This is a genomic window from Stenotrophomonas sp. 3(2025), assembly GCF_052665395.1.
In genome coordinates this window covers 1-56,373 of record NZ_JBQOIF010000026.1, presented here as the reverse complement: position 1 = coordinate 56,373, position 56,373 = coordinate 1, and the positions used below count along the sequence as shown (strand labels likewise).

Here is a 56,373-nt window from a genome sequence, read left to right as displayed (position 1 = left end):
AAATGTCGAAGACCCATGAAATCAAGGTCACCAAGCGTGAACTGCAGCGTAAGGGTGCGAGCCGCCGCCTGCGTCACGCTGGTGTGATCCCGGCGATCGTGTACGGCGGCAACGCCGAGCCGGTCGCCATCAGCCTGGACCACAACGAAATCTGGCTGGCCCAGCAGAACGAGTGGTTCTATGCCTCGATCCTGGACCTGAACCTGGACGGCCAGGTGCAGAAGGTGCTGCTGCGTGACATGCAGCGCCATCCGTACAAGCAGCTGATCATGCACCTGGACTTCCTGCGCGTGAACGAGAACGAGAAGCTGACCGCTTCGGTTCCGCTGCACTTCATCAACGAAGACGCCTCGTCGGCCGGCAAGGCTGCCGACGTCGTGGTCACCCACGAACTGAAGGAAGTGGCCATCAGCTGCCTGCCGAAGGACCTGCCGGAGTCGATCGAAGTCGACCTGGGCGAGCTGAAGGCTGGCGACGTGGTGTACCTGTCGGACATCAAGCTGCCGAAGGGCGTGGAAATTCCGGCGCTGGCGCTGGGCAAGGACCACGACGACGCCATCGTCACTGCCAAGCACGGCAAGCAGGACGCTGCCGACGCTGAAGAAGCAGCGGCCGAGTAATACCCCGCGGCGCCTGTCCTTCGGGGCAGGCGCCGTATCTGGATGGAACGATGGCAGGATTGCGACTGATCGTCGGTCTGGGCAACCCCGGATCGGAGCACGCCCGGACCCGGCACAATGCCGGGTTTCATTTCGTTGAGGCCCTGGCTGAAAAGGCCGGTGCGCGATGGAACGTGGACAGCAAGTTGTTTGGCGAGACCGCCAAGGTCGACATCGCTGGACAGACGGTGTGGCTGCTCAAGCCGGCCACCTTCATGAATCTCAGCGGCAAGTCGGTCACCGCCGCGCAGCGGTTCTGGAAGATCGAGCCGGAGGAAACCCTGCTGGCCCATGACGAACTGGACCTGGCGCCCGGCGTGGCGCGCTTGAAGTTCGACGGTGGCCACGGTGGCCAGAACGGCCTGCGTGACACCATCCGGTTGCTCGGCCACGGCAGGTTCCATCGCCTGCGCGTGGGCATCGGCCATCCCGGCCACAAGGACCGCGTGGTCGGCTGGGTGCTGGGACGTCCCTCCAAGGACGATGAAGTACTGATCTCGCGCGCCATCGACGATGCGATCGACGTGCTGCCGTTGGCGGTGCAGGGCGATTTCAGCGAAGCGATGAAGCGGCTGCACACCCCGAAATAAACGGTAGTGCCGGCCGCTGGCCGGCAACGGGTGCCAACCGGCCCCGGTAGGTGCCAACCTTGGTTGGCACAGATGTTGATCGACGACACCGAGATGGATTGGCCAAGCGGCGCGTGCGCTGTTTCACCAATCACTTTCACCCCAGAGAGCTGTCACCCATGGGTATCAAATGCGGCATCGTCGGCCTGCCCAACGTCGGCAAGTCGACCCTGTTCAACGCGCTGACCAAGGCGGGCATCGCCGCGGCGAACTTCCCGTTCTGCACCATCGAGCCCAACGTCGGCATCGTGCCGGTCCCGGATCCGCGCCTGAACGAGCTGGCGGCGATCATCAACCCGCAGAAGGTCATCCCGACCGCGGTCGAGTTCGTCGACATCGCCGGCCTGGTGGCCGGTGCGGCCAGCGGCGAAGGCCTGGGCAACAAGTTCCTCGCCCACATCCGCGAAGTGGATGCGATCACCCACGTGGTGCGCTGCTTCGAGAACGCTGACGTCATCCACGTCAACAACAAGGTCGACCCGATCTCGGACATCGACACCATCGACACCGAGCTGGCCCTGGCTGACCTGGACAGCGTGGAGAAGGCACTGAACCGCGCCGAGCGTGCGGCCAAGGGCGGTGACAAGGACGCAGCGGCACGCAAGCCGGTGCTGGCCAAGCTGCAGGCCGCGCTGGCCGATGGCAAGGCCGGCCGTTCGGCGGGCCTGGACGAGGAAGAGAAGGCGCTGGTGCGCGATCTGTTCCTGCTGACCCTCAAGCCGGTGATGTACATCGCCAACGTGCTGGAAGACGGTTTCGAGAACAACCCGCACCTGGACGCCGTGCGCGCCCGTGCCGCCGAAGAAGGCGCACAAGTGGTGCCGGTGTCGGCGGCGATCGAAGAAGAACTGTCGCAGCTGGATGACGAAGACCGCGATACCTTCCTGGCCGACCTCGGCCTGACCGAGCCGGGCCTGAACCGCGTGATCAACGCGGCCTACAGCCTGCTCGGCCTGCAGACCTACTTCACCGCAGGTGTAAAGGAAGTCCGGGCGTGGACCGTGCGCAAGGGCGCCACCGCGCCGCAGGCTGCCGCGGTCATCCACACCGACTTCGAGAAGGGCTTCATCCGCGCTGAAACCATCGCGTATGAGGACTTCATCAAGTACAAGGGCGAAGCCGGCGCCAAGGAAGCCGGTCGCCTGCGCCTGGAAGGCAAGGAATACCGCGTGCAGGAAGGTGACATCCTGCATTTCCGCTTCAACGTCTGATCGACGGCGCAGCGCAGTGATTGTCCACAGGACCCCGCAATGCGGGGTCTTGTTGTATCGGGCGCCTGTCAGAAGGGGGCGCACGAGCAGTGCCGCTGCGCGCTTCTGCTGCGGAAGCGCCAGCGCAGTGCTGCCGGTGACCGTGGACAGAAATTCACCACGCCTTGAAACGCTTGCCGTGCAGGGCTCGCAGCTACTTGTCCACATCAAACCCCCACGGCTTTCCACGTGGCGTGTGGAAAACCGACGAGGCCGCTGGACAAAAAACAGCCACGCCCTGAAACGCTTGCGGCATAACGTTCAAGCCGGGTTGTCCACATCAAGTCCGCAGCGCTTTCCACCTGCTGTGTGGAAAACATGTACCTGCCGGCGCGGTGGATTGGGTGGATAAAAAATCACCAGCGCCGAAAACGCTTGTCGTGCGTGGCTCATGGCCACTTGTCCACATCCAACCCCCATCGATTTCCACGCGTGGTGTGGAAAACAACAAGGGGTCCGACGACGCATCGCCGGACCCCTCGCTGGGATCACCCGTCGCAGCGCTTACCAGCGGTAAGAGACGCCCAGCTGACCGCTGGTATCGCCGAAGCCCATGCCGCCGGTCTGGTGGCTGATCTCACCCCAGCCGCGCCAGCCACCCGACAGATTCACCTGCACGCCGGCCTTGGCTTCGTAGATGTCACGCGGCAACTGCCGGCGCAGGCGTTCTCCGTCCACCGCGATGGTCGCGTCGTTGCCACCGGACCACCAGTTCACCGCGACGAACGGCTGTACCTGCCCCTGGCGCTGCGTCAGCGAACGCGTGTACAGGCGCAGTCCCACACGCGTGGTGGTGCTGTCCTTGCCGCGCCCTTCAACCACCGTGCCGTTGGCCTCGACCACGCGGTCGGCGTCGTAGCGGCTGTGGATCACCTGCAGCTGTGGCTCCAGGTAGAGCCCGCGCTGTGCCGTACGCTGCACGGGCAGCACATAGCCTGCCTCGGCCGAACCGGTCCAGCTGTGCGAACGATAGTGCTCCTTCTGCAGCCCTTCGCCCTGCACGCTGTTGCGGAATCGCCCGTACTGCAGCCAGCCGTCCACATACGCACCATGCTCCATCCGCGCGTCCTGCAACCAGGTCGCATACAGGCCCAGGCTGTTGCCGTTGACCACACCGTGCGCGGTGTAACCGGTCACCTGCGAGCGACTGTCATTGCGCGCCCGGCCGTGGCCGGCCATCACACCTGCCTGCAGCTGGCCGCCGGCATTGGCTTCGAAGCGACGACCGACGCCCAGCAGCACGCTGTTGAGCTCGCTGTCCACGTCCACCTGGTGGCCGCGGCTGCCGGGCGCGCTGCTGCGCACCTGTGCCCATGCAATGGCGTCACTGCCACCATCGATCGCCTCGGCAGGATCGCCGCTGCGGTCGTACAGGCTGTGCCGGAACATGCCAAGCGCACTGCTCTGGTTGGCCATGTACACCGCCGGTTCCGGACGCTCCACGCGCGGCGGTGCCGGCGGCAGCGGCGGATCGACGGGCGGAACTACCGGCGGATCGATCGGCGGAGCAGGCGGATCGATCGGCGGAGTCGGCGGGTCAATCGGCGGATCGGGCGGTTCCGGCGGGTCGACCGGCGGGACGTATTCCGAGCGCAGGTACCAGTTGCCGTCATCCGGCGTGGAGACGCCGCCCTTGTACAGGAAGTAGTCGTAAGCGCCGGCCACCGCGCGTCCCTGCAGCGAGAACTGCGCATCGGACTGGCCGCCCACGCTGATCAGGCGGATGCCTTCGCTGGTCAGGGCACCGGCGCCCCCGGCGTTGCGCACGCTGACGGAGGCGGTGCCACTGCTGTTGCCCTGGATCACCAGCTGGTCACCGAGCGAGGCATCGTCGCCCAGCGCGCGGTTGAACAGCCAGTGGCCATCGTTGCCGACATAGTCGCCGGTGACGGTCAGGGTCTTGAAGTCGCCGGTGATGGGGGCGACGAAGGCGATGGTACCGGCATGGTCCAGCGAGCCGACGCTGGAACTGGAACGCACGTTCCATTGGCTGCTGCCGTCCATCGACAGCTGCGCGACCTGGTAGCCCGAGTCGTTGCGCAGCGCGCCGTTGAACACGGTGCCGTTGCGCAGCGTCATCTGCACGTTGGCGGTGGCGCTGTCGACCACCACATCGCCGGCCAGGCGGCTGTTGTCGGCAGTGAAGAGAATGTCTGCGGTGGCGACCGAGCTTCCGTCGGTGAACACCGTGTCGCTCACCCGCAGCAGGCGGCCACCGTCGAGGTTGCCCTGCTGGCGCGCGATGACATCGGTGTTGTTGAGCGTCAGCTCGTGGTTGCTGCCCTGCAGCCACAACGCGGGGCCGTCCTGGGTCTGCAGGGAGCTGTTGTTGAACACCAGGCGGTCCCAGTACGGCCCGAACACGGTGATGTAGGAGCGATAGGCCCCCGAATTCGTGCCCTGCGCATGGATGCTCAGGTTGTCGGCGGTGAGCTTGGCCGTGTTCATCTGCACGATGCCGAACGAGGATGCACCCAGCGTGGTGATCGAGCCTCCGTCCAGCTGCGCATCGGCCGTGCTGCCGCCAAGGAAGACGCCGCCGCCGCCGGTGCCGTAAGTGGTGATGTCCAGGTTCTTGGCGCGGATGCGCGAGTAGGGCGTCGGTGGATTGCTGCCCGAGGCACGCAGGCCGTAGACACCATCGCCGTGGGTATCGATGCTGCCGCCGGTGATCGTGGCGGTACCACCCCAGACGTCCACGCCATGGCCGTAGCCGTTGTCGCCATAGGTGCTGATCGTGGTATCGGTGAGGTCGGCCAGCGAGTCCGCGCCGGACAGCCAGATACCGGAATAGCCGTCGCGTACGGTGAAGCGGGCACCGTTGGTGGTCAGCCTGGCCCAGCTGTTGACGTTGACGCCGTAACCGCCGACGGTCTCGAAACGGCCGCCGGTGATATCGGCGGTGGAGTACACGCGGTTGCCACTGTTGCCGAGCAGGCGGATGCTGCTGCCGCTGCTGCTGGCACTGCCACCCACGATCTGCAGCGTGCCACCGTTGTCGATGTCGAAGTAGCCGTTGACCACGTCCACGTCGCGCAGCGACAGCACGCTGCCGCTGCCGTCGGAGGACAAACGGCCGCTGTAGCCGCTGCTGGCTTCGGCGAAGGTCATCTTCAGCGATTCCAGCGACAGCAGTGCGCCTCCCTCGGCGTACACCGCACTGTTGGCACCGCCGTTGATCTCCGTACCGGCCACGTGCAGCTCGCTACCACGCCCAGTGGAATACAGCGCGTGCCCACCGCTGCTGACACGGCCACCGTTCAACCACACCTTGCCGCCGCCGGTGGCGTTGACCGTGCCGTAGCCGGAGCCGTTGCGGAAGGCATCGATGATGAGATTGTTGGCGCGGATCACGCTGCCCGCACCGCTGGCGTTCAGCGCATAGCCGACGCTGGCGCTGCCGTTGCCGAGCTGCAGCAGGCCGCCTTCAAGCAGGACGCTGCCCCCGGCACTGGCAAGGATGCCACTGCCTCCGCCGGTGATCGAGATGCGGCTGCCATCGATCGTAGCGCTGCTGCCGGCACCACTGGCCTCCAGCGCGTAGCCGCTGGCGCTGTGCTGCAGGGTGTCGTCGGCACCCAGCTGCAGGCTGCCACCGTCGGTAACCTTCAACGGGCCCTGCAGTTCGGCCGCATGCACGGGCAGGGCGGCCCACAGGGCGCTGGCCAGCAGGCTGGGAATCAGGGGAAGGCGTGCCACGCGCGCGCAGGCGGGCGCACGGCGGCGCCGTGGGGGAGAGGCGTTCATGCTGTTGGATTCCTGTGGCAGGGCGCAGCACGGCTGCGCGATCTGGCGCGGCAGGGCCGCGTCGCTGTGGAAACCGCGTGCGATGGCCGCTGCAGGCGCCATCCGGTTTCCCTCCCGCCGGTAAGGCGATGGCGACGGGAAATCGTCACCGTGGCGGGATGCATCCAGACTAGAAATCAGCCCCGTCCTATGGAATCAGGCGTTTCCTAAAGCACTTCGTGCCCGGCGCATGGGCCGGGCACGGTTCAGCGTTGTGGACGCCTCAGGCAAACAACGAGGCCTGCAGGCAGTACTCGATCAGCGCCTGGTCGCTGTCCACGCCCAGTTTGCGCATCGCGCTGATCTTCTGGGTGCTGACCGTCTTCGCGCTGCGCTGCAGTTGGCGGGCGATGTCGCCCACGCTCATGCCGCCGGTGAACAGGCGGATCACTTCCAGTTCCCGTGGAGAAAGGCGTGCCAGCACCACGGCGGCATCGGCCGGTTCCGCCGCGGCAACCGGCATCAGTCCGGGCGGGCGATAGATGCGGTCGGCCAGCACCGTGCGCAGCGCCTGTACGAGGCTGCCCAGGCCGTGGCTCTTGAGCACCACGCCGCCAGCGCCAGCGGCGTACATCGCCGCCACCAGCGAAGGATTGGAGACCATCGTCAATACCAGTACATGCGTGCCCGGGAAGCTGCGGCGCAGGAACGAGATCAGCTTGATGCCATCGCCGAAGCTGTCACCACCGGGCATGCTGTAATCGGTGATCACCGCATGCGGCTGGGTGCTCGTCATCAGCTCGATCAGTGTCACCGGATCGGCGGCCTCGCCGACCACGTCCAGGTCCAGCTCGCCTGCCAGCACATCGCGGATGCCGGCAAGCACGATCGGGTGGTCGTCAGCGATGAGGATGCGGGTGGTCATGGCAGTGTGGGCTTACGGAGAGGTGAGGGGGCGGCGACGTGCACCAATGGTTCCAGCAGCCGCTGCAGGCGCCGTTGGAAATGGCCGAGCGCCCCGGCCAGGGCTGGTAGCGCGTCGCCATCGCCGAGCTGTTGCTCGATCTGTTGGCCGTGCGCCACCAGTGCCGGTGCGCCGACGATCACCAGTGCGCCGCGGATGCGGTGCAGCACCTGTGCCACGCGTTCGGGCGAGGCATCGCCGATCGCCCGCTGCAGGCTGTCCAGGTCGGCCTGCATGGTCTGCACGAACAACGCCTGCATCTTTTCCGGAACCTGCAGGGGAGCATCGGCCAGTTCGTCGATGAGTTCGCTGTGCGGCCCGGCCGCGACCTGGGTCAGCAGGCGCTGCAGTGCTGCCAGGGTGATCGGCTTGACCAGCACTCCCTGCATGCCTGCCTCGTGGCAGCGTTGCCGTTCGGCCGGATCGGCGTTGGCGGTTGCGCCATGGATCGGAACGCCAACCCCACGCGCGCGCAGTGCACGGGCCAGGCCGTAACCGTCCAGTCCTGGCATGTTGAGATCGGTCAACACCAGGGCGAAAGGACGCTGCGGCCAATAGCGCAGCGCTTCATTGCCGTCGCTGGCGACCACGGCGTGGCAGCCGAGCTGCTCCAGCTGGTCACGCAGGATCGCCTGGTTGATCGGGTTGTCTTCGGCGACAAGTACCTGCAGCCCGAACCTGCGTGTTGCGGGCAGACGCCCGTTGACCTCGGCGGGCAGCGCTCGCCCGGCCGCGGCCGCTACCGCCATCACGATCGCATCCAGGCGATGCACGCCGACCTGCCAATGTCCCTGCACCTGTTGCGGCTGCATTCCGCCTTCGCGGCAGGCCACCACCTGCGGGCCATTCCACGCAGGCGCGCCCTCGTCCAGCACAAGGTCGAGCATCACCATGCCAGGGTCGACAAGCAGCGGCGCATCGTCGCGGTACACGCTGGCCTGTGCGCCACGCTGCTGCAGCCGATCGCATATCGATTGTGCAAACTCGCGGACGCTGCCGCGAACCTGCACCGGCAGCCCTGCCGGCAACTGCGGTGAAGCCGCCTGCAGTGGGTCGGGCGTTGCCTCAGGCAGCGGCAGTTCGACCGAGAAACTGCTGCCCAGGCCGCTTTCGCTGACCACCCGCAGGTGGCCGTCCATCATCGCGGTCAGGTGTGCGCAGATCGCCAGGCCCAGTCCGGTGCCACGCATGGCATCGGTGCCCGGGTTGGCCTGGAAGAAGGGTTCGAACAGATGTGCCTGGTGCTCGCTGGCGATGCCGATGCCGGTATCGGCCACCTGCCAGCGCAGCCAGCAGCGATCATCGACGTGCTGCGCACCCAGGCGCACCACGACCCGACCGCTGTCGGTGAACTTCAGCGCATTGCTGATCAGGTTGTTGAGGATCTGGCGGATGCGCGCGGCATCACCGTTGACCGCAGCCGGCACGTCCGGGTCGATGCAGGCGTAGAACTGCAGGCCCTTGTGTGCGGCGGCTGCGGCGTAGGAGTCCAGTGCGTCCTCGGTCAACCGCACCGGATCGAACGCGCCGGGTTCCAGGCTCAGCTGGTCGGCCTCGGCCTTGCTGACATCCAGGATGTCGCTGATCAGCTGCATCAAGGTCGATGACGAGCGCTGGATCGTGTCCAGATAGTCCTGCTGGCGCGCATCCAGCGGGGTCAGGCCAAGCAGCTCCAGCGTGCCGAGCACGCCGTACAGCGGGGTGCGTATCTCATGGCTCATGGTGGCCAGGAACTGGCTTTTGGCCCGGTTGGCCTGGTCGGCCGCACGCCGTGCCTGCTGCAGCACCTGCTCGGCCTCGTGCTGGCTGCTGAGATCGATGAACAGGCACAGTACAGCGGGTTCGCCGCGATAGCGCGCGGGCGTGGCGGTGATCAGCAGGTGGCGGTTGTCCGGCGTGGTGTAGGCCATGCCGTCACCTGCAGTAGTGCCGCCGGCGGCGAGCACGCTGCGTCGCCAGGGCCCGTGCCAGCCACCCTCGGCGTGGTCTTCCCCCAGCCACTGGCGCGCCAGCGCGTTGTCCAGCAGCACGCGGCCATCGGTACGGCGCAGCAGGCACAATCCGATCGGTGCGTTGTCGAGGATGGTTCGGCTGAAGGCTTCGCTTTCCAGCAACCGCGCATGGTTGCGGCGCAATGGCTCGATCACCGAGCGCCGGTAGGCGCGCAGGATCAGCACGCCCCCGGTGGCCAGCAGCAGTGCCACCACCATGCTGCCCAGCAGGGGCCCGCGCGGGTGCTGGAACACCTGTTGCCAGCCCACGTGATACACCGCCAGCCAGCCGTGTTCGCTGCGCATGCGGAACAGCAGGCCGTCCAGTCCCGCGCGCCACGACGTAGCGGCGCGGCTGGCATCGCTGGCATCACCGAGCAGCAGGCGGCCGTTGCCATCGAACAGTGACATCCGTTCGAACACCGGCGTACCCATCACCTGGCGGTAGTCATCGACGCGGCCGGGATCCAGCAGGCAGGCCACGGCGGCCAGTGACTCGTCCTCGTTCTCGCCCCACAGGCGGGCATCCTGCGGCGCGTGCGCGATGGCAAGCAGCCGGGTCTGGCCTTCGCGCCAGGCCACCGGTGTCCAGACCACGCTGCCGCGGCGCAGCGCTGGACGTTCGCGCAGCACCTGGTGGATGGCGGCCAGTGCCGGCTGCAGGTGATGCGGGCTGCTCTGGCCCGGATCACCACGCGTTGTCTGGATCGGCGCAAGCAGGCCACGGCGGCCCTGGCCATCGACCAGCAGGCATTGCGGAGGCGGAAACCGGGACGCCGCCCAGAAAGCGCCGTAGAAGCGCAGGAAGCGATCGCCCAGTTCGTCCGCTGCCTGTGCCGAAGCGCCGCTGTCGGCACCGATCCGGGCGAAACTGGCGAACAAGGGGCTGGGCGGCGCACGCGAGGCAGATTCGTCCACTGGCTGCCCGCGACTGCCCACGTCATGCAGGCGCCATTGCCGCAGGAAGCGGTCCTGTTCCTGCAGCGTGCCGTCCAGGCGACGGAAGTGATAGCGGATCTTGCTCTGTTCTTCGTTGAACAGCTGGCTGCCGGTGGACAGCAGCAGGCCGGCCTGCAGGGTTGCCAGCACCACCACGCCAATCAGCAGGGCATGTACGCGCAGGGAGCGGCGGGCGAGTCGGCGTACGGGAGCGGCCTCGGCCGGCATGGGCAGGTCTCGGAGCAGTAGGCGGTCGATGGCGGCCCGAAGGGCCCGGGGCACGGCCGGTACCGCCGCGCAGAGAGGATCGTCAATGACTCTTGATGGGATTGTGAAGCCTTTCAGCCTCGACTGTCAGCGCGATGCTGCACGGCTGCCGCGCGCGCCCTCATCCGGAGCATCTTCGCCCAGCAGTCGGGTGAAGTCGTCGGAGGGCAGCGCCTGCGAAATCAGGAAGCCCTGCACCTGGTTGCAGCCAAGCTGGCGCAGCGCGGCCAGATCGGCATCGCTCTCCACGCCTTCGGCAACGATGGTCAGGCCAAGCTGGTTGGCCAGCGCGATCACGGTGGTCAAGGTCAGGTGCAGGGCGGGATCGCGCGCGCAGCCGCTGACCAGCGCACGATCGATCTTGACCTCGGTGAAGGGAGTGTTGACCAGGTTGTGCACCGAGCTCAGGCCTTGGCCGAAGTCGTCCTGGGCCAGGCCGAATCCCTTCATCCGCAACCGGCACGCGCCTGCATAGAAGTCGCTGACGTGGCGGGTGGTGCTGTTTTCCATCAGTTCGAAGCACAGATCAGCTGGATTACCGCCCGCGGCCAAGGTCAATGCCAGCAGCTCATCGGGAAGGTCGGACTGCTCCAGCAGATGCGGTGGCAGGTTGATCGATACCGGTACGCGGAATCCCTGGGAGCGCCAGCGCGCCTGTGCCTTGATGCTGGCGGTGAGCATCGCGCGAAGCAGTTCGCCCTCCAGGCCATGGCGGCACAGTGCCGGCAGGAAGCTTCCAGGCGCCAGTGTTCCGAGCTGCGGATGGCGCCAGCGCACCAGCGCCTCGGCGGCAACCACGCGCCCGGACTGCAACGACTTCTTCGGCTGGAACCAGGCGGTCAGGCTGCCGTCGGCCAGCGCCTGCCGCAGCTGCACCGCGTCCGGTTCCGGAGCCAGTGCAGCCGGGCTGGTGCGCACGGCTGGCCGGGCCTGCGCCAGTGCATCGAGCAGCGCATCGACATCGCTGGCGGCGACCGGCTTGGCCAGCAGCCCGACCACGTCCAGGCCCAGGGATTCGGCCATCAACCGCGCCGAACTCATCATCCGCCGCGAAGCTGCGCTGACCACGGCAAGCCGCGGCGGGCGCGGCTGCGCGGCCAGTGCCTGGATGAACTGGATGCCATCCTGGCCGGGCATCAACAGATCGCTCACCACCAGGTCATAGGCCTGGCAGGCACACAGGGCGATAGCCGCGTCCACGTCTTCGCAGGCGTCGACCTGCACGCCGGCGCGCGCGCTGAACAGATTGACGAGATAGCCGCGTTGGAACGGCTGGTCTTCCAGGATCAGGACACGGCGGGTCATGCGGGATCTCCTTGGCGAACGGCGGAAAGCGCCTGCCGCAGGCGTGCGATATCGATGGGTTTGCTCAGGTAGCCCTGCATGCCGCTGGCCAGGCAGCGCTCGCGCTCCTCGGCGGTAGCATTGGCGGTGGCGCCGATCACCGGCAGCAGGGTGCCCTCCGCCCGCAGCTGGCGCGCCAGGGCGTGGCCGTCCATGCGCGGCATGTTGATGTCGGTGACCACCAGGTCGAAGTCATGGGCCTGGCACAGCTGCAACGCCTCGACCCCATCCTGCGCAAGCTCCACTTCGCAGCCCAGGGCCTGCAGCTGTTCGGCCAGGATCACCCGGTTGATGGGATTGTCCTCCACGGCCAGCACCCGCAGTCCCAGCGGGCCCGGTTGCACATCGCGCGCTGCGGTCGGCAGCGTTGCGCATTGGCGCTGCTGGCGCGCGACCGCCAGGGCGATCGAGGACATGCCATGCAGGGTGACCAGCAGCGCGCCATCGGCGGTGGGGGCGGGTTGGTCGCCACCATCGATCGAGGCCAGCACCCGCGGTCCCTGCCAGGCCAACGGCTGTTCCGCCTCGCCATCCATCAGGATCGCGCCGGCGTGGTCGAGCAGGGCAGGATCGCCCTGCAGCGGCTGCGCATTGGCACCCCAGCGGCGCAGCCAGCCACAGGCACTGTCGACCAGCTCGCGATCGCGGCCGCGCACGTAGACCGGCGGTTCGGCCAGCAATGCGGGGCCATCCTCGGTCGCCGCCAGCACCGGCAAGGGCAGGCGCACGGTGAAACTGCTGCCCAGTCCCGGTTCGCTGACCACGCGCAGTTCGCCACTCATCAAGCGCACCAGGCGGTCGCTGATCGACAGGCCCAGCCCGGTGCCCTGCGCACTGGCAGCGCCACGGACCTGACGGAAGGGCTCGAACAGGCGTGCCTGTTCCTCGGTGGCGATGCCCACGCCGGTATCGGTGACCTGCCAGGCCAGCACGCTCGACTCGCCTTCGCGCTGCACCAGCCGTACACGCAGCACCACCCGGCCATGCTCGGTGAACTTGATGGCATTGCTGAGCAGGTTGCCGAGCACCTGGCGGATCCGGTCGGCATCACCGAGCACCCGTGTCGGCAACCGGGGATCGGTGCAGACCAGTACCTGCAGGCCCTTGCGCGTCGCCGCAGCGGCGAAGCTGCGCAGCACGCTCTCGGTCAGCTCGCGCGGCGAGAACGATGCCGGCTCCAGGCTCAGCTGGCCCGATTCGATCTTGGACACATCCAGCACGTCGCTGATCAGTTGCAACAGCACCGACGAGGAACTCTCGATGGTGCGCAGGTACTGCGACTGGCGCGCATCCAGGGGCGTGCGACCGAGCAGCTCCAGCGTGCCAAGCACCCCGTACAGCGGCGTGCGGATCTCATGGCTCATGGTCGCCAGGAACGCGCTCTTGGCCTGGTTGGCGGCGTCGGCCGCCTGCCTTGCCGAAGACAGCGCTGCCTGCGCCTGGCGATGGCGTGAGATGTCATGGAAAACGCACAGCAGCACGTCGTCATCCTGGTAGCGGCAGGCCGCATGCAGCACCTGCAGTTGGCGACCGTCGCGTGCGGTGAACTCCAGGCCGCGACCGCGTTCACCGGCATGCCCGCGCCACGGTGCCTGCCAATCGCTGTCCGCGCCGTCCTCGCCCAGCCAGTCGCGCAGCAACTGGTTGGACAGCAGCAGCTGACGGTCGCTGCGACGCAGGACACAGATGCCGACCGGCGCCAGGTCGATCACCGTGGAACTGAAATCCAGGCTTTCCAGCAGGCGCCGGTGCTGCAGCAGGGCCGGCTGGATCAACTGGCGGTCGACACGTCGCCGCAGCAGGCGCAGCGCGATGCCAGCCAGCAGCAGCAACACACTGCTGATCAGCAGCGAGGTCGCCATGTCGCCAAGCAGCAGGCGGGGAGGCAGGTGATAGACCAGCCGCCAGCCGTCATTGCCTACGCCCTTCACCAAGGCCACGCCGCGGGGCAGGCCCATGCTCCAGAGCACGCCGAAACTGTCGTCCTGGCGCTGCTGCAGTGCTTTCCAGCCTGCGCTGTCCAGGCGTGGAGCCAGGCTCGACAGGGCGGGCTGCCCGTCGCGGTCCAGCAGGGCGTAGCCGCCGATGCCCTGGCCATCGATCATGTCCGAGGCGGCCGCACTGTCCAGCAGCAGTATCAACCACTGGCCCGGTTGCGGTCCGGCCTGTACCGGTTGTGCCAGGGCGACCCCGGCGTCGCCGGCGCGCAGCCAGTACACCGGATCGGTACCGGCAAGCGTGCCGCTGCGCTGCCGCAGTACGTGCAGCGTGGGCAGGCCGGCGATGTCCACGTCGGCCTGGCCGCCGGCCAGCCAATGCGTTCCCTGCGCGTCGACCAGCAGCAGATGGGTCTGCAGGGTCTGCAGCGTGTGTTCTGCGCGCGGCGACAGCAGCAGGCGCTGGCCCGGCTTTCCACCCGGCCCGTCCAGCGGCAGCTGGCGTACGACCTCGCTGGACGGCGCCAACGGATCACCCACCACCACCGAATCGCCCAGATAGCGCAGCAGGGCCTCACGCTGGTCGAAGTAGATCTGCGCCCTGTACGCGGCGGCATTCATGTCGCGGCGGTGGCTGGAGATATCTTCGGTCAACGCGGTCAGCAGGTAGAAGCCGGTGGCGGCAGCCAGGCACAGGAACACGCACACCGTCAGCCAGCGCAGCAGCACCGAAGCGGTGGTCGGCGGTGCGACCAAGGGCAGGGAAGGGCGAGGGAATCGGAACATGCACCGATCCTAGGGAGGACGGTCACCCGCCCGGAATCAGCCATGTCCTAAAAAGCGGCGTGCCCGCCGTGGAGGAGGCCGCCGGCGGGGAACCGTTCAGGCTGGGGCAGCGGCTGGCGGTCAAAAAAAAGACCCCCGCCGAAGCGGGGGTCTGTGGCGGGCTACCAGCAGGGCGGCCCTTACAGCGCGCTGCCACCGAACTTGTGGGTGTACTGCAGGTTGATGGTGCGGCCGACGCTGTCGAACCAGGACACGTCGTAGTACGGGTACGCCGTGTAGGTATTGTCCTTCGGCGGCATCTTGTTGAACACATTGACCACCGACAGCGACAACCGCGAGTGATCGTCGAAGCGGTACTGCAGCGAAGCGTTGTAGCGGTAGGTCGCCTTGATCCAGGGGCTGTCGCCGTTTTCCTCGTCGAACACCTGGTCGTAGCTGTCCGAGGTCGGCAGCCTGCCCAGGCGCGAGCCGTACACGGTGGCCGACCAGGCGTCCTTTTCCCACGTCACGCTGACGCTGGTCTTGGTGCGGGGAATATCGAAGCCGCTGTTGATCGCGAACTGGTCTTCGGTCACATCACCGGCATAACGCTGGAAATCATGCTTCTTCACCCAGGTGTGGGTGCCATTGAAGATGAAGTCGCCAATGCCGGTCTGCAGGCGGTAGCGCAGGCCGACGTCGATGCCGGAGGTGGACTCGCGCGCCACGTTGATCGGATTGACGTGCACACCGTACAGACGGCCGTCGGCGGTGCGGGTGATGCGGGCCAGGGCGTCCACGCAGGTCGGCGAGCCGATGTCGGCGCCGCCCAGGCGGCAGTTCGCTTCGTTGGCCAGGATCGTACGCACGTCCATGTCCTGAACCTGGTCGCGCATGTCGATGTTGAACCAGTCTGCCGACAGGTCCAGGCCGGCAGCCGGCGACCAGACGAAGCCAGCGCTCCAGGAAGTGCTGGTTTCCGGTTCCAGCTCGCGGTTGCCGCTGCGGCTGCGGATCACGTTGCGCTCGTAGTCGGCGCAATCATCGGCGGCGTCGGCGCGGCAGTTGTACAGATCCTCCGCGCTGGTCTCGTCGTTGCCCGGGCCGGCGAACACATAGTGCAGGTCCGGCGCACGGAACGCGGTGCCGTACGAGCCGCGCACCAGCAGCGTGTCGATCGGGCGCCATTCCAGGCCGCCGCTCCAGGTCGCCTTGCCGATGGTGTGGCCCGAATAGCGGTACTGGTCGTAACGGCCGGCCACGCTCAGGTTGACCGTTTCATGCAGCGGCATGCGCAGCTCGGCGGCAGTCGCCCAGCGGTTGCGCGAGCCCTTGCCGTCCGAATCCTTCCAGCTGTAGTAGTAATAGCCGGTCGCCAGCGGGTCCGGGTTGAGCGCATAGGCCTGCTGGCCCACTTCCACCGTCGCGGCAAAGCCGGCATCGCCACCGGGCAGGGTGAACAGCGAACCATTGGTCAGGGTCAACGCCGCCGTCTCGGTGCGCGACTTCGGCGTATAGGTGGTGCGTGCGGCGATCGAATCGTACTCGGCACGGGTCAGCGGCCGGTACAGGCGCGACGGATCGGCGTTGTAGATGGGGAAGCCGTCCTCGTCCTCGCCCAGCTGCGGGCCCAGGAACAGGTCGTTGGCCTTGGATGCAATGATCTGCGCCCAGCTGATCCGCGACTGGTACTGCGAATGGCTCAGTGCTGCTTCGTAGTCCCAGTTGCCGATCAGGTTGCCCTTGAAGCCGGTGGTCACGCTGAAGGTCTTCTGCGTGCTGCGCACCATCGCATTGTCCAGCCCGCCCATTTCCTCGGGCGAGAACTGGCGCTGCCAGAACTCGATCTCGCCGGTGGCTTCATTGTTGAAGTAACCCGACTCATCGCCGTCGGCGGCCATGCGGCCCCACTTGGTGACATCGCGCATCAGCGACATCGTGTGGTAGCCCAGCTGCACGTCGGCAAACCACTGCTGGCCGTTGTCGAAGTCGTAGCTGAGCGAGGCATAGCCGTTGGCGCCGCGGCGCTTGCTGAGGATGGTGCCGTAGCCGATCGCGCTGTCGCTGCCGCAGTAATAGCCGTAGCGCGGACGGAACGCGCGGTAGGTGCTGCCCTGGTTCTGCCCGGCCAACGCCTCGCAGGTTGCCGCGCCCGGGTCCAGGTAGTCATCGTTGTAATCGGTGCGCAGGTAGGAACGACGGGCGATGCGCGCGCCTTCGGTCGGGCCGTCCTGCGTCGAGTCCTGGATGTCGCGGTCGTAGGCCCACAGCGGCGTCTGCGACTGCAGTTCGACGCTGTACACCGCGTTGAAGTTGCCGCTGCTGAAGCCGCTGGCCAGGCTCATGTCGAACGACTCACCACCGCCTTCGGTGGTGGTGCCCATGCGCATGTCGATGGTGCTGCCATCGGCCTGCTTCTTCAGGATGAAATTGACCACGCCGGCGATCGCATCCGAGCCGTAGATGGCTGACGCACTGCCGGTCAGCACTTCAATGCGGTCGATCATGCCCAGCGGAATGTTGGACACATCGGTGAAGTTGCTGCGGCCCTTGAACGGCATCGGGAAGTCGGCGATGCGACGGCCGTTGACCAGCACCAGGGTGTGGTTCGGCCCCAACCCGCGCAGGTCGACCTGCTGCGCACCCGGCGAGAAATCGGCCCCTCCGGAGGACTGCTGGCTCTGCGTCTCACCGCCGTTCTGGGTCATCGCGCGCAGTACGTCCGGCACGGTGGTGAAGCCGCTGGAGCGGATCTGCTCTGCGTTGATGACAGTGATCGGCGCCGGTCCTTCCACCTGGGCGCGCGGGATGCGTGAGCCGGTCACCTGCACCGCATCCAACTGTTGTACCGAAGAGGAAGCGGGAGTCTGTGCCGCCGCCGAAGCAGCAACGCCCATCAACGCCAGCTGGATCGACCACGCCATCGCCTGTCTACGCATGAGAAATTCTCGGAAGTAATGCCGGCCCACAGAGGAGGGGCCCTGTCCCCCATTCACATTTCAGGAATGGGCGCGCGCATTTAACGCCTTTTTTATGTCCTTGACTACTGGGGATAGGTCTGGCAAAGAGTGAAAACGGTTGCAGGCCGTTTTTGTTCAGGGAGATCAGAATGCGACGCCTTCGCTACGGGCTGCGTGGCCCGCTCATCGCCTTGCTGCTGTCGGCGCTCTTCTGCTCATCGCCAGCGGCGGCACAGGAACTGATGGACCCGGGCTTCGCCTACTACGAAGTGGGCGATCTGGATGCACCGCGGCCTGGCCCGCGAGCCCCCGCGATGATGCTGATGGGCGGTGGCGAATGGGTGCCTGAAGCCTTCCAGTGGTGGCTGCGCCAGGCCGGCAATGGCCGTGTGCTGATCCTGCGCGCCTCCGGCACCGATGAGCTGCAGGACCGTCTGTACCGGGAGATTGGCGGCACCACCGCCGTGCAGACCCTGGTGTTCGACAACCGCCGCGGCGCCGATGACCCGGCCGTGCTGCGGGTCGTTGCGGCGGCCGATGCGATCTTCATCGCCGGCGGCGACCAGTCCCGCTACATCCGCTTCTGGAAGGGCACCGCGCTCAATCGCGCGCTGAATGCCCACGTGCGCGCCGGCAAGCCGATTGCCGGCACCAGCGCCGGGCTGGCCATCCTCGGCGGCTACGCCTATGGCGCGCTGGACGGCGGCAGCATCGATTCGGCCAGCGCCATGGCCGACCCGATGGGCGAGGCGGTGACCCTGGACCGCGGCTTCCTGCAGTTGCCCTACCTGCAGCGGGTAGTCACCGACACCCACTTCGACAAGCGCGACCGTCTCGGTCGCCTGATCGTGTTCGTGGCCCGCGCCGCGCATGACAGTGGTGACCCGGACATGGTCGGCATCGGCGTCGACGAAGACACGGCCCTGTGCGTGGAGCCTGACGGCCAGGCCCAGGTCTACAGTGCCGACGGCGAAGGCAAGGTCTGGGTGGTCAGCCCCGGACGCGACGCCGACCGGCTGGTGGTAGGCGAGCCCCTGCGCTTCCATGCGGTACCGGTCACCGTGGTCGCCAGCGGCAGTCGCATGCGCCTGGACGACCTGCAGGCCGACGCGGCCTACCAGGCTTTAGCTGAAATCAGCGATGGCGAGATTGAAGTCGTCCGCCAATGATCCGGTAGCGCCGGGCCATGCCCGGCGGATGCCGTCGCGCTGTGCCTTCCAACGGGCATGGCCCGACGCTACCGTGCAATCCAATCCTTGTCCTGCTGGAGACCTGCTTCCATGAAACTGCGCCTGGCGCTGTCCGCGCTGTTGTCCCTGCCACTGCTGGCCCAGGCCGCACCCACCGCATCACCGCTGCTGGTCATCCACGGCGGTGCCGGGGTGGAGCGCAAGGATCTCTCCGCGGCAGAAGAACAGGCCGCGCGCGCTGCGCTGAAGGCGGCATTGCTGAAGGGCCATGCCGAACTTGCAGCAGGGCGTCCGGCACTGGCGGCGGTCACCGCAGCCATCACCGTGCTCGAGGATGATCCGACCTTCAACGCGGGCAAGGGCGCGGTGTTCACCCACGAAGGCCGCAATGAACTGGACGCGGCGGTGATGGACGGCGCCACCCAGGCGGCCGGAGCAGTGGCCGGCGTGCAGCGCGTGCGCAACCCGATCCTCCTCGCGCAGGCGGTGATGCAGAAATCCAGGCACGTGATGATGGTGGGGCAGGGCGCCGAAGCCTTCGCCACCGAACAGGGCGTGACCCTGGTCGACCCTTCCTACTTCCGCACCGACAAGCGCTGGCAGCAGCTGCAGCGTGCATTGAAGGAAGAAGCGAGCGGGCAGGCGCATGCCGACCTGGAAACCGCAAAGCACTTCGGCACGGTCGGTGCGGTCGCCCTGGATGCACAGGGGCATCTTGCTGCAGGCACCTCCACTGGCGGCATGACCAACAAGCGCTATGGACGTGTCGGCGATTCGCCGATCATCGGTGCCGGCACCTGGGCCGATGCGCGTTGTGCGGTGTCGGGTACCGGTTGGGGCGAGTACTACATCCGTACCGCGGCAGCCCATGAGATCTGCGCGCGCATGCGCTACCTCGGTCAGTCGCCGGAACAGGCGGGCAAGGGCGTGATCAACGACGCGATTCCGCAGATGGGCGGCGATGGCGGGGCGATCGTGCTCTCTGCAGATGGAAAAGCGGCAGCGCCGTTCAACACCCAGGGCATGTATCGGGGCTGGATCGGGGCCGATGGCGTTGCCCATGTGGCCATCTTTGCCGACGAGACAATCGCGCTGCCTTGAGCAGACCCTTGCGTATCAAGGGGTTTGCGACGCGCGTGAAAAAAAGTGAAAAAAAGCGTTGACAGACCCCCGCTTCATCTCCAGAATTGCGGGCTCACCACCACACACCGCAACGCTTCGGCGGCACGGAATGGGGTGGTAAGGAGGGATACCCAAGCGGCCAACGGGGGCAGACTGTAAATCTGCTGGCTTACGCCTTCGGTGGTTCGAATCCACCTCCCTCCACCAGCTTCACGTTGTGGCACATTCCCGGTGCGGGAGTAGTTCAATGGTAGAACCTCAGCCTTCCAAGCTGATGGTGCGGGTTCGATTCCCGTCTCCCGCTCCATTGAATGAACTTTGAATATTATCGAGTTCATGCCATAATGCAAAACTCGCTCACGTAGCTCAGTCGGTAGAGCACTTCCTTGGTAAGGAAGAGGTCGAAGGTTCGATTCCTTTCGTGAGCACCATCTACCAGCACCACACCAGACGAATTCGAGATAAGCAGCCATGGCCAAGGGTAAGTTCGAGCGCACCAAGCCGCACGTCAACGTCGGCACCATCGGTCACGTCGATCACGGCAAGACCACGCTGACCGCCGCACTGACCAAGATCGGTGCCGAGCGCTTCGGTGGCGAGTTCAAGGATTACTCCGCGATCGACGCCGCGCCGGAAGAAAAGGCACGTGGCATCACGATCTCGACCGCGCACGTCGAATACGAATCCACCACCCGTCACTACGCCCACGTCGACTGCCCGGGCCATGCTGACTACGTCAAGAACATGATCACCGGTGCTGCCCAGATGGACGGCGCGATCCTGGTGTGCTCGGCCGCTGACGGCCCGATGCCGCAGACCCGCGAGCACATCCTGCTGTCGCGTCAGGTCGGCGTGCCGTACATCGTCGTGTTCCTGAACAAGGCCGACATGGTTGACGATGCCGAGCTGCTGGAACTGGTCGAAATGGAAGTCCGCGAGCTGCTGAGCAAGTACGATTTCCCGGGCGACGACACCCCGATCATCTCGGGTTCGGCCCGCCTGGCGCTGGAAGGCGACCAGAGCGACATCGGCGTGCCGGCCGTCATCAAGCTGGTCGAGGCGCTGGACACCTGGATCCCGACCCCGGAGCGTGACGTCGACAAGGCATTCCTGATGCCGGTCGAAGACGTGTTCTCGATCTCGGGTCGCGGCACCGTGGTGACCGGTCGTATCGAGCGCGGCGTGATCAAGGTCGGCGAAGAAATCGAAATCGTCGGCATCCGTCCGGTGCAGAAGACCACCGTGACCGGCGTGGAAATGTTCCGCAAGCTGCTGGACCAGGGCCAGGCAGGCGACAACGCCGGTCTGCTGCTGCGCGGCACCAGGCGTGACGACGTTGAGCGTGGCCAGGTTCTGGCCAAGCCGGGTTCGATCAAGCCGCACACCAAGTTCGACGCCGAAGTGTACGTGCTGTCGAAGGATGAGGGCGGCCGTCACACCCCGTTCTTCAAGGGCTACCGTCCGCAGTTCTACTTCCGCACCACCGACATCACCGGTGCGGTCGAGCTGCCGGAAGGCGTCGAGATGGTGATGCCGGGCGACAACGTGAAGATGGTTGTCACCCTGATCAACCCGGTCGCCATGGACGCCGGCCTGCGCTTCGCCATCCGCGAAGGTGGCCGTACCGTCGGTGCTGGCGTGGTTGCCACCATCCTCGAGTAAGCCTGCATGCCGGCGGTCGCATAGCGCTGCCGGTCTGGCGAGTGGCGGGCCGGGAACCTCGGTCCGCCTTCGCCGTCTAAGGGAAGGCAAGTTTTCAACGTACGCCAGTAGCTCAATTGGCAGAGCAGCGGTCTCCAAAACCGCAGGTTGGGGGTTCGAGTCCCTCCTGGCGTGCCATCTGCCCACCTTACCGAGCGGCCCTGCCGCTAAAGCAGACACAGCCTGATGAATAGCAAGATCGAACATTCCAAGGACACCTCCGCGCAAGGCGGGGATATCGTCAAGTACGTCCTCGCATCGCTGCTGGTGCTGGCAGGTCTGTTCGTCTGGTTCTGGTTCTCCGCCGACTCCGGCCGCGCTGCCCAGCTGGGCGCGTGGGCGGGTCAGCTGCGTGCGTTGGCGGTCGTGGTCGGCCTGGTTGGCGGTATCGGCGTGTTCATGCTGACCGGCAAGGGGCGCGACACCCGCGAATTCCTCTCCGAGTCGCGTTTCGAACTGCGTAAAGTGGTTTGGCCGACCCGTCAGGAAGCCATTCGCATGACCTGGGTGGTGATTGTCGTCGTCCTGATCCTCAGCCTGCTGCTGGGTGGGTTCGATTTCTTCATCCAGAAACTGACTCAGTGGTTCCTGAGCCGCTAAGGAGAAATGCATGAAGCGTTGGTACGTCGTTCACGCCTATTCGGGCTTCGAGAAGTCGGTGGCGCAGGCTCTGCGCGATCGCATCGCCCGTGACGGCATGGAAGAGCGCTTCGGCGACGTCCTGGTTCCGACCGAGGAAGTAATCGAAATGCGCGCCGGCCAGAAGCGCCGTTCCGAGCGCAAGTTCTTCCCGGGTTACGTGCTGGTCCAGATCGAGACCCACGAAGAAGCGGGCATTCCGCGCATCGACAACGAAAGCTGGCACCTGGTCAAGGAAACCCCGCGCGTCATGGGCTTCATCGGCGGAACCGCCGATCGTCCGCTGCCGATCGCCGATTCCGAGGCCGAGTCGATCCTGAACCGTGTCCAGGAAGGTGTCGAGAAGCCGCGTCCGAAGGTGCTGTTCGAGCCGGGCCAGATGGTCCGCGTCACCGACGGTCCGTTCAACGACTTCAACGGTGTGGTCGAAGAAGTCAATTACGAGAAGAGCCGTCTGCGCGTCTCGGTGCTGATCTTCGGTCGCGCCACCCCGGTCGAGCTCGAGTTCGGTCAGGTCGAAAAGGCCGTCTGACCAGAATTCACGTGCCGCTTCAGGCATGTGAAGGAAAAACCTGATATGCTGCGCGGCTCCCGTTGGGAAGCTGGCGGGACGAGGCCACCGAAAGGTGGCCTTCGGCATGATTTCAAAACGCGATGCCGGGACGCGTGATTCCCGGTCCGATGGGGAGCCTGTTGTCGCAAGGCGCTAGCACCCGGAGAGTACTCACATGGCAAAGAAAGTTGTCGGTTATATCAAGCTGCAGGTGAAGGCCGGTCAGGCCAACCCCTCGCCGCCGGTCGGTCCTGCGCTGGGTCAGCGCGGCCTGAACATCATGGAATTCTGCAAGGCCTTCAATGCCGCCACGCAGAAGCTCGAGCCGGGTCTGCCGGTTCCGGTGATCATCACGGCCTATTCGGACCGTACGTTCACCTTCATCACCAAGAGCACCCCGGCCACCACCCTGCTGAAGAAGGCCGCTGGCATCTCGTCGGGCTCCAAGCGCCCGAACACCGAGAAGGTCGGCAAGGTCACCCGTAAGCAGCTGGAAGAGATCGCCAAGGCGAAGGAACCGGATCTGACTGCCGCCGATCTGGACGCCGCCGTGCGTACCATCGCTGGCTCTGCCCGTTCCATGGGCCTCGTGGTGGAGGGTTAAGAAGATGGCACAGACCAAGCGTGAGAAGGCCATCAAGGCCGCTATCGTTCCGGGCAAGGCATACGCCTTCGAGGACGCGATCAACATCCTGAAGACCGCCACCAAGGCCAAGTTCGTCGAGTCGATCGACGTTGCGGTGCGCCTGGGCGTCGACGCGAAGAAGTCCGACCAGCAGGTTCGTGGCTCCACCGTGCTGCCGGCAGGTACCGGCAAGTCGGTCCGCGTCGCTGTCTTCGCTCCGGCCGGTGCCAAGGCTGACGAAGCCCTGGCCGCTGGCGCCGAAGCCGTCGGCATGGACGACCTGGCCGAGAAGATGCAGGCCGGCGATCTGAACTACGACGTCGTGATCGCGACCCCGGACGCAATGCGCGTCGTCGGCAAGCTGGGCACCGTGCTGGGCCCGCGCGGCCTGATGCCGAACCCGAAGGTCGGCACCGTCTCCCCGAACCCGGGTGAGGCTGTGAAGAATGCCAAGTCGGGTCAGGTGCGTTACCGCACCGACAAGGCCGGCATCATCCACTGCACCATCGGCAAGGCCGACTTCGCCGAAGACGCGCTGAAGTCGAACCTGACCGCGCTGCTGCTGGACCTGATCAAGGCCAAGCCGGCTACCTCGAAGGGCACCTACCTGCAGAAGGTTTCGGTCAGCTCGACGATGGGCCCGGGCGTCACCGTCGACCAGTCGTCGCTGAGCCTGAAGTAATCGTTTCAAGCGGTCGCGGGGTCCCTCGGGTCCCGCGACCGTGACATTTGAAGGCATCGCCGGCAACCCATCGCCGGTGGTAGCCGTCAAAGACCGCAGGTGCGGTCGTGGCATGCCGGCGACGGGCAGGGAAGCTCGATTTGGCAGGGAGTCGCCGCCGGAGCAGTCACGAACGCTTAATCGATTCCCCGGAATCACCCTGCGTAGATGGTGCCCTTCTGGAGTTTTTCTGGTTCACGCACGTCTGGGGTTACCCAGGTTGGCCCACTCCAGGTCTAGAACGGCCCACCCCCCGGAACATCATTCCGATGTTCCCGGCGTCCAGGACGGATGCCGCACAGGACCGCACACGGCAGGAGCCGTAAGCGGAGTTCAATCGGAGGAGTGCAATGGCTCTCAATCTGTCCCAGAAGCAAGAAGTAGTCGCGGAGCTGGCAGACATCGCCGCCAAGGCCCACTCCTTGATCGCAGCCGAATACGCTGGCACCACGGTCGCCCAGATGACCGCGATGCGCAAGCAGGCTCGTGAAACCGGCGTTTTCTTGAAAGTTGTCAAGAACACCCTGGCTTCGCGTGCTGTTGAAGGCACCGAGTTCGCAGTCGCACAGGACCAGATGGTTGGTCCGCTGCTGTACGCGTTCTCGCTCGAGGAGCCCGGTGCAGCCGGTCGCCTGATCAAGGATGCCGCCAAGGGCAACGACAAGCTGAAGGCCAAGGTCGTCGCAATCGGTGGTGAAGTGTTCCCGGCGAGCCACGTCGAGGTTCTGGCATCGCTGCCGACCCGCGACCAGGCCCTGGCAATGCTGGCACGTGTCCTGACCGAGCCGGTCACGATGTTCGCCCGCGCCATCAAGGCAATCGGCGACAAGCAGAATGGTGGCGACGTCGCCGCCGACGCTGCTGAACCGGCCGCCGAGACCGCCTGAGTTTCGACCAATCGTGGTTCCTGACGGAACCTCAATCCAGAAAAACATCCAAAGGTAATTATCATGTCCCTTACCAACGAACAGATCGTCGACGCCATCGCCGAGAAGTCCCTGATGGAAGTGATGGAGCTGGTCAAGGCCATCGAAGAGAAGTTCGGCGTCTCCGCCGCTGCTCCGGTTGCCGTTGCTGGCCCGGCCGGCCCGGCCGCTCCGGTCGAAGAGCAGACCGAATTCGTCGTCACCCTGAAGACCGCTGGCGACAAGAAGGTTGAAGTCATCAAGGCCGTCCGCGCCATCACCGGCCTGGGCCTGAAGGAAGCGAAGGACCTGGCCGAAGCCGGCGGCGTCCTGAAGGACAACGCTTCGAAGGACGAAGCCGAGAAGATGAAGAAGGACCTGGAAGCTGCTGGCGCGACTGTCGAAGTCAAGTAAGCACTTCCTTTGCGTCGCCATCGGAATCCGGCGATGCAGCCAAGGCTGGGGGCGTAAGCCCCCGGCCTTTGGTCGTTGTTGCGGTGCTGTAGATCCACGCCATGCGTGGGTGTGAAAAACGGCAAAAAAGCCCAACACGGGCTGCGGTCAAACCCTGGTCAACCAGCGCAACGCGCGGCGGCGGGGGAGTGGATGCAGACGAGTTGGCAGTTGGAAGTAGCGGGAGAAGGCGTGCTGGTGCCGGCAATACCAGCGACTTCCAACTGACAATTTCAAGTTCCCTTCGGGTCGTGGGCGCACGACCCGCACAACAAGGTGGAAGACCTCATGACGTCCTATTCGTTCACCGAAAAAAAGCGTATCCGCAAGGATTTCGGCAAGCAGCGTTCGATTCTCGAAGTGCCGTTCCTGCTCGCCATCCAGGTGGATTCCTACCGTGAATTCCTGCAGGAAAACGTCGATCCGGCCAAGCGCACGGACCACGGCCTGCACGCTGCACTGAAGTCGGTCTTCCCGATCGCCAGCTACAGCGGCAATGCTGCCCTGGAATACGTCGGCTACAAGCTGGGCGATCCGGTCTTCGACGAGCGTGAGTGCCGTCAGCGTGGCATGAGCTACGGTGCGCCGCTGCGCGTGACCGTGCGCCTGGTGATCTACGACCGCGAGTCGTCGACCAAGGCCATCAAGTACGTGAAGGAGCAGGAGGTCTACCTCGGCGAAATCCCGCTGATGACCGACAACGGCACCTTCATCGTCAACGGCACCGAGCGCGTCATCGTCTCGCAGCTGCACCGCTCGCCGGGCGTGTTCTTCGACCACGATCGTGGCAAGACCCACAGCTCGGGCAAGCTGCTGTACAGCGCCCGCATCATTCCTTACCGCGGTTCCTGGCTGGACTTCGAGTTCGACCCGAAGGACGCGCTGTTCACCCGTATCGACCGTCGCCGCAAGCTGCCGGTGTCGATCCTGCTGCGCGCGCTTGGCTACAGCAACGAAGAGATGCTGGCCGAGTTCTTCGAGATCAACACCTTCCACATCAACCCGGATGAAGGCGTCCAGCTGGAGCTGGTGCCCGAGCGCCTGCGCGGCGAAACCCTGGGCTTCGACCTCGCCGACGGCGACAAGGTCATCGTGGAAGCCGGCAAGCGCATCACCGCGCGCCACATCAAGCAGCTGGAAGCCTCGGGCATCGCCGCCCTGGCCGTGCCGGACGATTACATCGTCGGCCGCATCCTGTCGCACGACGTGGTCGATGCCTCCACCGGCGAACTGCTGGCGCAGGCCAACGACGAAATCACCGACGAACAGCTGCAGGCCTTCCGCAAGGCCGGCGTCGATGCCGTGGGCACCCTGTGGGTGAACGACCTGGATCGTGGCCCGTACCTGTCCAACACCCTGCGCATCGATCCGACCAAGACCCAGCTGGAAGCCCTGGTCGAGATCTACCGCATGATGCGTCCGGGCGAGCCGCCGACCAAGGATGCCGCGCAGAACCTGTTCCACAACCTGTTCTTCACCTTCGAGCGCTACGACCTGTCCGCAGTCGGCCGCATGAAGTTCAACCGGCGCGTGGGCCGCAAGGAAACCACCGGCGAAGCCGTGCTGTACGACCGCAAGTACTACGGCGAGCGCAACGACGAAGAGTCCAAGCGCCTGGTTGCCGCACACGGCGACAGCTCGGACATCCTGGACGTGATCAAGGTCCTGACCGAGATCCGCAACGGTCGCGGCGTGGTCGATGACATCGATCACCTGGGCAACCGTCGCGTGCGTTCGGTCGGTGAAATGGCCGAGAACGTGTTCCGCGTGGGCCTGGTCCGCGTCGAGCGCGCGGTCAAGGAACGCCTGTCGATGGCCGAGTCGGAAGGCCTGACCCCGCAGGAACTGATCAACGCCAAGCCGGTGGCTGCGGCGATCAAGGAATTCTTCGGCTCCTCGCAGCTGTCGCAGTTCATGGATCAGAACAACCCGCTGTCGGAAGTCACGCACAAGCGTCGCGTCTCGGCCCTGGGCCCGGGCGGCCTGACCCGTGAGCGCGCCGGCTTCGAAGTGCGCGACGTGCACCCGACCCATTACGGCCGCGTCTGCACCATCGAAACGCCGGAAGGCCCGAACATCGGCCTGATCAACTCGCTGGCCGTGTACGCCCGCACCAACCAGTACGGTTTCCTCGAGACCCCGTACCGCAAGGTCGTGGACGGCAAGGTCTTCGACGAAGTCGAGTTCCTGTCGGCCATCGAGGAAAACGAGTACGTCATCGCCCAGGCCAACGCCCTGACCGATGCCAACAGCGTGCTGACCGAGCAGTTCGTCCCCTGCCGTTACCAGGGCGAATCGCTGCTGAAGCCGCCGGCGGAAGTCCACTTCATGGACGTCTCGCCGATGCAGACCGTGTCGATCGCGGCCGCGCTGGTTCCGTTCCTGGAGCACGATGACGCCAACCGCGCACTGATGGGCGCCAACATGCAGCGTCAGGCCGTGCCGACCCTGCGTGCGCAGAAGCCGCTGGTCGGTACCGGCATCGAGCGCGCCGTGGCGCGTGACTCGGGCGTGACCGTGAACGCCCGTCGTGGTGGTGAGATCGTGCAGATCGACGCCGCCCGCATCGTGGTCAAGGTCAACGAAGCCGAGATCACCGACGCCTCCGACGCCGGCGTGGACATCTACAACCTGATCAAGTACACCCGCTCCAACCAGAACACCTGCATCAACCAGCGTCCGCTGGTGGAAGTGGGCAACGTGGTGGCGCGTGGCGACGTGCTGGCCGATGGTCCGTCCACCGACATCGGTGAACTGGCCCTGGGCCAGAACATGCTGATCGCCTTCATGCCGTGGAACGGCTACAACTTCGAAGACTCCATCCTGCTCTCCGAGCGCGTGGTGGAAGAGGATCGCTACACCACGATCCACATTGAAGAGCTGACCTGCGTTGCGCGTGACACCAAGCTGGGGCCGGAGGAAATCTCGGCCGACATCCCGAACGTTTCCGAGCAGGCGCTGAACCGCCTGGACGAGAGCGGCGTGGTGTACATCGGCGCCGAAGTCCGCGCCGGCGACATCATGGTCGGCAAGGTCACCCCGAAGGGCGAAAGCCAGCTGACCCCGGAAGAGAAGCTGCTGCGCGCGATCTTCGGCGAGAAGGCTTCGGACGTGAAGGACAGCTCGCTGCGCGTGCCGCCGGGCATGGACGGCACCGTCATCGACGTGCAGGTCTTCACCCGCGACGGCATCGAGAAGGACAAGCGCGCCCGTCAGATCGAAGAGTCTGAAATCAAGCGCGTCAAGAAGGACTTCGACGACCAGTTCCGCATCCTGGAAGCGGCCATCTATGCGCGTCTGCGTTCGCAGATCGTCGGCAAGGTGGTCAACGGTGGCGCCGGCCTGAAGAAGGGCGATGTCATCTCCGACGCCTACCTGGATGGCCTGAAGAAGGCCGACTGGTTCGTGCTGCGCATGAAGGACGAGGACGCCGCCGAAGCCATCGAACGCGCACAGAAGCAGATCCAGGCGCACGAGAAGGAATTCGAGCGTCGCTTCGCCGACAAGCGCGGCAAGATCACCGCAGGCGACGACCTCGCCCCGGGCGTGCTGAAGATGGTCAAGGTGTTCCTGGCAGTGAAGCGCCGCATCCAGCCGGGCGACAAGATGGCAGGCCGCCACGGCAACAAGGGTGTGGTGTCCAACGTGGTGCCGGTCGAGGACATGCCGTACATGGCCTCGGGCGAAACCGTGGACATCGTGCTGAACCCGCTGGGCGTGCCGTCGCGCATGAACATCGGGCAGATCCTGGAAGTGCACCTGGGCTGGGCCGCCAAGGGTCTGGGTCGCAAGATCCAGGCAATGCTGGAAGCCCAGGCCGCGGTCGCCGACCTGCGCAAGTTCCTGGACGACATCTACAACCACGATGACACCAACGTGGCCAACCGTGTCGACCTGTCGCAGTTCAGCGACGAGGAGCTGCTGCGCCTGGCCCGCAACCTGTTCGACGGCGTGCCGATGGCAACGCCGGTGTTCGACGGTGCCACCGAAGCGGAAATCAAGCGCATGCTGGAACTGGCCGACCTGCCGAGCAGTGGCCAGACCCAGCTGTATGACGGCCGCACCGGTGAAGCCTTCGATCGCCACACCACCGTTGGCTACATGCACTACCTGAAGCTGAACCACCTGGTCGACGACAAGATGCATGCCCGTTCGACCGGTCCGTACTCGCTCGTCACCCAGCAGCCGCTGGGCGGCAAGGCGCAGTTCGGCGGCCAGCGCTTCGGTGAAATGGAAGTCTGGGCGCTGGAAGCCTACGGCGCGGCCTACACCCTGCAGGAAATGCTGACGGTGAAGTCCGATGACGTGCAGGGCCGCAACCAGATGTACAAGAACATCGTCGACGGTGAGCACGAGATGGTCGCGGGCATGCCGGAATCCTTCAACGTCCTGGTGAAGGAAATCCGCTCGCTGGCCATCAACATGGAACTGGAAGACAACTGATCCATGCCGGCGCGGCGGCCACCGCCGCCGCGCCGCTGGCAGTGAACTGAAAGCCCATCGACACAGCATTCCTCCTTCTGGAGAACACCATGAAAGACCTGCTCAACCTCTTCAACCAGCAGCGCCAGACGCTGGACTTCGACGCGATCAAGATCGCGCTGGCTTCGCCGGACCTGATCCGTTCGTGGTCCTTCGGCGAAGTGAAGAAGCCGGAAACCATCAACTACCGTACCTTCAAGCCGGAACGTGACGGCCTGTTCTGCGCCGCCATCTTCGGGCCGGTCAAGGACTATGAGTGCCTGTGCGGCAAGTACAAGCGCATGAAGCACCGCGGCGTGGTCTGCGAGAAGTGCGGCACCGAAGTGACCCTGGCCAAGGTGCGCCGTGAGCGCATGGGCCACATCGACCTGGCGTCGCCGGTCGCGCACATCTGGTTCCTGAAGTCGCTGCCGTCGCGCATCGGCCTGATGCTGGACATGACCCTGCGCGACATCGAGCGCGTGCTGTACTTCGAAGCCTACGTGGTGACCGAGCCGGGCCTGACCGCCCTGGAACGCCGCCAGCTGCTGACCGAAGAACAGTACCTGCAGGCCCGCCAGGAACATGGCGACGATTTCGACGCCGCCATGGGCGCCGAGGCCGTGTACGAGCTGCTGCGTACCATCGACCTGCAGTCGGAGATGACCCGCCTGCGCGAAGAGATCGCCAGCACCGGTTCGGAAACCAAGCTCAAGCGACTGACCAAGCGCATCAAGCTGATCGAAGCCTTCCTGGAATCGGGCAACCGTCCGGAGTGGATGGTCATGACCGTGCTGCCGGTGCTGCCGCCGGACCTGCGTCCGCTGGTTCCGCTGGATGGCGGCCGCTTCGCGACCTCCGATCTGAACGACCTGTACCGCCGCGTCATCAACCGCAACAACCGCCTGCGCCGCCTGCTCGAACTGAGCGCGCCGGACATCATCGTGCGCAATGAAAAGCGCATGCTGCAGGAATCGGTCGATGCGCTGCTGGACAACGGCCGTCGCGGCCGTGCCATCACCGGCACCAACAAGCGCCCGCTGAAGTCGCTGGCCGACATGATCAAGGGCAAGCAGGGTCGCTTCCGCCAGAACCTGCTCGGCAAGCGCGTGGACTACTCGGGCCGTTCGGTCATCGTGGTCGGTCCGTACCTGCGCCTGCACCAGTGCGGCCTGCCGAAGAAGATGGCGCTCGAACTGTTCAAGCCGTTCGTGTTCGCCAAGCTGCAGCGTCGTGGCCTGGCCACCACCATCAAGGCCGCCAAGAAGCTGGTCGAGCGCGAAGAAGCCGAAGTCTGGGACATCCTGGAAGAGGTCATCCGCGAGCATCCGGTGATGCTGAACCGTGCGCCGACCCTGCACCGCCTGGGCATCCAGGCCTTCGAGCCGGTCCTGATCGAAGGCAAGGCCATCCAGCTGCACCCGCTGGTCTGCACCGCGTTCAACGCCGACTTCGACGGTGACCAGATGGCCGTCCACGTGCCGCTCTCGCTGGAAGCCCAGCTGGAAGCGCGTGCGCTGATGATGTCCACCAACAACATCCTGTCGCCGGCCAACGGCGAGCCGATCATCGTGCCGTCGCAGGACGTCGTGCTGGGTCTGTACTACATGACCCGCTCGCTGGAAAACAAGAAGGGCGAGGGCATGGCCTTCGCCAACATCGCCGAAGTCAAGCGCGCCTACGACAACCGCGTGGTGGAACTGCACGCACGCGTCAAGGTCCGCATCACCGAGGTGGTGACCGACGAAGAAGGCAACAAGCAGAACAAGACCTCGATCGTGGACACCACGATCGGTCGCGCCCTGCTGGCTGAAATCCTGCCGGAAGGCCTGCCGTTCGCGCTGGCCAACACCGAGCTGACCAAGAAGAACATCAGCCGCCTGATCAACTCCAGCTACCGCCAGCTGGGTCTGAAGGACACGGTCGTGTTCGCCGACAAGCTGATGTACACCGGCTTCGCCTACGCGACCCGCGCCGGCGTCTCGATCGGCATCGACGACATGCTGATCCCGGACGAGAAGAAGGGCATCCTCACCGAGGCCGAAGCTGAAGTGCTGGAAATCCAGGAGCAGTACCAGTCGGGCCTGGTCACCGCCGGCGAGCGCTACAACAAGGTGGTCGACATCTGGTCGCGCACCAATGAGCGCATCGCCAAGGCGATGATGGACACCATCGGTACCGAGAAGGTCATCAATGCCAAGGGCGAGACCATCGACCAGAAGTCGATGAACTCCCTGTACATCATGGCCGACTCCGGTGCACGAGGCAGCCAGGCGCAGATCCGTCAGCTGGCCGGCATGCGTGGCCTGATGGCCCGTCCCGATGGCTCGATCATCGAGACGCCCATCAAGGCGAACTTCCGCGAAGGCCTGAACGTGCAGGAGTACTTCAACTCCACCCACGGTGCCCGTAAGGGTCTGGCCGATACCGCGCTGAAGACCGCGAACTCGGGTTACCTGACCCGTCGTCTGGTCGACGTGGCGCAGGACGTGGTGATCACCGAGGTGGATTGCGGTACCACCGAAGGCCTGATCATGACCCCGATCGTGGAAGGCGGCGATGTGGTCGAGCCGCTGAAGGACCGCGTGCTGGGTCGCGTGGTTGCCGAGGACGTGTTCCTGCCGGGCAACGACGAAGATCCGATCGTCACCCGCAACACCCTGCTCGACGAAGCCTGGGTCGCCAAGCTGGAAGACGCCGGCGTGCAGAGCATCAAGGTGCGTTCGACGATCTCGTGCGAATCGGCCTTCGGTGTCTGCGGTCGCTGCTACGGCCGCGATCTGGCCCGTGGCCACCTGGTCAACATCGGTGAAGCGGTCGGCGTCATCGCCGCCCAGTCCATCGGTGAGCCGGGTACCCAGCTGACCATGCGTACGTTCCACATCGGTGGTGCGGCGTCGCGAGCTGCTGCGGTCGACAACATCACCGTCAAGACCACCGGCTCGGTCAAGTTCAGCAACCTCAAGTCGGTCGAGCACGCCAATGGCTCGCTGGTGGCAGTGTCGCGCTCGGGCGAAATCTCGGTGCTCGATGCCCACGGTCGTGAGCGTGAGCGTTACAAGCTGCCGTACGGTGCGACCATCACCTCCAAGGATGGTGATTCGATCAAGGCTGGCCAGACCGTGGCCAACTGGGATCCGCATAACCACCCGATCGTGTCGGAAGTGGCCGGCTTCATCCGCTTCATTGACTTCGTCGACGGCATCACCGTCATCGAGAAGACCGATGAGCTGACCGGCCTGGCTTCGCGCGAGATCACCGACCCGAAGCGCCGCGGCGCCCAGGCCAAGGATCTGCGCCCGATCGTCCGCATCGTCGATGGCAAGGGCAACGACCTGTCGATTCCGGGCACCGACCTGCCGGCGCAGTACCTGCTGCCGCCGCGCTCGATCGTCAACCTGCAGGACGGCGCTGCCGTCGGCGTGGGTGACGTGGTTGCCAAGATCCCGCAGGAAGCGTCCAAGACCCGCGACATCACCGGTGGTCTGCCGCGCGTGGCCGATCTGTTCGAAGCGCGCAAGCCAAAGGATCCGGCCGTGCTGGCCGAGCGTTCGGGCATCATCAGCTTCGGCAAGGACACCAAGGGCAAGCAGCGCCTGATCATCAAGGACACCGATGGTTCGGAGCACGAAGAGCTGATTCCGAAGTACCGTCAGGTCATCGTGTTCGAAGGTGAGCACGTGACCAAGGGCGAAACCATCGTCGACGGCGAGCCGAGCCCGCAGGACATCCTGCGTCTGCTGGGTGTCGAGCCGCTGGCCGCCTACCTGGTGAAGGAAATCCAGGACGTGTACCGCCTGCAGGGCGTGAAGATCAACGACAAGCACATCGAGGTGATCACCCGCCAGATGCTGCGCAAGGTCGAGATCACCGATCAGGGCAGCAGCAAGTTCCTGAACGGCGAACAGGTCGAGCGCCAGCGCGTCATCGAGGAAAATGCTCGCCTCACCGCCCGTAACGAGCTGATCGCCCGTTTCGACCCGGTGCTGCTGGGCATCACCAAGGCTTCGCTGGCAACCGAGTCGTTCATTTCGGCCGCTTCCTTCCAGGAAACCACCCGCGTGCTGACCGAGGCTGCCGTCCGCGGCACCAAGGACAACCTGCGCGGCCTGAAGGAGAACGTGATTGTCGGCCGTCTGATCCCGGCTGGTACCGGCCTGACCTACCACGCCAACCGCCGCCGCAATGCGAGCGGGCTGACGGACTCGGAAATGCAGACCCTGGCCGGCACCCCGGCAGCTGCAGCCGCCGTGGCCGTGGCAGCACCGGAAGTGGTGGTGGAGTCGACCGACGCAGAGCAGGCCGAGGATTGATCGGTGGGTCCGGCTTCGGCCGGACCCTGCTGGATGTCCCGGCTCCGTGCCGGGCACGTATCACGCAGGACCCGCTTCGGCGGGATCTGCACTCGAGGGCGCAGGCCGCTGGTCTGTTCGCCGTCGATGAGGTAGGATGCCGCCCCGGCCCAGCGATGGGTCGGGCGACAACCTGAACGGGGGGCATGGAGAAGGCTCCCCTGTAACGGCCCTGGATCAGGGCTGGCTTGGCGCGTGCGCATTTGACCGCGTTTTCGTCAAGTTGCTACAATCGTCTGTCTCAGCAGGCCGGTTTTTCGCCTGCTCGCACATATCCGCATTCATGGCCGGTTTTTTTCGGCCTCTCTCAGAAGAACATACTGATGGCGACGATCAATCAGCTTGTCCGCAAGCCGCGGCAGGCAACCACTTATAAGAGCGCCTCGCCGGCTCTCGAAAAGTGCCCCCAGCGCCGTGGCGTTTGCACGCGCGTTTACACCACTACTCCGAAGAAGCCGAACTCGGCCCTTCGCAAGGTTGCCAAGGTTCGCCTGACCAACCAGGAAGAAGTGATTTCCTACATCGGCGGTGAAGGTCACAACCTGCAGGAGCACTCCGTGGTCCTGATCCGTGGCGGTCGCGTCAAGGATCTGCCGGGTGTGCGTTACCACACCGTTCGTGGTTCGCTGGACGCCTCCGGCGTTGCCAAGCGTCGCCAGGGCCGTTCCAAGTACGGCGCCAAGCGTCCGAAGAGCTAAGGGAAAGCACACATGTCTCGTAAAGGTAATACGCCGCAGCGCGCAGTCCTGCCGGATCCGAAGCACGGAAGCGAAACCATCGCCCGTTTCATCAACATGGTGATGCTGAGCGGCAAGAAGTCGGTCGCTGAGAAGATCGTCTATGGCGCCATGGACGTGATCGGTGAGAAGAACCCGAATTCCGTCGAGCTGGTTCAGAAGGCTCTGGAAAACGTGGCTCCGTCGGTCGAAGTCAAGTCGCGTCGTGTCGGTGGTGCCACCTACCAGGTGCCGGTCGAAGTGCGCGCCTCGCGCAAGATGGCGCTGGCCATGCGTTGGCTGATCGACTCCGCGCGCAAGCGTGGTGAGAACACCATGCCGAAGAAGCTGGCCGCTGAACTGATCGATGCCTCGGAAAACCGCGGCGGCGCCATCAAGAAGCGCGAAGAAACCCACCGCATGGCCGAAGCCAACAAGGCATTCGCCCACTACCGCTGGTGAGTTTGACGGCCTTGTAAAACAGGCAGGGCAGCACCATCTCGGTGCTGCCTCGCGGCCCCAGAAGGGCTGCGCCAATCCGAAGGCCGCCGAAAGGCGGCGTTCGGCCATCCGAATTCCAAGAAATTGAGAGGCTCCCGTGGCCCGTTCCACTCCCATCGAGCGTTACCGCAACTTCGGCATCATGGCTCACATCGATGCCGGCAAGACCACCACGTCCGAGCGCATCCTGTTCTACACCGGCAAGAGCCACAAGATCGGTGAAGTGCATGACGGCGCCGCCACCATGGACTGGATGGAGCAGGAGCAGGAGCGTGGCATCACGATCCAGTCCGCTGCCACCACCGCGTTCTGGAAGGGCATGGACAAGTCCCTGCCGGAGCACCGCTTCAACATCATCGACACCCCCGGGCACGTCGACTTCACCATCGAAGTGGAGCGCTCGCTGCGCGTGCTCGACGGTGCGGTGTTCGTGCTGTGCGCCGTCGGTGGTGTGCAGCCGCAGTCGGAAACCGTGTGGCGCCAGGCCAACCGCTACAAGGTGCCGCGCATCGCGTTCGTCAACAAGATGGACCGCACCGGTGCCAACTTCTACAAGGTCCGCGACCAGCTGAAGGCCAAGCTCGGCGCTGTCGCCGTGCCGATGCAGCTGCCGATCGGCGCTGAAGAAGGCTTCAAGGGCGTTGTCGACCTGCTGAAGATGAAGGCCATCCATTGGGACGAAGCTTCCCAGGGCATGAAGTTCGAGTACGGCGACATCCCGGCCGACCTGCAGGAAAAGGCTGAAGAAGCCCGTACCTTCATGATCGAAGCCGCGGCCGAAGCCAACGAAGAGCTGATGGAAAAGTACCTGGGCGGCGAAGAGCTGGCCGAGGCTGAAATCATCAACGCGCTGCGCATCCGTACGCTGGCCACCGAGATCGTGCCGATGTTCTGCGGCTCGGCGTTCAAGAACAAGGGCGTGCAGGCCATGCTCGACGGCGTGGTGCAGCTGCTGCCGTCGCCGGTCGACGTGCCGGACGTGACCGGTACCGATGTTGACGACGAAACCAAGGAAATGAGCCGCAAGTCCGACGACAAGGCTCCGTTCTCGTCGCTGGCCTTCAAGATCATCACCGACCCGTTCGTCGGCGCACTGACCTTCTTCCGCGTGTATTCGGGCACCCTGAACGGTGGCGACACCGTGCTGAACTCGGTCAAGGGCAAGAAGGAGCGCATCGGCCGCATCCTGCAGATGCACTCGAACAACCGCGAGGAAATCAAGGAAGTTCTGGCCGGTGACATCGCTGCTGCCGTGGGCCTGAAGGACACCACCACCGGTGACACCCTGTGCTCCATCGACCAGCCGATCATCCTGGAGCGCATGACGTTCCCGGAGCCGGTGATCTCGATGGCTGTCGAGCCGAAGACCAAGTCGGACCAGGAGAAGATGGGCCTGGCCCTGGGTCGCCTGGCCCAGGAAGATCCGTCGTTCCGCGTCAAGACCGACGAAGAATCCGGCCAGACCATCATCTCGGGCATGGGCGAGCTGCACCTGGACATCATCGTCGACCGCCTGAAGCGCGAGTTCAACGTTGAAGCCAACGTCGGCGCGCCGCAGGTGGCCTACCGCGAAACCATCACCCTGGCCGACGTCAAGTCGGACTACAAGCACGCCAAGCAGTCCGGCGGTAAGGGTCAGTACGGTCACGTCGTGATCGAACTGTCGCCGCTGACCGCTGCCGACCGTGCCGATGCCAAGCTGGCCCCGGCGATCAAGGACGACTTCCTGTTCGTCAACGACATCACCGGCGGCGTGATCCCGAAGGAATTCATTCCTTCGATCGAAAAGGGCCTGCGCGAAACCATCACCAGCGGTCCGCTGGCTGGCTTCCCGGTCGTGGACGTCAAGGTCAAGCTGGTGTTCGGTTCGTACCACGACGTCGACTCCTCGGAAATGGCGTTCAAGCTGGCTTCGTCGATGGCCTTCAAGCAGGGCTTCGCCAAGGCCAAGCCGGTGCTGCTGGAGCCGATCATGAAGGTCGAGATCGTGACCCCGGAGGATTACCAGGGTGACGTGATGGGCGACGTCAGCCGTCGTCGCGGCGTGCTGCAGGGTTCCGACACCACCGGTGACGGTTCGGCCAGCATCATCAACGCGATGATCCCGCTGGGTGAAATGTTCGGCTACGCCACTGCGCTGCGTTCGCAGACCCAGGGCCGCGCCACCTTCACCATGGAATTCGACCATTACGAGCCGGCGCCGAACAACATCGCCGAAGCCGTCATGAAGAAGGGCTGAGCCTCGCTCAGCCTCTCCTGAAAACCACTTACATAATCAAGGTATAGAACAATGGCAAAGGGTAAGTTCGAGCGCACCAAGCCGCACGTCAACGTCGGCACCATCGGTCACGTCGATCACGGCAAGACCACGCTGACCGCCGCACTGACCAAGATCGGTGCCGAGCGCTTCGGTGGCGAGTTCAAGGATTACTCCGCGATCGACGCCGCGCCGGAAGAAAAGGCACGTGGCATCACGATCTCGACCGCGCACGTCGAATACGAATCCACCACCCGTCACTACGCCCACGTCGACTGCCCGGGCCATGCTGACTACGTCAAGAACATGATCACCGGTGCTGCCCAGATGGACGGCGCGATCCTGGTGTGCTCGGCCGCTGACGGCCCGATGCCGCAGACCCGCGAGCACATCCTGCTGTCGCGTCAGGTCGGCGTGCCGTACATCGTCGTGTTCCTGAACAAGGCCGACATGGTTGACGATGCCGAGCTGCTGGAACTGGTCGAAATGGAAGTCCGCGAGCTGCTGAGCAAGTACGATTTCCCGGGCGACGACACCCCGATCATCTCGGGTTCGGCCCGCCTGGCGCTGGAAGGCGACCAGAGCGACATCGGCGTGCCGGCCGTCATCAAGCTGGTCGAGGCGCTGGACACCTGGATCCCGACCCCGGAGCGTGACGTCGACAAGGCATTCCTGATGCCGGTCGAAGACGTGTTCTCGATCTCGGGTCGCGGCACCGTGGTGACCGGTCGTATCGAGCGCGGCGTGATCAAGGTCGGCGAAGAAATCGAAATCGTCGGCATCCGTCCGGTGCAGAAGACCACCGTGACCGGCGTGGAAATGTTCCGCAAGCTGCTGGACCAGGGCCAGGCAGGCGACAACGCCGGTCTGCTGCTGCGCGGCACCAAGCGTGACGACGTCGAGCGCGGCCAGGTTCTGGCCAAGCCGGGTTCGATCAAGCCGCACACCAAGTTCGACGCCGAAGTGTACGTGCTGTCGAAGGATGAGGGCGGCCGTCACACCCCGTTCTTCAAGGGCTACCGTCCGCAGTTCTACTTCCGCACCACCGACATCACCGGTGCGGTCGAGCTGCCGGAAGGCGTCGAGATGGTGATGCCGGGCGACAACGTGAAGATGGTTGTCACCCTGATCAACCCGGTCGCCATGGACGCCGGCCTGCGCTTCGCCATCCGCGAAGGTGGCCGTACCGTCGGTGCTGGCGTGGTTGCCACCATCCTCGAGTAATCTGCTAGACTCTGCGCCCCGATGTTGCCTGGGTAGGGCATCGGGGCGTATCAAAACGGGAAAGTAGGCACAGGATGTGCCTTGTGTTCCCCGGACCAGGAAGGGTCAATGCCATTCAGGCGGCGTCAACAGGAGACTGTTGACAGCTGCCTTGCGTGCCATTATGCTTCTCCGTCTGGGCAGGCCGGGTAACGGGTCTGCCTACGTTTTTGGGGTCTACGGATTGACCTTGTCGGCCTGCGGGAATGCGGGCCGTCTGTATTCAGGGATTTCATGGGGCAAAGCAACCCAGAGGCTTTGTCTGTCGCTCTTTTAACGAAGGAACCTACCGCCATGGCGGACCAAAAGATCCGGATCCGGCTGAAAGCGTTCGATCATCGTCTGATCGACCGTTCGGCCAGCGAGATCGTTGAGACGGCCAAGCGGACCGGCGCGCAAGTGCGTGGCCCGATCCCGCTGCCGACCAAGATCGAGCGTTACACTATCCTCGTCTCCCCGCACGTCGACAAGGACGCGCGTGACCAGTACGAGACCCGCACGCACAAGCGCGTGCTCGATATCGTTGACCCGAATGACAAGACCGTGGACGCGCTGATGAAGCTCGAACTGGCTGCCGGCGTCGACGTTCAGATCAAGCTGACCTGAGGACTACGACCATGACGAAGAAGTATTCGTTGGGCTTCGTGGGCCGCAAGGCTGGCATGAGCCGCGTGTTCACCGAAGATGGCCGTTCCATCCCGGTGACCCTGATCGAAGCAACCCCGAACCGCATCGCGCAGATCAAGACCGTCGAAACTGACGGCTACAGCGCCGTGCAGGTGACCGTCGGCGCGCGTCGCGCTGCCCTGGTCAACAAGCCGGAAGCCGGCCACTTCGCCAAGGCGAAGGTGGAAGCGGGTCGTGGCCTGTGGGAATTCCGCGTTGAAGACGCCCAGCTCGGCGATTTCGCCGTCGGTGGCGAAGTCAAGGCGGACATCTTTGAAGTCGGCCAGATCGTCGACGTCCAGGGTGTCACCAAGGGTAAGGGCTTCCAGGGCACCATCAAGCGCTACAACTTCCGTATGGGTGACGCTACCCACGGCAACTCGCTGTCGCATCGCGCGCCGGGTTCGCTGGGTCAGCGCCAGACGCCCGGTCGCGTGTTCCCGGGCAAGAAGATGTCCGGTCACATGGGCTCGGTGCAGCAGAGCACCCAGAACCTGGAAGTTGTCAAGGTCGACGTCGAACGCGGTCTGATCGCGGTTCGCGGCGCCGTTCCGGGCGCGGCGGGTGGCGACGTGATCGTCCGTCCGGCGAGCAAGGCATAAGGAGAGATGACGATGGAACTCGTTATCACGGGTAGCAACAACAAGGTCTCGGTCTCCGACGCCGTGTTCGGTCGCGATTTCAGCGAAGATCTGGTCCACCAGGTCGTCGTTGCTTACCGCAACGCCGGTCGCGCCGGCACCAAGGCGCAGAAGACTCGCTCCGAAGTGGCAGGTACCACCAAGAAGTCGAAGAAGCAGAAGGGCGGCGGCGCGCGTCATGGCGCACTGACGGCTCCGATCTTCGTCGGCGGCGGTGTCACCTTCGCGGCAAAGCCGCGCAGCTTCGAGCAGAAGGTCAATCGTAAGCAGTACCGTGCCGCCATGTGCGCGATCCTGTCCGAGCTGAACCGTCAGGGCCGTCTGACCATCGTGGAGTCCTTCGATGTCGAAGCGACCAACACGAAGGGTCTGATCGCCAAGCTGGCCGGCCTGGAAGTGGGCAAGCGCCCGCTGATCGTCACTGAGGAAGCCTCCGAGCACCTGTACCTGTCCGCCCGTAATCTGCCGTATGTGCAGGTGCGTGACGTGCAGGGTCTGGACCCGGTGTCGCTGGTCGGTGCCGACACGGTCGTCATCACCGCTGACGCGGTCAAGAAGGTCGAGGAGTGGCTGGCATGAACAGCAACGAAAAAATCTTCAGCGTGCTGCGTGCCCCGCGTGTCTCCGAAAAGACCGCGCGCCTGCAGGAACTCTCCAACCAGTACGTCTTCGAAATTTCGAACGAAGCCACCAAAGCCGATGTAAAGGCCGCGGTTGAGCAGCTGTTCGACGTCAAGGTCGAAGCTGTCAACGTGGTCAACGTCAAGGGCAAGAACAAGTCCTTCCGTAACCGTGCTGGCCGCCGCGGCGATTGGCGCAAGGCGTACGTTCGCCTGGCCGACGGCCAGTCGATCGATGTAACGGCCAAGGCCTGAGGTACATCCCATGCCATTGATGAAATTCAAGCCCACCTCCCCCGGCCGCCGTTCGGCCGTGCGCGTGGTCACTCCCGACCTGCACAAGGGTGCTCCGCACGCCGCGCTGGTCGAGTCGCAGAGCCGCTCGGGTGGTCGTAACCACCACGGTCGCATCACCGTGCGTCACGTCGGTGGTGGCGCCAAGCAGCACTACCGCCTGATTGACTTCAAGCGCAACAAGCTGGGCATCCCGGCGCGCGTGGAACGCATCGAATACGATCCGAACCGCACCGCCCACATCGCCCTGCTGTGCTATGTCGACGGCGAGCGTCGCTACATCATCGCCCCGAAGGGTCTGAAGGCTGGTGATCAGGTGATCGCCGGTTCGGATGCCCCGATCAAGGCGGGCAACACCCTGCCGCTGCGCAACATCCCGGTCGGTACCACCATCCACTGCATCGAGCTGAAGCCGGGCAAGGGCGCTCAGATCGCCCGCGCTGCAGGTGCTGCCGTGCAGCTGGTTGCTCGTGAAGGCATCTACGCCACCCTGCGCCTGCGCTCGGGTGAAATGCGCAAGGTTCCGGTCGAGTGCTGCGCGACCATCGGCGAAGTCGGCAACGACGAGCACAGCCTGGAAAAGCTGGGCAAGGCCGGTGCCAAGCGTTGGCGCGGTGTCCGCCCGACCGTTCGTGGTGCTGCCATGAACCCGGTTGACCACCCGCACGGTGGTGGTGAGGCGAAGGCCGGCCAGGGTAATCCGCATCCGGTCACCCCGTGGGGTGTTCCGACCAAGGGTTACAAGACGCGCCATAACAAGCGCACTCAGCAGTTCATCGTCCGCGATCGTAGGGGCTAATCGACCATGGCACGTTCACTCAAGAAGGGCCCGTTTGTCGATCACCACCTGGTTGCTAAGGTGGCTGCCGCTGCGGGTAGCAAGCGTCCGATCAAGACCTGGTCGCGTCGTTCGATGATCCTGCCTGACATGGTAGGCGTCACCATTGCCGTGCATAACGGCAAGAACCACATCCCGGTTCTCGTCAACGAGAACATGGTCGGCCACAAGCTCGGCGAATTTGCCATCACCCGGACCTTCAAGGGTCACGGTGGTGACAAGAAGTCGGGCAAGTAAGGAGAGATGACAATGGAAGCGAAAGCCATCCTGCGCACCGCGCGCATCTCCCCGCAGAAGGCACGTCTGGTCGCTGACCAGGTGCGCGGTCTGCCGGCCGAGCGTGCCGTCAACCTGCTGAAGTTCTCGGACAAGAAGGCTGCCCACCTGATCAAGAAGGTGGTGGAGTCGGCTATTGCAAATGCCGAGAACAACCAGGGCGCCGACGTCGACGAGCTGAAGGTTCAGACCATCATGGTAGATGAGGGTCCGACCCTGAAGCGTTTCATGGCGCGGGCGAAAGGCCGCGGTACCCGCATCCTCAAGCGCACCAGCCACATCACTGTGGTTGTGGGCGCCGCCAAGTAAGCGGATAAGGAAAAGACCATGGGTCATAAAGTTCATCCGATTGGTATCCGCCTCGGCATTTCCAAGGACTGGAACTCCAAGTGGTACGCCAACAAGGCCGAGTTCGCTGGTTACCTGGCAGCCGACCTGAAAGTGCGCGAAATGCTGCGCAAGAAGCTGGCCCAGGCCGGCATCAGCAAGATCCTGATCGAGCGTCCGGCCAAGACCGCTCGCGTGACGATCCACACCGCCCGTCCGGGCGTGGTGATCGGCAAGCGCGGTGAGGACATCGAGAAGCTGCGCAAGGAAGTGAGCGAGATGATGGGCGTCCCGGCGCACATCAACGTCACCGAAGTGCGCAAGCCGGAACTGGACGCGCAGCTCGTTGCCGAGTCGATCGCCCAGCAGCTGGAGCGTCGCATCATGTTCCGCCGTGCAATGAAGCGCTCGGTCGGCAATGCGATGCGCCTGGGTGCCCTGGGCATCAAGGTCAACGTCGGTGGCCGCCTCAACGGTGCAGAAATCGCCCGTTCGGAGTGGTATCGCGAAGGCCGCGTGCCGCTGCACACCCTGCGTGCCGACATCGACTATGGCTTCGCTGAAGCCAAGACGACCTACGGCATCATCGGCATCAAGGTCTGGATCTACAAGGGCGAGGTCTTCGATTTCTCCCAGGTTGGCCAGGAAAAGCAGGACGACACCCCGTCGCGCAACGATCGTCATGATCGCGGCGACCGCGGTGACCGTCAGCGCCCGGCTCGTGAAGCGAGGTAACGACAATGTTGCAACCCAAGCGAACCAAGTACCGCAAGGTGCACAAGGGCCGTAACGAAGGCCTCAGCTGGAGCGCAAACGCTGTCAGCTTTGGCGAATACGGCCTGAAGGCAACCGCCCACGGTCAGCTGACCGCGCGTCAGATCGAAGCGGCTCGCCGCTCGATCAGCCGCTACGTCAAGCGCGGCGGCAAGATGTGGATCCGAGTGTTCCCCGACAAGCCCATCACCAAGAAGCCCATCGAAGTTCGAATGGGTTCCGGTAAGGGCAACGTGGAATACTGGGTGGCCCAGATCCAGCCCGGCCGCATGATCTATGAAATCGAGGGTGTTACCGAGGAAGTGGCACGCGAGGCGTTCCGCCTGGCCGCGGCCAAGCTCTCGGTCACCACCACTTTCGTGACCCGGACGGTGCGCTGATGGATATCAAAACTCTCCGTGAAAAGTCGGCTGACGACCTCAAGGCCCACCTGATCGACCTGCGTAAGGAACAGTTCTCTGTCCGTATGCAGCAGGTCACCGGCCAGCTGCCGAAGACACACGACATCCGCCGGGTCCGTCGCGAGATTGCTCGCGTCAAGACTCTGCTCGGCAGCACGAAGTAAGGATGGCCGCTATGAGCGACAATACTGAAAACAAGGCGCTGCGCACGGTCGAAGGCCGTGTCGTCAGCAACAAGATGGACAAGACGGTTACCGTCCTGGTTGAGCGTCAGGTCAAGCACGCGCTGTACGGCAAGTACATCAAGCGTTCGACGAAGCTGCACGCCCACGATGCCGACAACGCCTGCAAGGAAGGCGATGTCGTCCGCGTGACCGAGATTGCTCCGATGTCCAAGACCAAGAACTGGCGCGTGGTGGAAGTCATCACGCGTGCGGCTGAATAAGGAGTCTGAATCATGATCCAGATGCAGAGCTACCTTGACGTCGCGGACAACTCTGGTGCCAAGCAGGTGATGTGCTTCAAGGTGCTGGGTGGTTCCAAGCGCCGTTACGCCGGCATCGGCGACATCATCAAGGTCACCGTGAAGGATGCGATCCCGCGCGGCAAGGTCAAGAAGGGCGAAGTGTATGACGCCGTCGTGGTGCGTACCCGCAAGGGTGTGCGTCGCGCCGACGGCTCGCTGATCCGCTTCGACGGCAACGCTGCCGTTCTGCTTAACAACAAGCAGGAGCCGATCGGTACCCGTATCTTCGGGCCGGTGACTCGTGAACTTCGCTCGGAGAAGTTCATGAAGATCGTCTCGCTCGCTCCCGAAGTGCTGTGAGCGACAGGAGATAATCATGGCTAACCGTATCAAGAAGGGCGACCAGGTTGTCGTCAACGCCGGCAAGGACAAGGGTAAGCAGGGCGAAATCGTCCGCGTCGACGGCGACCGTGTGGTCGTCGCCAACGTGAACATCGTCAAGCGCCACACCAAGCCGAACCCGCAGGCAGGTGTTGCCGGCGGCGTGGTCGAGCGTGAAGCGTCGATCCATATCTCCAACGTGAATGTGCTGAACCCGGCTTCGGGCAAGGGCGAACGCGTTGGCTTCAAGGTGCTGGAGGATGGACGCAAACTGCGTGTGTTCCGCTCCAGCGGTGAGGCGCTTGACGCCTGAGGAATGAGAAGATGACTTCCCGTCTCGAAAAGTTTTACAAGGAAGAAGTGGTGCCGGCGCTGATGAAGCAGTTCGGCTACACCAATTCGATGGAAGTGCCGAAGCTCGTCAAGGTCACCCTGAACATGGGTGTCGGCGAAGCGGCCACCAACAAGAAGATCCTGGAAAACGCCGTCGGCGACATGACCAAGATTTCCGGCCAGAAGCCGGTTGTCACCAAGTCGCGTATCTCGGTTGCGTCGTTCAAGATCCGTGATGGTTGGCCGATTGGTTGCAAGACCACGCTGCGTCGCCACAAGATGTACGAGTTCCTGGACCGCCTGATCAACATCTCGCTGCCGCGCGTGCGCGACTTCCGTGGTGTTTCCGGTCGTTCCTTCGACGGTCGCGGCAACTTCAACATGGGTGTGAAGGAACAGATCATCTTCCCGGAAATCGACTTCGACGCTGTCGACGCGATCCGCGGCATGGATATCGCCATCACCACCACTGCGAAGACCGACGCGGAAGCGAAGGCGCTGCTGGCAGCGTTCAAGTTCCCGTTCCGTAACTGATTCGTCGAGGAAACCGAAATGGCAAAGACCTCCATGGTCAACCGCGACATCAAGCGGGAAAAGCTGGCCAAGAAGTACGCTGACAAGCGTGCGGCTCTGAAGAAGATCGTGTCCTCGGTGGACGCGAGCTACGAAGAGAAGATCGACGCCGCAACCAAGCTGGCCAAGCTGCCGCGCGATTCGTCGCCGAGCCGCCAGCGCAACCGTTGCGAACTGTCGGGCCGTCCGCGTGGCGTCTACAGCAAGTTCGGCCTGGGCCGCAACAAGCTGCGCGAAGCCACCATGCGTGGTGACGTTCCGGGCCTGCGCAAGGCCAGCTGGTAATCCCAGCCGGTCCTGCCGGCGAGGGCTCCCCCGGGGGCCTTCGCAGCCGGGGAGGGGGGCGTTCAGCTTTCCCTCTGCAAAAAACCCGAAGAGCCCGACGCAAGTCGGGCTCTTTGGGCGTATACTCCCGCGTCTTGCCCTGCGCGAAGACGTAAGGGGGGGGGGCCTGGCCCGTTTCCAGGAGACAACAGATTTTCGCGAAAGCGGATATCGGTGCACTCAAAGGTACTCATATGAGCATGACTGATCCCATCGCCGACCTGCTGGTCCGCATCAAGAATGCGGCAGCGGTGGGCAAGCAGACGGTGAAAGCCCCGTCGTCCAAGATCAAGGTAGCGATCGCCCAGGTCCTGAAGGACGAGGGTTACATCGCCGACCTGCGCGTGACCGCGCTCGAGAACAACAAGTCCGAGCTGGAAATCGTGCTGAAGTATTTCGAAGGCAAGCCGGTCATCGCGACCCTGAAGCGCTTCTCGCGTTCGGGCCTGCGCCAGTACCGCGGCAAGAGCGAACTGCCGAAGGTCATGAACGGCCTGGGTATTTCCATCATTTCCACCTCCAAGGGCATCATGACTGATGCGCAGGCGCGCCAGCTGGGCGTCGGCGGCGAAGTCCTGTGCTTCGTGGCCTAAGGCGAAAGGAGTAGACCATGTCCCGCGTAGCCAAGAAGCCGATCGACCTGGGTAAGGTTGAACTGAACGTCCAGAACGACAACGTCACCGCCAAGGGCCCGAAGGGCACCCTGTCGCTGGCCAAGCCGGCTGGTATCAACATCAATGTCGAGAACGGCGTTGCCACCCTGAGCACCGACAACGTGGATCTGATCCCGCTGACCGGTACCGTCCGCGCCATCCTGTCCAACATGGTCAAGGGTGTTTCCGAAGGCTTCGAGCGCAAGCTGGAGCTGGTCGGCGTGGGTTACCGTGCCGCCATGCAGGGCAAGGACCTCAGCCTGTCGCTGGGCTTCTCGCACCCGGTTGTGTTCGTGGCGCCGGAAGGCATCACCATCACCACCCCGACCCAGACCGAAATCCTGGTGCAGGGCGCTGACAAGCAGGCCGTCGGCGAAGCTGCCGCCAAGATCCGTGCGTTCCGCAAGCCGGAACCGTACAAGGGCAAGGGCGTGAAGTACTCCGACGAAGTCATCATTCGCAAGGAAGCCAAGAAGGCCTAATTAGGACCTTCCGCTTTCCAGGGAAAAAGATCATGAACAAGAACATCGCCCGCCTGCGTCGCGCCAAGTCGACCCGTGCCCACATCCGTGAGCTCGGCGTTGCACGCCTGTCGGTGCTGCGCACCGGCCAGCATCTGTACGCGCAGGTCTTCACCGCTGACGGCTCGAAGGTGCTGGCTGCCGCCAACACCACCCAGGCCGACGTCAAGGACGGCCTGAAGAACGGCAAGAACGCTGATGCCGCTGCCAAGGTTGGCCGCATCGTCGCTGAGCGCGCCAAGGCCGCCGGCGTCGAGAAGGTTGCCTTCGATCGTTCGGGTTACCGTTACCACGGCCGCATCAAGGCCCTGGCTGACGCTGCCCGCGAAGCCGGCCTGCAGTTCTAAGGGATAAGGGCAGGGGGCTTGATGCCCCCTGTCCGCCTGCTCGCCAGCCTGAGTGAGGCTGGGCGGCGCCGCTCTTCTGCAGCGGCCCACCGCAACAACGCACCACTTCACAACCATAAGCGGCTTCGAGCCGTACATAACCCAACAACCAAGGAATAAACATGGCAGAAGAACGTCAGCAGCGGGGTCGTGATCGCGACCGTAACCGCGAAGAGAAAGTCGACGACGGCATGATCGAAAAGCTGGTCGCGGTCAACCGCGTCAGCAAGACCGTGAAGGGTGGCCGTCAGTTCACCTTCACCGCCCTGACTGTCGTCGGTGACGGCGAAGGCAAGGTCGGTTTCGGTTATGGCAAGGCCCGCGAAGTGCCGGTCGCCATCCAGAAGTCGATGGAGCAGGCTCGCAAGAACCTGGTCACCGTTGACCTGAACAACGGCACCCTGTGGCACACCATCAAGGATGGTCACGGCGCAGCGCGCGTGTTCATGCAGCCGGCTTCCGAAGGTACCGGCGTCATCGCCGGTGGTGCCATGCGCGCCGTCCTGGAAGCGGTTGGCGTGAAGAACGTGCTGGCCAAGGCCACCGGTTCGCGCAACCCGATCAACCTGGTGCGTGCCACCGTGAAGGGCCTGACTGCAGCGCAGTCGCCGGCTCGCATCGCGGCCAAGCGCGGCAAGAAGGTGGAGGAACTCAACCATGGCTAATGAGTCCAACAAGACTGTGAAGGTGCGCCTGGTGCGTGGCCTGCGTGGTGCTCAGTCGCGTCACCGCCTGTCGGTGCGTGCCCTGGGCCTGAACAAGCTCAACGATGTCCGTGAACTGAAGGACAGCCCGCAGGTTCGCGGTCTGATCAACACCGTTCACTACCTCGTCAAGGTTGAGGAGTAATCGATCATGACTCTGCGTCTCAATGAACTGAGCCCGGCACCGGGCGCCCGTCAGGAACGTACCCGCGTCGGTCGCGGTATCGGCTCCGGCCTGGGCAAGACCTGTGGCCGCGGCCACAAGGGTTCGTTCGCCCGTAAGGGTGGCGGCAAGATCAAGGCTGGCTTCGAAGGCGGCCAGACCCCCATGCAGCGTCGTCTGCCGAAGATCGGCTTCCGTTCGCCGATCGCCAAGGACACCGCTGAAGTGCTGCTGTACCAGCTGGACAAGCTGCCGGCCGGCGAGATCGACTTCGCTGCCCTGCGTGCGGCCAAGCTGGTCCCGAGCACTGCCAAGAAGGCCAAGGTCGTCGTCAAGGGCGAAGTGACCAAGGCGTTCACCCTGAAGGGTGTTGCTGCCACGGCCGGTGCCAAGGCTGCGATCGAAGCTGCCGGCGGCAGCGTAACGGAGTAAGAGAATCATGGCGCAAGCTGGCATCGGTAACCTCGCGGGCGGAATGGGCAAGTTCACTGAACTTCGCCAACGTTTGCTGTTCGTCGTCGGGGCTTTGATCGTCTATCGCATCGGCTGCTACGTGCCGGTGCCGGGCGTCAATCCCGATGCCATGCTTGCCATGATGCAACAGCAGGGCGGCGGCATCGTGGACATGTTCAACATGTTCTCGGGCGGCGCCCTGCACCGTTTCAGCATCTTCGCGCTGAACGTGATGCCGTACATCTCGGCATCGATCGTGATGCAGCTGGCCGTGCACATCTTCCCCGCCCTGAAGGCGATGCAGAAGGAAGGTGAGTCCGGCCGCCGCAAGATCACCCAGTATTCGCGCATCGGCGCTGTGCTGCTTGCAGTGGTGCAGGGCGGTTCGATCGCGCTGGCGCTGCAGGGCCAGGTGTCGCCGACCGGCGCGCCGGTCGTGTACATGCCAGGCATGGGCTTCGTGCTCACTGCCGTGGTCGCACTGACCGCCGGCACGATGTTCCTGATGTGGGTTGGTGAGCAGGTGACCGAGCGCGGCATCGGCAACGGCGTCTCGCTGATCATCTTCGCCGGTATCGTGGCGGGCCTGCCGGGTGCGGTCATCCACACCTTCGACGCCTACCGCGACGGCAACATCCAGTTCATCCAGCTGCTGCTGATCGCCATCGTCGTGCTCGCCTTCACCTTCTTCGTGGTGTTCGTCGAACGCGGCCAGCGCCGGATCACGGTGAACTATGCGCGCCGCCAGGGCGGTCGCAACGCGTACATGAACCAGACCTCGTTCCTGCCGCTGAAGCTGAACATGGCCGGCGTCATCCCGGCGATCTTCGCCTCGAGCCTGCTGGCGTTCCCGGCCACCCTGGCCATGTGGTCCGGCCAGGCTGCCAACCAGAGCACCTTTGGCCAGACCCTGCAGAAGGTCGCCAATGCTCTGGGCCCGGGCGAGCCGCTGCACATGATCGTGTTCGCTGCGCTGATCACCGGTTTCGCGTTCTTCTACACCGCGCTGGTGTTCAACTCGCAGGAAACCGCCGACAACCTGAAGAAGTCGGGCGCGCTGATTCCGGGCATCCGTCCGGGCAAGGCTACCGCCGACTACATCGACGGCGTGCTGACCCGACTGACCGCTGCCGGTTCGGCGTACCTGGTGATCGTCTGCCTGCTGCCGGAACTGATGCGCACGCAGCTGAATGCGTCGTTCTACTTCGGCGGTACTTCGCTGCTGATCGTGGTGGTGGTGGTGATGGACTTCATCGCCCAGGTGCAGGCGCACCTGATGTCCCACCAGTATGAGAGCCTGCTGAAGAAGGCCAACCTGAAGGGCGGCAACCGCGGTGGTTTTGCTCGCGGCTGATTAGCCTGTTATACTTTCGTCTTCCTGACGTGATGGTCCTCCGCTTCGCGGACTCCGGCCACACAAACGAAGGGCGGCCCCCGCAGCGGTTCCGGGTGGGGGTGTGATGAGGTGGTCCCGCGCTGGAGTAGCGCGGGCGGCCCGGGAGGAAACTCCAGGACCAACCCCATCCGGCGCCGGAGCCTGGGCACACTCCCCGGGCCGGGTTCATGAAACCTCTGGTTTCACGGGCTTCCAAGTAAACCGGAACCTTGTTAGTATCACTGGTTCACTTTTTTGATCCATCCTGCCGGATCGGCGTGCCTCGAGCGCGCTGTCGGCCATCACTCAGCTGGAGAACCGCGTCATGGCGCGTATTGCAGGCGTCAACCTGCCAGCCCAGAAGCATGTCTGGGTCGGGTTGCAAAGCATTTACGGCATCGGCCGTACCCGTTCGAAGAAGGTCTGCGAAGTCGCAGGCGTCACTTCGACCACCAAGATCCGCGATCTGTCGGAGCCGGAAATCGAGCGCCTGCGCGCCGAAGTCGGCAAGTACATCGTGGAAGGCGATCTGCGCCGTGAAATCGGTATCGCGATCAAGCGCCTGATGGACCTGGGCTGCTACCGCGGCCTGCGTCACCGTCGCGGTCTGCCGCTGCGTGGCCAGCGCACCCGTACCAACGCCCGCACCCGCAAGGGCCCGCGCAAGGCGATCAGGAAGTAAGGGACATATAAATGGCTAAGCCTGCTGCTAAGACCAAGAAGAAGATCAAGCGCGTCGTCACCGACGGCGTTGCCCACGTCCACGCTTCGTTCAACAACACCATCGTGACCATCACCGACCGCCAGGGCAACGCTCTGTCGTGGGCGACTTCCGGTGGCGCTGGCTTCCGCGGTTCGCGCAAGTCGACCCCGTTCGCAGCACAGGTGGCTGCCGAAAAGGCCGGTCGTGCTGCGCTGGACTACGGCGTGAAGTCGCTGGAAGTCCGCATCAAGGGTCCGGGTCCGGGCCGTGAGTCGGCCGTGCGTTCGTTGAACAACGTCGGCTACAAGATCACCAACATCATCGACGTGACGCCTATCCCGCACAACGGGTGCCGTCCGCCGAAGAAGCGTCGCGTCTAAAGGGAGCGATAAGAAATGGCTCGTTATATCGGTCCTACCTGTAAGCTCGCCCGTCGCGAAGGCGCCGACCTGTCCCTGAAGAGCCCGGCGCGTGCGCTGGACTCCAAGTGCAAGTTGGAGCAGAAGCCCGGCCAGCATGGCGCCACCGCCCGCAAGGGCAAGCTGTCCGACTACGCCACCCAGCTGCGTGAAAAGCAGAAGGTCAAGCGTATCTACGGTCTGCTGGAGCGTCAGTTCCGCAACTACTACAAGAAGGCCTCGACCAAGAAGGGCAACACCGGCGAGAACCTCCTGCAGCTGCTGGAAACCCGCCTGGACAACGTTGTCTACCGCATGGGCTTCGCCGTGACCCGTCCGGCTGCCCGTCAGCTGGTGTCGCACCGCGGCGTCACCGTGAATGGCAAGTCGGTCAACCTGGCCTCGTACCAGGTCAAGGCTGGCGACGCCATCGCCCTGTCTGAAAAGGCTGCCAAGCAGCTGCGCGTCCAGGAAGCCCTGACCGTCGCCGCCCAGCATGACCTGAGCCCGTCGTGGGTTGAAGTGGATTCCGGCAAGTTCTCCGGCATCTTCAAGGCGGTTCCGGATCGTTCGGATCTGCCTGCGGACATCAACGAAGCGCTGATCGTCGAGCTGTATTCGAAGTAATTCACATTGGAGAGCCCCCGGCGACGGCCGGGGGTTCACTAGGAGAACCCGCAACATGACGGTTACCGCCAACCAGGTTCTGCGTCCTCGCGGTCCGCAGATCGAACGCCTTACCGACACCCGTGCAAAGGTCGTTATCGAACCTTTGGAGCGGGGTTACGGGCATACGCTGGGTAATGCCCTGCGTCGCGTGCTGCTGTCGTCCATCCCGGGCTTCGCCATCACGGAAGTCGAAATCGACGGCGTGTTGCATGAGTACACCACGGTCGAAGGTCTGCAGGAGGACGTGCTCGAAGTCCTGTTGAACCTGAAGGACGTGGCCATCCGTATGCACTCCGGCGACAACGCGACGCTGTCCCTGTCCAAGCAGGGTCCGGGCGTTGTCACCGCTGCCGACATCAAGGTCGACCACAACGTGGAGATCCTGAACGGCGACCACGTGATCTGCCACCTGACCAAGGACACGGCAGTGAACATGCGTCTGAAGATCGAGCGTGGTTTCGGCTATCAGCCGGCAGCTGCGCGTCGTCGTCCGGACGAAGAAACCCGTGCCATCGGCCGTCTGGTCCTGGATGCCTCGTTCTCGCCGGTCCGCCGTGTCGCCTATGCCGTGGAAGCGGCTCGTGTCGAACAGCGCACCGACCTGGACAAGCTGGTCATCGATATCGAGACCAACGGCACCATCGACGCCGAAGAAGCAGTGCGTACCGCTGCCGACATCCTCAGCGATCAGCTGTCGGTGTTCGGTGACTTCACCCACCGCGACCGCGGTGCGGCGAAGCCGGCCAACAACGGCGTGGATCCGGTGCTGCTGCGCCCGATCGACGATCTGGAGCTGACCGTGCGTTCGGCCAACTGCCTGAAGGCCGAGAGCATCTACTACATCGGCGATCTGATCCAGAAGACCGAAGTGGAGCTGCTGAAGACCCCGAACCTGGGTAAGAAGTCGCTCACCGAGATCAAGGAAGTGCTGGCCCAGCGTGGCCTGTCGCTCGGCATGAAGCTGGAGAACTGGCCGCCGGCCGGCGTCGCCAGCCACGGCATGCTGGGCTGATACCGCCTTTCTGCAAGACCGCATGGCCCCGTCGGCAACGACGGGGCCATTGCACCAAGGCAACACCGCCACGACGAACGAAGGTTCGCGGGCAGGTCGTCCAGGACGGATGGCCAGGACCAACCGCAGTCCGAGCAGCAGCGCCAGGAAGGCGACAACGATCCGCAAAGCCACATCATTAACCAAGGAATATCACCATGCGTCACCAGAAATCCGGCCGTAAGTTCAGCCGTACCAGCGCCCACCGCGAAGCGATGTTCAAGAACATGGCCGCCTCGCTGTTCAAGCACGAGCTGATCAAGACCACCCTGCCGAAGGCCAAGGAACTGCGCCGCGTCGCCGAGCCGCTGATCACCCTGGCCAAGGTCGACTCCGTCGCCAACCGTCGTCTGGCCTTCGCCCGCCTGCGCGACAACGAAGCCGTCGGCAACCTGTTCACCATCCTGGGCCCGCGCTACGCGAATCGTCCGGGTGGATACCTGCGCCTGCTGAAGTGCGGCTTCCGCGCCGGCGACAATGCGCCGATGGCCTACGTCGAACTGGTTGACCGTCCGGTCGTGGCTGAAGCCGTCGAAGAGTAATCGACGCGCAACACCCGTCATTCGGTGAAGAACCCGGCCTTGTGCCGGGTTTTTCCGTTTTCGGGCCGCCGATGATGGATCCACGCCGTGCGTGGATGATGCGCTGCGCTGTGGCAAGCGCACCGGCGTGTTCCGACGGGCGCGACGTTGTGGCGGTTCGAACGGCGCGCACTCTCGGTTACGCTTGCGGTCCGTACTACACGAGCGTTGCCGATGAATCCTCTGCGCTGGCCTTTCCGCGCCCAGTTCCTGTTGGGCTTCCTGATCTGCGCGGGCCTGCTGGGCTACGCCATCTTCCTGCAGTTGAAGATGGGGCTGGAGCCGTGTCCGCTGTGCATCTTCCAGCGCCTGGCGTTCGCGGCCCTGGGCCTGCTGTTCCTGATCGGCGCCCTGCATGGGCCGTCCAACCGACCGGGGCGGGCGACCTACGGCATCCTCGCCTTCATCGCTGCGACCGTGGGCGTGGGCATCGCCGCACGCCATGTCTACGTGCAGATGCTGCCGCCGGAGATGGGGGCGACGTGTGGCCCGCCGCTGGCCTTCCTGCGCGAGACCATGGGGCCGCTGGAAGTGTTCCGCACCGTGCTGACCGGTACCGGCAACTGCGGCAACATCGACTGGACGTTCCTTGGCCTGACCATGCCGATGTGGTCGGGCGTGTGGTTCGTGCTGCTGGCGCTGTGGGCGCTGGTGGTGTCGCTGCGCAAGGTCAAGCACTGAGCGAGTCCGGAGCCACGCATGGCGTGGCTCTACTGTTTTCCGGTAGTGCCGGCCGCTGGCCGGCAGTTGGTGGTACCTCAGAAGTCCTGCTGCAGGCTCAGATAGGCGCCACGACGTGGTCCCCACTGCGGTGCGAACACGCCGATGCCGCCGCCATCGCGCAGCTGGTAGCTTCGGTCCAGTGTGTTGAGCACGGCCAGCTGCACATGCAGCGGATGACCGCTGTCGGCGTTGAAGTCATGCGCGGCGCTGAGATTGATCTGCAGGTACGACGGTAGTTCACCGCCATTGGGCACGCCCTCGATGTCCGAACGCAGGCCGCTGCCGTACACGTAGTTCGCACCGACCCGATTGTGGCCAGCGAAGGCGTAGCTGAGGCCGCCGGAAGACGTCAGCTTCTGGTCGTGGTCCAGATGGATCCAGTTCTGTTGCACGTAGGCCAGTGCATCCGGATCGAGGTTGTACTGGCTGGTGATGACCTGGGTGCCCATGGCCTTGTTGTAGGCCGCGTTGAAGTACGCGCTGATCGGCCCGTTGCTGTAGTCGGCGCTGAACTCCAGGCCGTGGATGTGGCCGCGGCGATAGTTGAAGGTGGAATAAATGTAGGCGGCGCCGAACTGGCCTTCATCCTGCAGGCGGTGCACGCGTCGGTCGTAGGCATCCAGGCCGAGGGTGAGGTGGTCGCCGACCTGCTGTGACACGCCGATATCGTAGTAGTCACTGCGCTCGGACAACGGCGTGGTGCTGCCATCGGCAGGTTGCTGGTTGCTGGTGCCATCGAACAGGGCCAGATCGCTGCCGGCAACCAGTTCGCTGGCTGGCGGGGTGAAGTAGCGCGAATAGCCGGCGTGCACGGTGGTGCTGTCGCTGGCGTTCCAGACCACGCCCAGGCGTGGGCTGAGCTGGCCCTCGGTGCGACCGAAGGCCTTGAAGCGGTCGCCGCGCAGGCCATAGTTGACGGTCCAGTCATCGCCGATCCGCCACTCGTCCTGCACGTACAAGGCTGCGGTGCTGGCGTGGAAGGCATTGCGGTCCGGGATCAGCCGTGGCGTGGTGCTCGTCTGCCGCCCATCGGCGTCGACCGGGAAGACCCAGCTGCTGTTGTTGGCGGCGGCGTGTTCGTAGTTGCCGTACAGGCCATAACGCAGGGTGTGGTTGTCGCCCAGCGGGGTGGAGAAATCGGCCTGCAGGGTGTCGGCGCGGTTGCTGCGCCTGACCTGCGAGGCGACGCCGCTGAACACCAGGTCGCCCACGACGTCCGGGTTGAAGGCCACATCGCTGTAGCGCTGGCCGGCCGAGAGCTGGTACGCGGTCTGGCCAAGCGTGCCCTGCAGTACCAGCATGCCGAAGCGGGTGGTCTCGCGCTGGGTTTCGTCCAGCTGGCTGGAATCGAAGGTGGTGGTGTCCAGGTAGCCGAACTGCGGGGTCTGTCCCGGGTTGACCGGGATCTGGAAGCGGTTGTTGGCAAAGCCGGCGAACACGCTCAGGCGGGTGCTGTCGTTGACCAGGTAGGTCAGGTCGGCAAAAGCCTTCCCCTGGTGGGTGTCGTCATGCAGCGGCCTGCGTGCGCTGGTGGGGTTCTCCAGCCCGACCTCGTTCTGGTCGTAGTTGCCGGTCAGGAACCAGCTCCAGCGGCCCTGGTTGCCCCACCAGGAGGCATTCGGGTTGACCTTGCCGAACGAACCGGCGGTGATGCCGGCGCTGCCGCCGTTACCCAGCTCGGCGCCACTGCGTGTGGTGATGTCGACCACGGCGGCGGTACGTTCACCGAACTGGGCCGGCAGCGCACCATCCATCAGGCGGATGCTCTTGATGGTGCGCGCATCCAGGGTCTGGCCGAAGCCGGAGATCGATTCGGGCAGCAGTACGCCGTTGATGCGGTACTGCAGGTTGGCGTGGTCGCCGCGCACATGCACGCCGCCGTAGGAGTCCTGGACCACGCCCGGGGCCTGCAGCAGCACCTGGCTGAGCGGGGCGGAGGCGCCCAGAGGCTGCTTCTGGATGTCCTCGGCGGTGATCTGGTACTGGCTGCTGCCGATGTCCGGTGACAGGGCGTTGCGGGCCTGGTCAAGCTGGGCACTGACGGTGACTACGTCGAGGTCCTTGACCGCAGCCGCGCTGGCATCAGTGTCGGCGGCAAGCGCGGGTTGGCTGGTGAGGATCAGGGCGAAGGTGATGGCAGTGGTGAGCAGGGAGGGCTTCATGGGAAATGGGCAGGGAAGGGGGAGGGG

At 64.4% G+C, this 56,373-nt stretch carries 53 protein-coding genes and 4 tRNA genes; 50 read left to right on the top strand and 7 right to left on the bottom strand.

All coding sequences use genetic code 11. The features are described 5' to 3' along the window. Positions 1–2 precede the first annotated feature (2 nt). The 3 genes from ACUXVE_RS17215 to ychF all read left to right on the top strand — a co-directional run bounded on the left by ACUXVE_RS17215 (position 3) and on the right by ychF (position 2,499). Positions 3–620 carry a 50S ribosomal protein L25/general stress protein Ctc gene (locus tag ACUXVE_RS17215; RefSeq protein WP_222390596.1) on the top strand — a complete coding sequence of 206 codons (618 nt, stop codon included), beginning with the start codon at positions 3–5 and terminating at the stop codon, positions 618–620. Between the two features lie 50 nt (positions 621–670). Then, entirely contained in the window at positions 671–1,249 is a 579-nt protein-coding gene (gene pth, locus ACUXVE_RS17210) for an aminoacyl-tRNA hydrolase (protein WP_093818987.1), read from the top strand. 158 nt (positions 1,250–1,407) lie between these two features. Further along, positions 1,408–2,499: a redox-regulated ATPase YchF gene (gene ychF / locus ACUXVE_RS17205; protein WP_093818988.1), complete on the top strand. Its 1,092-nt coding sequence runs from the start codon at positions 1,408–1,410 to the stop codon at positions 2,497–2,499. Between the two features lie 543 nt (positions 2,500–3,042). Here the strand turns inward: ychF and ACUXVE_RS17200 are convergent. The 6 genes from ACUXVE_RS17200 to ACUXVE_RS17175 all read right to left on the bottom strand — a co-directional run bounded on the left by ACUXVE_RS17200 (position 3,043) and on the right by ACUXVE_RS17175 (position 17,410). After that, positions 3,043–6,285 carry an autotransporter family protein gene (locus ACUXVE_RS17200; protein WP_445514855.1) on the bottom strand — a complete coding sequence of 1,081 codons (3,243 nt, stop codon included), beginning with the start codon at positions 6,283–6,285 and terminating at the stop codon, positions 3,043–3,045. A gap of 262 nt (positions 6,286–6,547) precedes the next feature. Next, positions 6,548–7,189, bottom strand: coding sequence for a response regulator (locus tag ACUXVE_RS17195; protein WP_445514854.1), 642 nt, complete (start codon positions 7,187–7,189; stop codon positions 6,548–6,550). Further along, positions 7,186–10,386 (bottom strand): ATP-binding protein, encoded by a 3,201-nt coding sequence (locus ACUXVE_RS17190; RefSeq protein WP_445514853.1) that lies wholly within the window; start codon positions 10,384–10,386, stop codon positions 7,186–7,188. Before ACUXVE_RS17190 ends, ACUXVE_RS17195 begins: the two co-directional genes overlap by 4 nt. Positions 10,387–10,512: 126 nt before the next feature. Beyond that, the gene (locus tag ACUXVE_RS17185) at positions 10,513–11,730 is read right to left on the bottom strand and encodes an EAL domain-containing response regulator (protein WP_093818991.1); all 1,218 of its coding nucleotides are present in this window, start codon (positions 11,728–11,730) and stop codon (positions 10,513–10,515) included. After that, positions 11,727–14,492, bottom strand: coding sequence for a response regulator (locus ACUXVE_RS17180; RefSeq protein WP_222390592.1), 2,766 nt, complete (start codon positions 14,490–14,492; stop codon positions 11,727–11,729). Before ACUXVE_RS17180 ends, ACUXVE_RS17185 begins: the two co-directional genes overlap by 4 nt. Positions 14,493–14,671: 179 nt before the next feature. Then, positions 14,672–17,410 carry a TonB-dependent receptor plug domain-containing protein gene (locus ACUXVE_RS17175; RefSeq protein WP_222390591.1) on the bottom strand — a complete coding sequence of 913 codons (2,739 nt, stop codon included), beginning with the start codon at positions 17,408–17,410 and terminating at the stop codon, positions 14,672–14,674. Positions 17,411–17,580: 170 nt separating this feature from the next. Between ACUXVE_RS17175 and ACUXVE_RS17170 the strand changes: the two genes are divergently transcribed. From ACUXVE_RS17170 to ACUXVE_RS16940, 47 genes are all read left to right on the top strand, one after another. Next, positions 17,581–18,600, top strand: a complete 1,020-nt coding sequence (locus ACUXVE_RS17170; RefSeq protein ID WP_222390589.1) for a cyanophycinase — start codon at positions 17,581–17,583, stop codon at positions 18,598–18,600. A gap of 111 nt (positions 18,601–18,711) precedes the next feature. Continuing rightward, positions 18,712–19,722, top strand: a complete 1,011-nt coding sequence (locus ACUXVE_RS17165; RefSeq protein WP_033830429.1) for an isoaspartyl peptidase/L-asparaginase family protein — start codon at positions 18,712–18,714, stop codon at positions 19,720–19,722. A 142-nt stretch (positions 19,723–19,864) separates the two neighbouring features. Continuing rightward, a tRNA-Tyr gene (locus tag ACUXVE_RS17160) sits at positions 19,865–19,950 on the top strand. Between the two features lie 26 nt (positions 19,951–19,976). Further along, a tRNA-Gly gene (locus ACUXVE_RS17155) sits at positions 19,977–20,050 on the top strand. Positions 20,051–20,098: 48 nt separating this feature from the next. Then, positions 20,099–20,174, top strand: a tRNA-Thr gene (locus tag ACUXVE_RS17150). A 40-nt stretch (positions 20,175–20,214) separates the two neighbouring features. Beyond that, positions 20,215–21,405, top strand: a complete 1,191-nt coding sequence (gene tuf, locus ACUXVE_RS17145; protein WP_445514852.1) for an elongation factor Tu — start codon at positions 20,215–20,217, stop codon at positions 21,403–21,405. Between the two features lie 101 nt (positions 21,406–21,506). Beyond that, positions 21,507–21,582: transfer RNA gene (locus tag ACUXVE_RS17140), tRNA-Trp, on the top strand. Between the two features lie 48 nt (positions 21,583–21,630). Beyond that, positions 21,631–22,044: a preprotein translocase subunit SecE gene (gene secE / locus ACUXVE_RS17135; RefSeq protein WP_025879351.1), complete on the top strand. Its 414-nt coding sequence runs from the start codon at positions 21,631–21,633 to the stop codon at positions 22,042–22,044. A gap of 10 nt (positions 22,045–22,054) precedes the next feature. Continuing rightward, positions 22,055–22,615: a transcription termination/antitermination protein NusG gene (gene nusG / locus ACUXVE_RS17130; RefSeq protein ID WP_093821423.1), complete on the top strand. Its 561-nt coding sequence runs from the start codon at positions 22,055–22,057 to the stop codon at positions 22,613–22,615. 196 nt (positions 22,616–22,811) lie between these two features. Further along, the gene (gene rplK / locus ACUXVE_RS17125) at positions 22,812–23,240 is read left to right on the top strand and encodes a 50S ribosomal protein L11 (protein WP_004145248.1); all 429 of its coding nucleotides are present in this window, start codon (positions 22,812–22,814) and stop codon (positions 23,238–23,240) included. Between the two features lie 4 nt (positions 23,241–23,244). After that, positions 23,245–23,943 (top strand): 50S ribosomal protein L1, encoded by a 699-nt coding sequence (gene rplA, locus ACUXVE_RS17120; protein ID WP_025879349.1) that lies wholly within the window; start codon positions 23,245–23,247, stop codon positions 23,941–23,943. A 389-nt stretch (positions 23,944–24,332) separates the two neighbouring features. Continuing rightward, positions 24,333–24,869, top strand: coding sequence for a 50S ribosomal protein L10 (rplJ, locus tag ACUXVE_RS17115; protein ID WP_049469632.1), 537 nt, complete (start codon positions 24,333–24,335; stop codon positions 24,867–24,869). Between the two features lie 63 nt (positions 24,870–24,932). Further along, entirely contained in the window at positions 24,933–25,301 is a 369-nt protein-coding gene (gene rplL / locus ACUXVE_RS17110; RefSeq protein WP_049469634.1) for a 50S ribosomal protein L7/L12, read from the top strand. 327 nt (positions 25,302–25,628) lie between these two features. Next, a complete protein-coding gene (gene rpoB, locus ACUXVE_RS17105) occupies positions 25,629–29,783 on the top strand; it encodes a DNA-directed RNA polymerase subunit beta (RefSeq protein ID WP_025879346.1) in 4,155 nt (1,384 codons plus the stop codon). A gap of 89 nt (positions 29,784–29,872) precedes the next feature. Continuing rightward, a complete protein-coding gene (gene rpoC / locus ACUXVE_RS17100) occupies positions 29,873–34,114 on the top strand; it encodes a DNA-directed RNA polymerase subunit beta' (RefSeq protein WP_093821425.1) in 4,242 nt (1,413 codons plus the stop codon). Between the two features lie 362 nt (positions 34,115–34,476). Further along, positions 34,477–34,851, top strand: a complete 375-nt coding sequence (rpsL, locus tag ACUXVE_RS17095) for a 30S ribosomal protein S12 (RefSeq protein WP_025879344.1) — start codon at positions 34,477–34,479, stop codon at positions 34,849–34,851. 12 nt (positions 34,852–34,863) lie between these two features. Then, entirely contained in the window at positions 34,864–35,331 is a 468-nt protein-coding gene (gene rpsG, locus ACUXVE_RS17090) for a 30S ribosomal protein S7 (RefSeq protein ID WP_025879343.1), read from the top strand. Positions 35,332–35,467: 136 nt separating this feature from the next. Further along, positions 35,468–37,609, top strand: a complete 2,142-nt coding sequence (gene fusA / locus ACUXVE_RS17085; protein ID WP_093821427.1) for an elongation factor G — start codon at positions 35,468–35,470, stop codon at positions 37,607–37,609. Between the two features lie 51 nt (positions 37,610–37,660). After that, positions 37,661–38,851, top strand: a complete 1,191-nt coding sequence (tuf, locus tag ACUXVE_RS17080; RefSeq protein ID WP_117309620.1) for an elongation factor Tu — start codon at positions 37,661–37,663, stop codon at positions 38,849–38,851. Between the two features lie 333 nt (positions 38,852–39,184). Beyond that, a complete protein-coding gene (gene rpsJ, locus ACUXVE_RS17075) occupies positions 39,185–39,496 on the top strand; it encodes a 30S ribosomal protein S10 (RefSeq protein WP_010341589.1) in 312 nt (103 codons plus the stop codon). An 11-nt stretch (positions 39,497–39,507) separates the two neighbouring features. Further along, complete coding sequence (rplC, locus tag ACUXVE_RS17070) at positions 39,508–40,158, top strand: 50S ribosomal protein L3 (protein ID WP_059066096.1); 651 nt, start codon at positions 39,508–39,510, stop codon at positions 40,156–40,158. Between the two features lie 12 nt (positions 40,159–40,170). Next, the gene (rplD, locus tag ACUXVE_RS17065) at positions 40,171–40,776 is read left to right on the top strand and encodes a 50S ribosomal protein L4 (RefSeq protein ID WP_049470486.1); all 606 of its coding nucleotides are present in this window, start codon (positions 40,171–40,173) and stop codon (positions 40,774–40,776) included. Then, entirely contained in the window at positions 40,773–41,072 is a 300-nt protein-coding gene (rplW, locus tag ACUXVE_RS17060; protein ID WP_049470489.1) for a 50S ribosomal protein L23, read from the top strand. The genes rplD and rplW overlap by 4 nt, the downstream gene beginning before the upstream one ends. 10 nt (positions 41,073–41,082) lie before the next feature. After that, entirely contained in the window at positions 41,083–41,910 is an 828-nt protein-coding gene (gene rplB, locus ACUXVE_RS17055) for a 50S ribosomal protein L2 (RefSeq protein WP_049470491.1), read from the top strand. Positions 41,911–41,916: 6 nt separating this feature from the next. Continuing rightward, on the top strand, positions 41,917–42,186 hold the full coding sequence (rpsS, locus tag ACUXVE_RS17050) for a 30S ribosomal protein S19 (RefSeq protein WP_004145340.1): 270 nt from the start codon (positions 41,917–41,919) through the stop codon (positions 42,184–42,186). A gap of 12 nt (positions 42,187–42,198) precedes the next feature. Further along, on the top strand, positions 42,199–42,534 hold the full coding sequence (rplV, locus tag ACUXVE_RS17045) for a 50S ribosomal protein L22 (RefSeq protein WP_004145348.1): 336 nt from the start codon (positions 42,199–42,201) through the stop codon (positions 42,532–42,534). A gap of 18 nt (positions 42,535–42,552) precedes the next feature. After that, positions 42,553–43,287 (top strand): 30S ribosomal protein S3, encoded by a 735-nt coding sequence (gene rpsC, locus ACUXVE_RS17040; RefSeq protein ID WP_004145350.1) that lies wholly within the window; start codon positions 42,553–42,555, stop codon positions 43,285–43,287. Positions 43,288–43,292: 5 nt separating this feature from the next. Further along, positions 43,293–43,706 (top strand): 50S ribosomal protein L16, encoded by a 414-nt coding sequence (rplP, locus tag ACUXVE_RS17035; RefSeq protein WP_025879305.1) that lies wholly within the window; start codon positions 43,293–43,295, stop codon positions 43,704–43,706. Next, a complete protein-coding gene (gene rpmC / locus ACUXVE_RS17030) occupies positions 43,706–43,891 on the top strand; it encodes a 50S ribosomal protein L29 (RefSeq protein ID WP_025879306.1) in 186 nt (61 codons plus the stop codon). Before rplP ends, rpmC begins: the two co-directional genes overlap by 1 nt. Before the next feature lie 11 nt (positions 43,892–43,902). Beyond that, complete coding sequence (gene rpsQ, locus ACUXVE_RS17025) at positions 43,903–44,172, top strand: 30S ribosomal protein S17 (protein ID WP_004145355.1); 270 nt, start codon at positions 43,903–43,905, stop codon at positions 44,170–44,172. A 12-nt stretch (positions 44,173–44,184) separates the two neighbouring features. Continuing rightward, a complete protein-coding gene (gene rplN, locus ACUXVE_RS17020; RefSeq protein WP_010483978.1) occupies positions 44,185–44,553 on the top strand; it encodes a 50S ribosomal protein L14 in 369 nt (122 codons plus the stop codon). Positions 44,554–44,569: 16 nt separating this feature from the next. Continuing rightward, a complete protein-coding gene (gene rplX, locus ACUXVE_RS17015; protein ID WP_004145359.1) occupies positions 44,570–44,887 on the top strand; it encodes a 50S ribosomal protein L24 in 318 nt (105 codons plus the stop codon). A gap of 11 nt (positions 44,888–44,898) precedes the next feature. Next, on the top strand, positions 44,899–45,441 hold the full coding sequence (gene rplE / locus ACUXVE_RS17010; RefSeq protein ID WP_049470496.1) for a 50S ribosomal protein L5: 543 nt from the start codon (positions 44,899–44,901) through the stop codon (positions 45,439–45,441). A gap of 18 nt (positions 45,442–45,459) precedes the next feature. After that, positions 45,460–45,765 carry a 30S ribosomal protein S14 gene (rpsN, locus tag ACUXVE_RS17005; protein WP_049470498.1) on the top strand — a complete coding sequence of 102 codons (306 nt, stop codon included), beginning with the start codon at positions 45,460–45,462 and terminating at the stop codon, positions 45,763–45,765. A gap of 233 nt (positions 45,766–45,998) precedes the next feature. Next, positions 45,999–46,397 carry a 30S ribosomal protein S8 gene (gene rpsH, locus ACUXVE_RS17000; RefSeq protein WP_025879311.1) on the top strand — a complete coding sequence of 133 codons (399 nt, stop codon included), beginning with the start codon at positions 45,999–46,001 and terminating at the stop codon, positions 46,395–46,397. A 17-nt stretch (positions 46,398–46,414) separates the two neighbouring features. Next, positions 46,415–46,939 (top strand): 50S ribosomal protein L6, encoded by a 525-nt coding sequence (gene rplF / locus ACUXVE_RS16995; RefSeq protein WP_049470500.1) that lies wholly within the window; start codon positions 46,415–46,417, stop codon positions 46,937–46,939. A gap of 32 nt (positions 46,940–46,971) precedes the next feature. After that, the gene (gene rplR / locus ACUXVE_RS16990) at positions 46,972–47,325 is read left to right on the top strand and encodes a 50S ribosomal protein L18 (protein WP_049470503.1); all 354 of its coding nucleotides are present in this window, start codon (positions 46,972–46,974) and stop codon (positions 47,323–47,325) included. Between the two features lie 161 nt (positions 47,326–47,486). Beyond that, a complete protein-coding gene (rpsE, locus tag ACUXVE_RS16985; RefSeq protein ID WP_049470506.1) occupies positions 47,487–48,029 on the top strand; it encodes a 30S ribosomal protein S5 in 543 nt (180 codons plus the stop codon). After that, complete coding sequence (rpmD, locus tag ACUXVE_RS16980) at positions 48,022–48,213, top strand: 50S ribosomal protein L30 (protein ID WP_004145412.1); 192 nt, start codon at positions 48,022–48,024, stop codon at positions 48,211–48,213. The genes rpsE and rpmD overlap by 8 nt, the downstream gene beginning before the upstream one ends. Positions 48,214–48,219: 6 nt before the next feature. Beyond that, positions 48,220–48,663, top strand: a complete 444-nt coding sequence (gene rplO / locus ACUXVE_RS16975) for a 50S ribosomal protein L15 (protein ID WP_049470509.1) — start codon at positions 48,220–48,222, stop codon at positions 48,661–48,663. A gap of 7 nt (positions 48,664–48,670) precedes the next feature. Beyond that, the gene (secY, locus tag ACUXVE_RS16970) at positions 48,671–50,038 is read left to right on the top strand and encodes a preprotein translocase subunit SecY (RefSeq protein ID WP_025879317.1); all 1,368 of its coding nucleotides are present in this window, start codon (positions 48,671–48,673) and stop codon (positions 50,036–50,038) included. Positions 50,039–50,384: 346 nt separating this feature from the next. Beyond that, positions 50,385–50,741, top strand: coding sequence for a 30S ribosomal protein S13 (rpsM, locus tag ACUXVE_RS16965; RefSeq protein ID WP_025879318.1), 357 nt, complete (start codon positions 50,385–50,387; stop codon positions 50,739–50,741). Between the two features lie 11 nt (positions 50,742–50,752). Further along, complete coding sequence (rpsK, locus tag ACUXVE_RS16960; RefSeq protein WP_004145443.1) at positions 50,753–51,142, top strand: 30S ribosomal protein S11; 390 nt, start codon at positions 50,753–50,755, stop codon at positions 51,140–51,142. 15 nt (positions 51,143–51,157) lie between these two features. After that, positions 51,158–51,787, top strand: coding sequence for a 30S ribosomal protein S4 (gene rpsD / locus ACUXVE_RS16955; RefSeq protein WP_025879319.1), 630 nt, complete (start codon positions 51,158–51,160; stop codon positions 51,785–51,787). 55 nt (positions 51,788–51,842) lie between these two features. Beyond that, positions 51,843–52,841, top strand: a complete 999-nt coding sequence (locus tag ACUXVE_RS16950) for a DNA-directed RNA polymerase subunit alpha (protein WP_049470514.1) — start codon at positions 51,843–51,845, stop codon at positions 52,839–52,841. 197 nt (positions 52,842–53,038) lie between these two features. Further along, complete coding sequence (gene rplQ, locus ACUXVE_RS16945; RefSeq protein WP_025879321.1) at positions 53,039–53,422, top strand: 50S ribosomal protein L17; 384 nt, start codon at positions 53,039–53,041, stop codon at positions 53,420–53,422. Between the two features lie 213 nt (positions 53,423–53,635). Then, a complete protein-coding gene (locus tag ACUXVE_RS16940; RefSeq protein ID WP_445514851.1) occupies positions 53,636–54,142 on the top strand; it encodes a disulfide bond formation protein B in 507 nt (168 codons plus the stop codon). A 77-nt stretch (positions 54,143–54,219) separates the two neighbouring features. On the opposite strand, the gene ACUXVE_RS16935 is transcribed toward ACUXVE_RS16940, so the two are convergent. Further along, entirely contained in the window at positions 54,220–56,346 is a 2,127-nt protein-coding gene (locus tag ACUXVE_RS16935; protein WP_445514850.1) for a TonB-dependent receptor, read from the bottom strand. Positions 56,347–56,373 lie beyond the last annotated feature (27 nt).

Bases quoted from the DNA above. Each gene is read 5' to 3' on its own strand.
- rplK (WP_004145248.1), top strand. From the start codon at position 22,812: ATGGCAAAGAAAGTTGTCGGTTATATCAAGCTGCAGGTGAAGGCCGGT.
- rpoB (WP_025879346.1), top strand. From the start codon at position 25,629: ATGACGTCCTATTCGTTCACCGAAAAAAAGCGTATCCGCAAGGATTTC.
- ACUXVE_RS17215 (WP_222390596.1), top strand. From the start codon at position 3: ATGTCGAAGACCCATGAAATCAAGGTCACCAAGCGTGAACTGCAGCGT.
- rpsK (WP_004145443.1), top strand. From the start codon at position 50,753: ATGGCTAAGCCTGCTGCTAAGACCAAGAAGAAGATCAAGCGCGTCGTC.
- rplL (WP_049469634.1), top strand. From the start codon at position 24,933: ATGTCCCTTACCAACGAACAGATCGTCGACGCCATCGCCGAGAAGTCC.
- rplB (WP_049470491.1), top strand. From the start codon at position 41,083: ATGCCATTGATGAAATTCAAGCCCACCTCCCCCGGCCGCCGTTCGGCC.
- secE (WP_025879351.1), top strand. From the start codon at position 21,631: ATGAATAGCAAGATCGAACATTCCAAGGACACCTCCGCGCAAGGCGGG.
- rplR (WP_049470503.1), top strand. From the start codon at position 46,972: ATGAACAAGAACATCGCCCGCCTGCGTCGCGCCAAGTCGACCCGTGCC.
- rpsN (WP_049470498.1), top strand. From the start codon at position 45,460: ATGGCAAAGACCTCCATGGTCAACCGCGACATCAAGCGGGAAAAGCTG.
- ACUXVE_RS17185 (WP_093818991.1), bottom strand. From the start codon at position 11,730: ATGACCCGCCGTGTCCTGATCCTGGAAGACCAGCCGTTCCAACGCGGC.
- rpsH (WP_025879311.1), top strand. From the start codon at position 45,999: ATGAGCATGACTGATCCCATCGCCGACCTGCTGGTCCGCATCAAGAAT.
- ACUXVE_RS17200 (WP_445514855.1), bottom strand. From the start codon at position 6,285: ATGAACGCCTCTCCCCCACGGCGCCGCCGTGCGCCCGCCTGCGCGCGC.
- ACUXVE_RS17195 (WP_445514854.1), bottom strand. From the start codon at position 7,189: ATGACCACCCGCATCCTCATCGCTGACGACCACCCGATCGTGCTTGCC.
- rpsQ (WP_004145355.1), top strand. From the start codon at position 43,903: ATGAGCGACAATACTGAAAACAAGGCGCTGCGCACGGTCGAAGGCCGT.
- ACUXVE_RS16940 (WP_445514851.1), top strand. From the start codon at position 53,636: ATGAATCCTCTGCGCTGGCCTTTCCGCGCCCAGTTCCTGTTGGGCTTC.
- rplN (WP_010483978.1), top strand. From the start codon at position 44,185: ATGATCCAGATGCAGAGCTACCTTGACGTCGCGGACAACTCTGGTGCC.
- rpsJ (WP_010341589.1), top strand. From the start codon at position 39,185: ATGGCGGACCAAAAGATCCGGATCCGGCTGAAAGCGTTCGATCATCGT.
- ACUXVE_RS17170 (WP_222390589.1), top strand. From the start codon at position 17,581: ATGCGACGCCTTCGCTACGGGCTGCGTGGCCCGCTCATCGCCTTGCTG.
- rpsE (WP_049470506.1), top strand. From the start codon at position 47,487: ATGGCAGAAGAACGTCAGCAGCGGGGTCGTGATCGCGACCGTAACCGC.
- rpsS (WP_004145340.1), top strand. From the start codon at position 41,917: ATGGCACGTTCACTCAAGAAGGGCCCGTTTGTCGATCACCACCTGGTT.
- rplD (WP_049470486.1), top strand. From the start codon at position 40,171: ATGGAACTCGTTATCACGGGTAGCAACAACAAGGTCTCGGTCTCCGAC.
- rplA (WP_025879349.1), top strand. From the start codon at position 23,245: ATGGCACAGACCAAGCGTGAGAAGGCCATCAAGGCCGCTATCGTTCCG.
- rplV (WP_004145348.1), top strand. From the start codon at position 42,199: ATGGAAGCGAAAGCCATCCTGCGCACCGCGCGCATCTCCCCGCAGAAG.
- tuf (WP_445514852.1), top strand. From the start codon at position 20,215: ATGGCCAAGGGTAAGTTCGAGCGCACCAAGCCGCACGTCAACGTCGGC.
- ACUXVE_RS16950 (WP_049470514.1), top strand. From the start codon at position 51,843: ATGACGGTTACCGCCAACCAGGTTCTGCGTCCTCGCGGTCCGCAGATC.
- tuf (WP_117309620.1), top strand. From the start codon at position 37,661: ATGGCAAAGGGTAAGTTCGAGCGCACCAAGCCGCACGTCAACGTCGGC.
- ychF (WP_093818988.1), top strand. From the start codon at position 1,408: ATGGGTATCAAATGCGGCATCGTCGGCCTGCCCAACGTCGGCAAGTCG.
- ACUXVE_RS17165 (WP_033830429.1), top strand. From the start codon at position 18,712: ATGAAACTGCGCCTGGCGCTGTCCGCGCTGTTGTCCCTGCCACTGCTG.
- rpoC (WP_093821425.1), top strand. From the start codon at position 29,873: ATGAAAGACCTGCTCAACCTCTTCAACCAGCAGCGCCAGACGCTGGAC.
- rplE (WP_049470496.1), top strand. From the start codon at position 44,899: ATGACTTCCCGTCTCGAAAAGTTTTACAAGGAAGAAGTGGTGCCGGCG.
- rplX (WP_004145359.1), top strand. From the start codon at position 44,570: ATGGCTAACCGTATCAAGAAGGGCGACCAGGTTGTCGTCAACGCCGGC.
- rpmD (WP_004145412.1), top strand. From the start codon at position 48,022: ATGGCTAATGAGTCCAACAAGACTGTGAAGGTGCGCCTGGTGCGTGGC.
- rplC (WP_059066096.1), top strand. From the start codon at position 39,508: ATGACGAAGAAGTATTCGTTGGGCTTCGTGGGCCGCAAGGCTGGCATG.
- ACUXVE_RS17180 (WP_222390592.1), bottom strand. From the start codon at position 14,492: ATGTTCCGATTCCCTCGCCCTTCCCTGCCCTTGGTCGCACCGCCGACC.
- pth (WP_093818987.1), top strand. From the start codon at position 671: ATGGCAGGATTGCGACTGATCGTCGGTCTGGGCAACCCCGGATCGGAG.
- ACUXVE_RS17190 (WP_445514853.1), bottom strand. From the start codon at position 10,386: ATGCCGGCCGAGGCCGCTCCCGTACGCCGACTCGCCCGCCGCTCCCTG.
- rplJ (WP_049469632.1), top strand. From the start codon at position 24,333: ATGGCTCTCAATCTGTCCCAGAAGCAAGAAGTAGTCGCGGAGCTGGCA.
- rpsG (WP_025879343.1), top strand. From the start codon at position 34,864: ATGTCTCGTAAAGGTAATACGCCGCAGCGCGCAGTCCTGCCGGATCCG.
- rpsL (WP_025879344.1), top strand. From the start codon at position 34,477: ATGGCGACGATCAATCAGCTTGTCCGCAAGCCGCGGCAGGCAACCACT.
- nusG (WP_093821423.1), top strand. From the start codon at position 22,055: ATGAAGCGTTGGTACGTCGTTCACGCCTATTCGGGCTTCGAGAAGTCG.
- rplW (WP_049470489.1), top strand. From the start codon at position 40,773: ATGAACAGCAACGAAAAAATCTTCAGCGTGCTGCGTGCCCCGCGTGTC.
- rpsC (WP_004145350.1), top strand. From the start codon at position 42,553: ATGGGTCATAAAGTTCATCCGATTGGTATCCGCCTCGGCATTTCCAAG.
- rpsM (WP_025879318.1), top strand. From the start codon at position 50,385: ATGGCGCGTATTGCAGGCGTCAACCTGCCAGCCCAGAAGCATGTCTGG.
- ACUXVE_RS16935 (WP_445514850.1), bottom strand. From the start codon at position 56,346: ATGAAGCCCTCCCTGCTCACCACTGCCATCACCTTCGCCCTGATCCTC.
- rplF (WP_049470500.1), top strand. From the start codon at position 46,415: ATGTCCCGCGTAGCCAAGAAGCCGATCGACCTGGGTAAGGTTGAACTG.
- rplQ (WP_025879321.1), top strand. From the start codon at position 53,039: ATGCGTCACCAGAAATCCGGCCGTAAGTTCAGCCGTACCAGCGCCCAC.
- rpmC (WP_025879306.1), top strand. From the start codon at position 43,706: ATGGATATCAAAACTCTCCGTGAAAAGTCGGCTGACGACCTCAAGGCC.
- rpsD (WP_025879319.1), top strand. From the start codon at position 51,158: ATGGCTCGTTATATCGGTCCTACCTGTAAGCTCGCCCGTCGCGAAGGC.
- ACUXVE_RS17175 (WP_222390591.1), bottom strand. From the start codon at position 17,410: ATGCGTAGACAGGCGATGGCGTGGTCGATCCAGCTGGCGTTGATGGGC.
- secY (WP_025879317.1), top strand. From the start codon at position 48,671: ATGGCGCAAGCTGGCATCGGTAACCTCGCGGGCGGAATGGGCAAGTTC.
- rplO (WP_049470509.1), top strand. From the start codon at position 48,220: ATGACTCTGCGTCTCAATGAACTGAGCCCGGCACCGGGCGCCCGTCAG.
- rplP (WP_025879305.1), top strand. From the start codon at position 43,293: ATGTTGCAACCCAAGCGAACCAAGTACCGCAAGGTGCACAAGGGCCGT.